At 52.5% G+C, this 56677-nt stretch carries 64 protein-coding genes (2 of these 64 running past the window's edge); 27 read left to right on the forward strand and 37 right to left on the reverse strand.

From position 1 onward, the window contains the following. On the reverse strand, positions 1-778 hold the 5' portion of the coding sequence (gene mutY / locus K3729_17480; protein UWQ99164.1) for an A/G-specific adenine glycosylase. 290 nt of this gene lie to the left of the window's left edge; 778 of the gene's 1068 nt are visible here — the first part of the coding sequence; it begins with the start codon at positions 776-778; its stop codon lies beyond the left edge, outside the window. A 66-nt stretch (positions 779-844) separates the two neighbouring features. Between mutY and K3729_17485 the strand changes: the two genes are divergently transcribed. Together K3729_17485 and K3729_17490 are read left to right on the forward strand one after the other, a co-directional pair. Then, positions 845-1366 (forward strand): DUF721 domain-containing protein, encoded by a 522-nt coding sequence (locus K3729_17485; GenBank protein UWR01118.1) that lies wholly within the window; start codon positions 845-847, stop codon positions 1364-1366. A 4-nt stretch (positions 1367-1370) separates the two neighbouring features. Continuing rightward, on the forward strand, positions 1371-1985 hold the full coding sequence (locus tag K3729_17490) for a DsbA family protein (GenBank protein UWQ99165.1): 615 nt from the start codon (positions 1371-1373) through the stop codon (positions 1983-1985). Positions 1986-1988: 3 nt separating this feature from the next. Here the strand turns inward: K3729_17490 and lpxK are convergent, their stop codons facing one another. From lpxK to K3729_17525, 7 genes are all read right to left on the reverse strand, one after another. Then, positions 1989-2972 (reverse strand): tetraacyldisaccharide 4'-kinase, encoded by a 984-nt coding sequence (gene lpxK, locus K3729_17495; protein ID UWQ99166.1) that lies wholly within the window; start codon positions 2970-2972, stop codon positions 1989-1991. A 1-nt stretch (position 2973) separates the two neighbouring features. After that, positions 2974-4161, reverse strand: coding sequence for a 3-deoxy-D-manno-octulosonic acid transferase (locus tag K3729_17500; protein UWQ99167.1), 1188 nt, complete (start codon positions 4159-4161; stop codon positions 2974-2976). 13 nt (positions 4162-4174) lie between these two features. Continuing rightward, positions 4175-4417 carry a DUF4170 domain-containing protein gene (locus K3729_17505; protein ID UWQ99168.1) on the reverse strand — a complete coding sequence of 81 codons (243 nt, stop codon included), beginning with the start codon at positions 4415-4417 and terminating at the stop codon, positions 4175-4177. Between the two features lie 39 nt (positions 4418-4456). Beyond that, positions 4457-5266 carry a 3'(2'),5'-bisphosphate nucleotidase CysQ gene (locus K3729_17510; GenBank protein UWQ99169.1) on the reverse strand — a complete coding sequence of 270 codons (810 nt, stop codon included), beginning with the start codon at positions 5264-5266 and terminating at the stop codon, positions 4457-4459. Beyond that, the gene (locus tag K3729_17515) at positions 5253-6599 is read right to left on the reverse strand and encodes a TldD/PmbA family protein (protein UWQ99170.1); all 1347 of its coding nucleotides are present in this window, start codon (positions 6597-6599) and stop codon (positions 5253-5255) included. Before K3729_17515 ends, K3729_17510 begins: the two co-directional genes overlap by 14 nt. A 64-nt stretch (positions 6600-6663) precedes the next feature. Continuing rightward, complete coding sequence (locus K3729_17520; protein ID UWQ99171.1) at positions 6664-8187, reverse strand: DUF2125 domain-containing protein; 1524 nt, start codon at positions 8185-8187, stop codon at positions 6664-6666. A 67-nt stretch (positions 8188-8254) separates the two neighbouring features. After that, complete coding sequence (locus K3729_17525; GenBank protein UWQ99172.1) at positions 8255-9748, reverse strand: DUF2125 domain-containing protein; 1494 nt, start codon at positions 9746-9748, stop codon at positions 8255-8257. A gap of 111 nt (positions 9749-9859) precedes the next feature. Here K3729_17525 and K3729_17530 point away from each other — a divergent pair, with 111 nt between their 5' ends. The 7 genes from K3729_17530 to K3729_17560 all read left to right on the forward strand — a co-directional run bounded on the left by K3729_17530 (position 9860) and on the right by K3729_17560 (position 15000). Next, on the forward strand, positions 9860-10618 hold the full coding sequence (locus tag K3729_17530) for an SDR family oxidoreductase (protein UWQ99173.1): 759 nt from the start codon (positions 9860-9862) through the stop codon (positions 10616-10618). Then, positions 10615-11226 (forward strand): enoyl-CoA hydratase/isomerase family protein, encoded by a 612-nt coding sequence (locus tag K3729_17535; GenBank protein UWQ99174.1) that lies wholly within the window; start codon positions 10615-10617, stop codon positions 11224-11226. Before K3729_17530 ends, K3729_17535 begins: the two co-directional genes overlap by 4 nt. 55 nt (positions 11227-11281) lie before the next feature. Next, positions 11282-12589, forward strand: coding sequence for a mechanosensitive ion channel (locus K3729_17540; protein ID UWQ99175.1), 1308 nt, complete (start codon positions 11282-11284; stop codon positions 12587-12589). Further along, the gene (locus K3729_17545) at positions 12586-13758 is read left to right on the forward strand and encodes a TIGR03862 family flavoprotein (GenBank protein UWQ99176.1); all 1173 of its coding nucleotides are present in this window, start codon (positions 12586-12588) and stop codon (positions 13756-13758) included. Before K3729_17540 ends, K3729_17545 begins: the two co-directional genes overlap by 4 nt. A 486-nt stretch (positions 13759-14244) precedes the next feature. Then, positions 14245-14445, forward strand: coding sequence for a hypothetical protein (locus tag K3729_17550; protein UWQ99177.1), 201 nt, complete (start codon positions 14245-14247; stop codon positions 14443-14445). A gap of 73 nt (positions 14446-14518) precedes the next feature. Further along, positions 14519-14725, forward strand: a complete 207-nt coding sequence (locus K3729_17555; GenBank protein UWQ99178.1) for a hypothetical protein — start codon at positions 14519-14521, stop codon at positions 14723-14725. A 74-nt stretch (positions 14726-14799) separates the two neighbouring features. Then, on the forward strand, positions 14800-15000 hold the full coding sequence (locus K3729_17560) for a hypothetical protein (GenBank protein UWQ99179.1): 201 nt from the start codon (positions 14800-14802) through the stop codon (positions 14998-15000). Between the two features lie 56 nt (positions 15001-15056). On the opposite strand, the gene holA is transcribed toward K3729_17560, so the two are convergent. The 4 genes from holA to K3729_17580 all read right to left on the reverse strand — a co-directional run bounded on the left by holA (position 15057) and on the right by K3729_17580 (position 20323). Beyond that, entirely contained in the window at positions 15057-16079 is a 1023-nt protein-coding gene (gene holA, locus K3729_17565) for a DNA polymerase III subunit delta (GenBank protein UWQ99180.1), read from the reverse strand. Continuing rightward, positions 16076-16510 carry a hypothetical protein gene (locus tag K3729_17570; GenBank protein ID UWR01119.1) on the reverse strand — a complete coding sequence of 145 codons (435 nt, stop codon included), beginning with the start codon at positions 16508-16510 and terminating at the stop codon, positions 16076-16078. Before K3729_17570 ends, holA begins: the two co-directional genes overlap by 4 nt. Before the next feature lie 34 nt (positions 16511-16544). After that, the gene (gene leuS, locus K3729_17575; protein ID UWQ99181.1) at positions 16545-19088 is read right to left on the reverse strand and encodes a leucine--tRNA ligase; all 2544 of its coding nucleotides are present in this window, start codon (positions 19086-19088) and stop codon (positions 16545-16547) included. 149 nt (positions 19089-19237) lie between these two features. Further along, positions 19238-20323 (reverse strand): porin, encoded by a 1086-nt coding sequence (locus K3729_17580; protein UWQ99182.1) that lies wholly within the window; start codon positions 20321-20323, stop codon positions 19238-19240. Between the two features lie 233 nt (positions 20324-20556). Here K3729_17580 and K3729_17585 point away from each other — a divergent pair, with 233 nt between their 5' ends. The 3 genes from K3729_17585 to K3729_17595 all read left to right on the forward strand — a co-directional run bounded on the left by K3729_17585 (position 20557) and on the right by K3729_17595 (position 22578). Continuing rightward, complete coding sequence (locus K3729_17585; protein UWQ99183.1) at positions 20557-21210, forward strand: YggS family pyridoxal phosphate-dependent enzyme; 654 nt, start codon at positions 20557-20559, stop codon at positions 21208-21210. Further along, positions 21203-21850 (forward strand): RNA pseudouridine synthase, encoded by a 648-nt coding sequence (locus K3729_17590; protein ID UWQ99184.1) that lies wholly within the window; start codon positions 21203-21205, stop codon positions 21848-21850. Before K3729_17585 ends, K3729_17590 begins: the two co-directional genes overlap by 8 nt. A gap of 80 nt (positions 21851-21930) precedes the next feature. Beyond that, on the forward strand, positions 21931-22578 hold the full coding sequence (locus K3729_17595; GenBank protein ID UWQ99185.1) for a peroxiredoxin: 648 nt from the start codon (positions 21931-21933) through the stop codon (positions 22576-22578). A gap of 59 nt (positions 22579-22637) precedes the next feature. On the opposite strand, the gene K3729_17600 is transcribed toward K3729_17595, so the two are convergent. The 4 genes from K3729_17600 to pnp all read right to left on the reverse strand — a co-directional run bounded on the left by K3729_17600 (position 22638) and on the right by pnp (position 26978). Further along, a complete protein-coding gene (locus K3729_17600) occupies positions 22638-23195 on the reverse strand; it encodes a L,D-transpeptidase (GenBank protein UWQ99186.1) in 558 nt (185 codons plus the stop codon). Positions 23196-23330: 135 nt separating this feature from the next. Further along, positions 23331-23927, reverse strand: coding sequence for a L,D-transpeptidase (locus tag K3729_17605; GenBank protein UWQ99187.1), 597 nt, complete (start codon positions 23925-23927; stop codon positions 23331-23333). 162 nt (positions 23928-24089) lie between these two features. Further along, positions 24090-24608: a hypothetical protein gene (locus tag K3729_17610; GenBank protein ID UWQ99188.1), complete on the reverse strand. Its 519-nt coding sequence runs from the start codon at positions 24606-24608 to the stop codon at positions 24090-24092. A 234-nt stretch (positions 24609-24842) separates the two neighbouring features. Next, the gene (pnp, locus tag K3729_17615; protein ID UWQ99189.1) at positions 24843-26978 is read right to left on the reverse strand and encodes a polyribonucleotide nucleotidyltransferase; all 2136 of its coding nucleotides are present in this window, start codon (positions 26976-26978) and stop codon (positions 24843-24845) included. 237 nt (positions 26979-27215) lie between these two features. Between pnp and K3729_17620 the strand changes: the two genes are divergently transcribed. Next, positions 27216-28679: a hypothetical protein gene (locus K3729_17620; protein ID UWQ99190.1), complete on the forward strand. Its 1464-nt coding sequence runs from the start codon at positions 27216-27218 to the stop codon at positions 28677-28679. On the opposite strand, the gene fliP is transcribed toward K3729_17620, so the two are convergent. The 4 genes from fliP to fliF are packed head-to-tail and all read right to left on the reverse strand — an operon-like array spanning position 28676 to position 31875. Next, a complete protein-coding gene (fliP, locus tag K3729_17625; protein ID UWQ99191.1) occupies positions 28676-29404 on the reverse strand; it encodes a flagellar type III secretion system pore protein FliP in 729 nt (242 codons plus the stop codon). The genes K3729_17620 and fliP overlap by 4 nt on opposite strands. 1 nt (position 29405) lies before the next feature. Continuing rightward, positions 29406-29702: a FliM/FliN family flagellar motor C-terminal domain-containing protein gene (locus K3729_17630; GenBank protein UWQ99192.1), complete on the reverse strand. Its 297-nt coding sequence runs from the start codon at positions 29700-29702 to the stop codon at positions 29406-29408. A 1-nt stretch (position 29703) separates the two neighbouring features. Beyond that, positions 29704-30267 carry a hypothetical protein gene (locus tag K3729_17635; GenBank protein ID UWQ99193.1) on the reverse strand — a complete coding sequence of 188 codons (564 nt, stop codon included), beginning with the start codon at positions 30265-30267 and terminating at the stop codon, positions 29704-29706. Further along, positions 30268-31875 (reverse strand): flagellar M-ring protein FliF, encoded by a 1608-nt coding sequence (gene fliF / locus K3729_17640; GenBank protein ID UWQ99194.1) that lies wholly within the window; start codon positions 31873-31875, stop codon positions 30268-30270. Positions 31876-32001: 126 nt separating this feature from the next. Here fliF and K3729_17645 point away from each other — a divergent pair, with 126 nt between their 5' ends. Genes K3729_17645 through K3729_17680 form a run of 8 tightly spaced genes read left to right on the forward strand, consistent with a single transcriptional unit; the run spans position 32002 to position 40140 of the window. Then, positions 32002-32496 carry a flagellar basal body-associated FliL family protein gene (locus K3729_17645; GenBank protein ID UWQ99195.1) on the forward strand — a complete coding sequence of 165 codons (495 nt, stop codon included), beginning with the start codon at positions 32002-32004 and terminating at the stop codon, positions 32494-32496. 11 nt (positions 32497-32507) lie between these two features. Then, positions 32508-32864, forward strand: coding sequence for a hypothetical protein (locus tag K3729_17650; GenBank protein ID UWQ99196.1), 357 nt, complete (start codon positions 32508-32510; stop codon positions 32862-32864). After that, positions 32861-33457, forward strand: a complete 597-nt coding sequence (locus K3729_17655) for a hypothetical protein (protein UWQ99197.1) — start codon at positions 32861-32863, stop codon at positions 33455-33457. Before K3729_17650 ends, K3729_17655 begins: the two co-directional genes overlap by 4 nt. 31 nt (positions 33458-33488) lie before the next feature. After that, on the forward strand, positions 33489-34358 hold the full coding sequence (gene motA, locus K3729_17660; protein UWQ99198.1) for a flagellar motor stator protein MotA: 870 nt from the start codon (positions 33489-33491) through the stop codon (positions 34356-34358). Beyond that, positions 34358-36193: a hypothetical protein gene (locus K3729_17665; protein ID UWQ99199.1), complete on the forward strand. Its 1836-nt coding sequence runs from the start codon at positions 34358-34360 to the stop codon at positions 36191-36193. Before motA ends, K3729_17665 begins: the two co-directional genes overlap by 1 nt. Positions 36194-36226: 33 nt before the next feature. Then, positions 36227-38308 (forward strand): flagellar biosynthesis protein FlhA, encoded by a 2082-nt coding sequence (locus K3729_17670; GenBank protein UWR01120.1) that lies wholly within the window; start codon positions 36227-36229, stop codon positions 38306-38308. Continuing rightward, entirely contained in the window at positions 38305-39081 is a 777-nt protein-coding gene (locus tag K3729_17675) for a flagellar biosynthetic protein FliR (protein ID UWQ99200.1), read from the forward strand. Before K3729_17670 ends, K3729_17675 begins: the two co-directional genes overlap by 4 nt. Further along, positions 39082-40140, forward strand: coding sequence for a flagellar type III secretion system protein FlhB (locus tag K3729_17680; GenBank protein ID UWQ99201.1), 1059 nt, complete (start codon positions 39082-39084; stop codon positions 40138-40140). Positions 40141-40514: 374 nt separating this feature from the next. Here K3729_17680 and K3729_17685 read toward each other — a convergent pair whose 3' ends face one another. From K3729_17685 to K3729_17725, 9 genes are read right to left on the reverse strand one after another with little or no spacing between them, the layout of a single operon-like run. Then, on the reverse strand, positions 40515-41027 hold the full coding sequence (locus K3729_17685; protein ID UWQ99202.1) for a flagellar basal body-associated protein FliL: 513 nt from the start codon (positions 41025-41027) through the stop codon (positions 40515-40517). A 9-nt stretch (positions 41028-41036) separates the two neighbouring features. After that, on the reverse strand, positions 41037-41780 hold the full coding sequence (locus tag K3729_17690) for a flagellar basal body L-ring protein FlgH (GenBank protein ID UWQ99203.1): 744 nt from the start codon (positions 41778-41780) through the stop codon (positions 41037-41039). Then, positions 41767-42183: a flagellar basal body P-ring formation chaperone FlgA gene (gene flgA / locus K3729_17695; GenBank protein UWQ99204.1), complete on the reverse strand. Its 417-nt coding sequence runs from the start codon at positions 42181-42183 to the stop codon at positions 41767-41769. The genes K3729_17690 and flgA overlap by 14 nt, the downstream gene beginning before the upstream one ends. Then, entirely contained in the window at positions 42180-42965 is a 786-nt protein-coding gene (flgG, locus tag K3729_17700; GenBank protein ID UWQ99205.1) for a flagellar basal-body rod protein FlgG, read from the reverse strand. The genes flgA and flgG overlap by 4 nt, the downstream gene beginning before the upstream one ends. A gap of 12 nt (positions 42966-42977) precedes the next feature. Then, positions 42978-43694, reverse strand: a complete 717-nt coding sequence (locus K3729_17705) for a flagellar hook-basal body complex protein (GenBank protein UWQ99206.1) — start codon at positions 43692-43694, stop codon at positions 42978-42980. A gap of 2 nt (positions 43695-43696) precedes the next feature. After that, on the reverse strand, positions 43697-43966 hold the full coding sequence (locus K3729_17710; GenBank protein UWQ99207.1) for a flagellar biosynthetic protein FliQ: 270 nt from the start codon (positions 43964-43966) through the stop codon (positions 43697-43699). Then, positions 43966-44250 carry a flagellar hook-basal body complex protein FliE gene (fliE, locus tag K3729_17715; GenBank protein UWQ99208.1) on the reverse strand — a complete coding sequence of 95 codons (285 nt, stop codon included), beginning with the start codon at positions 44248-44250 and terminating at the stop codon, positions 43966-43968. The genes K3729_17710 and fliE overlap by 1 nt, the downstream gene beginning before the upstream one ends. A gap of 12 nt (positions 44251-44262) precedes the next feature. After that, positions 44263-44655, reverse strand: coding sequence for a flagellar basal body rod protein FlgC (flgC, locus tag K3729_17720; protein ID UWQ99209.1), 393 nt, complete (start codon positions 44653-44655; stop codon positions 44263-44265). Between the two features lie 3 nt (positions 44656-44658). Further along, positions 44659-45042 (reverse strand): FlgB family protein, encoded by a 384-nt coding sequence (locus K3729_17725; protein UWQ99210.1) that lies wholly within the window; start codon positions 45040-45042, stop codon positions 44659-44661. Positions 45043-45124: 82 nt separating this feature from the next. Between K3729_17725 and K3729_17730 the strand changes: the two genes are divergently transcribed. Next, complete coding sequence (locus tag K3729_17730; GenBank protein ID UWQ99211.1) at positions 45125-46447, forward strand: FliI/YscN family ATPase; 1323 nt, start codon at positions 45125-45127, stop codon at positions 46445-46447. Positions 46448-46456: 9 nt separating this feature from the next. Here K3729_17730 and K3729_17735 read toward each other — a convergent pair whose 3' ends face one another. The 6 genes from K3729_17735 to K3729_17760 form a co-directional block, all read right to left on the reverse strand. Then, entirely contained in the window at positions 46457-47248 is a 792-nt protein-coding gene (locus K3729_17735) for a DUF1217 domain-containing protein (GenBank protein UWQ99212.1), read from the reverse strand. Then, positions 47245-47649 (reverse strand): flagellar biosynthesis repressor FlbT, encoded by a 405-nt coding sequence (gene flbT, locus K3729_17740; protein UWQ99213.1) that lies wholly within the window; start codon positions 47647-47649, stop codon positions 47245-47247. The genes K3729_17735 and flbT overlap by 4 nt, the downstream gene beginning before the upstream one ends. Beyond that, positions 47650-48024, reverse strand: a complete 375-nt coding sequence (gene flaF, locus K3729_17745; GenBank protein UWQ99214.1) for a flagellar biosynthesis regulator FlaF — start codon at positions 48022-48024, stop codon at positions 47650-47652. Positions 48025-48123: 99 nt separating this feature from the next. Next, on the reverse strand, positions 48124-49383 hold the full coding sequence (locus K3729_17750; protein ID UWQ99215.1) for a flagellin: 1260 nt from the start codon (positions 49381-49383) through the stop codon (positions 48124-48126). 197 nt (positions 49384-49580) lie between these two features. Beyond that, a complete protein-coding gene (locus K3729_17755) occupies positions 49581-49922 on the reverse strand; it encodes a hypothetical protein (GenBank protein ID UWQ99216.1) in 342 nt (113 codons plus the stop codon). Further along, positions 49903-50205: a rod-binding protein gene (locus K3729_17760; protein UWQ99217.1), complete on the reverse strand. Its 303-nt coding sequence runs from the start codon at positions 50203-50205 to the stop codon at positions 49903-49905. Before K3729_17760 ends, K3729_17755 begins: the two co-directional genes overlap by 20 nt. Before the next feature lie 96 nt (positions 50206-50301). On the opposite strand from K3729_17760, the gene K3729_17765 reads away from it, so the two are divergent. Further along, positions 50302-51693, forward strand: a complete 1392-nt coding sequence (locus K3729_17765) for a flagellar hook-length control protein FliK (GenBank protein UWQ99218.1) — start codon at positions 50302-50304, stop codon at positions 51691-51693. A gap of 7 nt (positions 51694-51700) precedes the next feature. Further along, positions 51701-52372 carry a flagellar hook assembly protein FlgD gene (gene flgD / locus K3729_17770; protein UWQ99219.1) on the forward strand — a complete coding sequence of 224 codons (672 nt, stop codon included), beginning with the start codon at positions 51701-51703 and terminating at the stop codon, positions 52370-52372. Here the strand turns inward: flgD and ubiB are convergent. Beyond that, entirely contained in the window at positions 52369-53898 is a 1530-nt protein-coding gene (ubiB, locus tag K3729_17775; GenBank protein UWQ99220.1) for a 2-polyprenylphenol 6-hydroxylase, read from the reverse strand. The genes flgD and ubiB overlap by 4 nt on opposite strands. Next, positions 53899-54645, reverse strand: coding sequence for a bifunctional demethylmenaquinone methyltransferase/2-methoxy-6-polyprenyl-1,4-benzoquinol methylase UbiE (gene ubiE, locus K3729_17780; protein UWQ99221.1), 747 nt, complete (start codon positions 54643-54645; stop codon positions 53899-53901). An 85-nt stretch (positions 54646-54730) separates the two neighbouring features. Here ubiE and mutM point away from each other — a divergent pair, with 85 nt between their 5' ends. From mutM to rpsT, 3 genes are all read left to right on the forward strand, one after another. After that, positions 54731-55582, forward strand: a complete 852-nt coding sequence (mutM, locus tag K3729_17785) for a bifunctional DNA-formamidopyrimidine glycosylase/DNA-(apurinic or apyrimidinic site) lyase (protein UWQ99222.1) — start codon at positions 54731-54733, stop codon at positions 55580-55582. A gap of 63 nt (positions 55583-55645) precedes the next feature. Then, positions 55646-56422 (forward strand): enoyl-CoA hydratase, encoded by a 777-nt coding sequence (locus K3729_17790; protein UWQ99223.1) that lies wholly within the window; start codon positions 55646-55648, stop codon positions 56420-56422. Between the two features lie 175 nt (positions 56423-56597). After that, positions 56598-56677, forward strand: partial view of a 30S ribosomal protein S20 gene (gene rpsT / locus K3729_17795; protein UWQ99224.1) — the 5' portion only. Its footprint extends 184 nt past the window's final position; the window shows 80 of its 264 coding nt (coding positions 1-80); its start codon is at positions 56598-56600; its stop codon lies off the right edge, out of view.

The raw sequence follows: 56677 nt of genomic DNA on the forward strand, positions 1-56677 counted from the left end.
GTAACCCCTGACTGGGGCGCGTTTCCAGCAGCCAAGCACCATCATCGCGGCGTGCGACATAAACATAGCCCAAACGCACAGGCGTTTTCTTTTTTGGGGTTTTCTTTGGCAGCTGAGCCGCTGTGCCAACCTGCCGCGCCGCACAAGGGTCACGCCATGGGCAAATTCCGCAGGCGGGATTCTTGGGCGTGCAGATAGTCGCGCCCAGATCCATCACGGCCTGCGCATAGTCGCCCGGTCGCCCCTGAGGCGTTAACGCTTCTGCGTGTTTCATCAAGACTGGTTTGACGCCTGGTAAGGGATCGTGAATGTCGTACATGCGCGCCATCACGCGTTCGACGTTACCGTCAAGCACGGTTGCGTGCTGGTTAAACGCAATCGCGGACACTGCAGCCGCAGTATAAGGACCGATGCCCGGTAGCTTTAGTAAGTCATCGTAATCGCTTGGGAATACCCCATCATGTTCTGCCACGATCACGCGCGCACATTTCAACAAATTGCGCGCCCGTGCATAATACCCAAGCCCTGCCCATGCGGCCATCACCTCTGCGTCTTCGGCTGCGGCTAAATCTATCACGGTGGGCCACAGACCGGTAAATTTGCGGAAATATTCCTTAACTGCCGCAACAGTCGTCTGCTGCAGCATCACCTCTGACATCCAGATAAAATAGGGATCAGGGCGCTGTCCCGCTTTGCTTTGATCTGGTGGTACGCGCCATGGCATGGCCCGCGCGTGGCCATCATACCACATCAGCAATTCGTCGCTTAGATCACGCAATGTTTATTGCTCCTTTAGCTCAGGGGCTGGCTTGGCCTGCCGCATTGCTTACATTAGAACGGAATGATGAAACAACCACGCCATAAGGGGTCAACCTACGGGTTTTCTCGGGCATCTGGATTGATGCAGAACCGGATTCGCAAAGCCAGCGAAGCCCGTGGTTTTGCGGTGACCCGACTGCTGACCCATTGGTCCGAGATTGTTGGCGAAGGCACAGCCAAGATCGCGACCCCCGTCAAGGTCAGCTACGGCAAGGGTGGCATGGGCGCGACATTGTCTGTTTTGACGACAGGCGCGCAAGCCCCGATGCTGGAAATGCAGAAAGATCAGATTCGCGACAAGGTAAATGCCTGCTACGGCTACCGCGCAATTGCCCGCGTTCGGATCACGCAAACGGCCCCTGTTGGCTTTAAGCAAGGGCAGGTCGCCTTTGACCGCGTGGAAGAAAAACGACCTGAGCCAGCTCCCGTATACCGCGAGGCGGCAAGCCAGATATCAAACGACGTGACAAGCCCCGCGCTACGCGATGCGCTTGCCGCACTTGGGGCTAACATCCTGTCAAAACACAATAAATCTACCAAAGGATAACGACATGAAACGCAGAGACCTTTTGAAGACAGGCGGTGCCGCCGTTGCCCTTTCGGGTGGCTTTGGCACGTTTGTACAGGCGCAAGAAACAACGATCGAGATCCCTGATATGGTGCTCGGTGATGAAAACGCACCGATCGAAATGATCGAATACGCGTCCTTCACTTGCCCACATTGTGCGTCTTTCCATGCCAACGTGTACCCGCAGCTGAAGGCAGACTACATCGACACCGGTAAGGTGAAATTCATTTACCGCGAAGTGTATTTTGACCGTTTCGGCCTGTGGGCATCCATGATTGCACGCTGCGCTGGTGAAGACCGTTTCTTCGCGGTGTCCAACCTTGTCTACGAAAAGCAGCGCGAATGGACCGCAAGCGGTGATCCGGCAATTGTGATTGAAGAACTGCGCAAATTGGCAAAAACAGCTGGTCTGAACGATGAAACGCTTGATGCGTGCATGTCCGATGCGGACCAAGCGCAAGCATTGGTGGGTTGGTACCAAGCGAACGCCGAACGTGACGGCATCAACTCTACACCTAGCTTCCTGATCAACGGCGAAAGCCATGGCAACATGACGTACGAGAACTTCAAGACGATCTTGGACGAAAAGCTGGGTTAACCCTTAAAGACCAATCTGACTGAGGGCTGCATCAAGTGGCCCCCAGTCGCTGATTTGTAGCCGAACCGGAACTGTCAGCACTTTTGCCCTGAACGCGTCGGGCAAGCGCACCGCATCTTTTTCAGTCGTCACCATCTGCGCGTTCTTCAACCGCGCTTCCGTTTCCAGCCTTGTCATCAACGCGGCGGTTAGCGGTTGATGATCCGACAAAGCTTCACCGTGGATTAGGACAACACCCAAGTCGCGCAAGGTCTGAAAGAACTTTTCAGGATGACCGATCCCAGCAAATGCAAGTACCGGCAACCCTTGCCACGGCATACCGGTCGGCAATGGTTCAAGATGGCCTTGAACATGTCCAGACAAGTTAGGCCATTGATCACTAAACCTATTTTGATCGTCCTTCGAACCAATTGACAGAACGATGTCAGCCCGCTGTAGACCAGCAGCAACAGGTTCACGCAAAGGACCGGCAGGGATAACTTTACCGTTCCCAAAACCCCGCTTAGCGTCGACCACGACAATGGACACGTCTTTTTCAACGCTTGGATTTTGGAAACCATCATCCAGAATAATGACGTCAGCACCACCGTCTTGCGCCGCCGTCACACCTGCGGCACGATCCTTGGCGACCCAAGTCGGCGCGAAAGCTGCTAGTAACAGGGGTTCGTCACCGACCTCTCCCGCGGAATGCGCCATCGGATCAACACGCGTCGGACCATTCAGGCTGCCGCCATACCCGCGCGATACGATATGCGGCTGATGACCCCTTGCAATAAGCCGTTCCGTCAGCGCCATTGTTGTCGGCGTTTTTCCAGTTCCGCCCGCGTTAATATTACCGACGCAGATGACCGGAACAGCGGCTTTCATGCCGGACTGCGCAACACGTCGCGCGGTGGCCGCGCCATAAAGTGCACCCAAGGGCGACAGAATGCGTGCCTGCCATGCAGGCGATTGCGCCGATGTGTACCAAAAAAGCGGGGCTTTCATATTACGCACCCACCCCGTCAAGTTGTTCCAACAACGTTTCGGCCAACCGATTTGTCACGTCAGCCCCGCGTGATGTGACATCCCATGCGGCATGAACGATCCGAGCGGCTTTGTCGGGTGACAAAAGCGTCTCGACGGTTTTTCCGAGATCGGCGAAAGAATTCACAGTAACACAGGCGTCAGCGGCGGCAAGTCTGGATATCTGCGCCTCATACGGCTGCACGAACGGCCCATGCAATACTGCGGACCCCAAAGTCGCGGCTTCAAACGGTTCACGGCAAGTCGTGCCCGTCAAAGTCCCGCCAAGGTACGTGATTGGTGCCACGCGGTACCATAAACCCAGCTCACCCTCTGTATCAGCAACATAGACCTGTGTTGCTTCGTCAACCTCTTCATCAGCGGAACGAAGGCACACGGAAAACCCGGCCCCGCGCAGCGTTTCCGCCGCATCCACGCCGCATGATGGATCGCGTAAAGATATGATCAAGAAAAGACGATGCGCACGACGGCTTGCCTGATGATGGGCCTGCGCGATTTGTGAAACCTCGGAAATATCGGCATCCGCCGCGAACCAAATCGAACGGGCGCCAAGCGATTTGGCGATATCCTGACGTTCGTCTTCGAAGTGCGGCAAGGCGGCAGGCGCGCTTTCGAGCGGACCAAGCGTTTCAATGCGGTTCGCGTCAACGCCAGCCCGTACAAGTGCGGGTGCGACGTCATCCGCGACTGTCATAATCTTGGCAAACTGGCGCAACATACCGCGTGTCAGCCCTGGCACCCAGGTCTTGGTCGTGGGCCGTGCGGTTGCCTGCTCGGCACCAACAAGCACGCAAGGCGTTTTGGCCTGCGCCAGTTCATACAACGTCGTCGCATCCAGTTCCGGACCAAGCCAAAGCGTCAGGTCCGGTTTCCAATGGTCAAGAAATGCGCGTATCGGTGCGCGCCCCAACGGCGTCATAAAAGTACGGTCCGTCCCATCGGCAGTCGTGATGACCAGAAAAATGGGATCGCCATCGGCCTGCAAACGTGTTTCCAGATCCCGAAGAGCATCCATCGGCAAATCGCCGTTCACGCGCACCCAAATGACACTGCCTTGGGGGCGTTGCGGCAGTTTATGGATGTCCTGCTCTGTCCTTTCACCGCCGCGGCGTGAGAAATACGCCGCAAGTGAAAGTGACTTATCAGGCATTCGGGTGGTCCAATTAACCGAGTTCTTCGGTCGACGATGCTGCTGTTTCTTCGTCACGCAGGCGGTGCAAATGTGCGATGAAATAGCGGGTATGCGCGTTATCAACGGTGCGGTGCGCAGCTGCTTTCCACGCGTCGTAAGCCGTCGCATAGTCTGGGAAAATACCTACGATATCGATATTGTTCACATCGGCAAATGCGCTTTTAGTTGGATCGATCAGCTCTCCGCCGAAGACGAGGTGTAGACGTTGTGTCATAGGGTTGACCTTTTTTGACTTGACCGTGTTGTATCAGACTTATGCGTTTGGTGAAGGTGTCTCAACCGTTGATGCAGCAAATGCTGTCTGCAAAAGACGTGTTACAGGGCTACCCGCTACCACGCCGTTAACCTGCGGATGCGGATTGTTAAAACGCAGCGGTGCCCCCGTTTGATCCGTCACCTCGCCGCCCGCTTCGGCGACGATCAAAGCGCCCGCTGCGATATCCCATTCCCAAGACGGGCGTAGCGTCATCATAGCGTCAAACCGACCTTGCGCTGTCAAAGCCATCCGATAGGCCAGCGACGACCGAAATTTACGTACCACACCAGCTGGCGGCGTTTGATCTGCCCAGAATTTATCGGCAAAGCTCGCTTTGTTCGACAACACGGTCGCACCGTCCAGATCGTTCTTTTGCGAGACTTCGATCGGGTTCCCGTTCAACGTCGCACCACCGCCCTTTTGGGCGGCGTAAAGGTAATCCCGCATCGGCAGATAAACGACGGCTGCCATCACTTCGCCGCCTTCAAGCACGGCCAATGCATGCGCCCAGTCCTGCGATCCCTCGATGAACGCCCGCGTGCCATCAATTGGATCCACAACGAATTGGCGTTGCGTCGCGAGACGCCCCATGTCGTCTTCTGTTTCTTCAGACAACCAGCCATAATCAGGCCGCGCCCGCTGCAATTCGTGTGCCATCAATTCATTAACGGCCAAATCAGCTTCGGTCACAGGGCCTGCACCGCCCCCTTTGTCCCAGACTTTGGGGCGATCAACGACGAAACGTCTGGCGATATCACCCGACGCTTTGGCCGTCGCGATCAGAAGGTCCAGATCAGTCACCGGCAAGCGTCAGCCCTTCAATCAGGATCGACGGCACGACGTGCGACAGATGTGCGCGTGCATCGTTCGATGGAATCATCCGCAGCAGCATGTCGCGCAGATTGCCCGCAACCGTGCATTCGTTGACCGGATAAGTAATTTCACCATTTTCGACCCAGAACCCAGACGCACCACGTGAATAATCGCCCGTATTTGGGTTCACAGTCGATCCGATCATCGACGTGATCAGCAGCCCCGTACCCATGTCGCGGATCAGGTCTGCCCGCGATTTATCGCCTTGAGTAAGGGCGAGATTGGACAAGCTTGGCGATGGCGGTGCGGATGTCCCGCGTGATGCGTTGGCTGTGCTGTCGAGCCCCAATTTTCGGGCGTTCGCAAGGTCGAGCGTCCATCCAGTCAGCACACCGTTGTCGATGATCGCGCGGCGCTGCGTCGCCAGCCCTTCGGCGTCGAACATGCGCGATGAAAAGGCACGTGGACGACGCGGGTCTTCGATCAGGGAAATACCATCAGGCAGCACCTGTTCGCCCAGCGCGTCGCGTAGCCAGCTGGACCCACGCGCGATTGCCGCCCCGTTTACGGCTTGGCTGATGTGCCCGACAAGGCTGCTGGCAATCCGTTCATCAAACAGTACGGGAAAGCTGCCAGTTTTCGGTTTGCGGGCACCAGTGCGTTCGACGGCACGCGCCGCGGCTTGTCGTCCAATGTCTTCGGCGTCGCGCAGATCGGCTTGAAAAATACGGCTATCGTAGTCGTAATCGCGCTCCATATCAGCGCCGGTCCCACTGATCGCAACGCATGACAAACCACAATCGCTGCGCGTGTAACCACCGGAAAATCCGTTCGAGGCGGCAAGGTGGATGCGGCGACGACTGTAACCTGCGGAGGCGGATTGGACCTGACTGATATCTTTATTTTCAAGCGCTGCCGCTTCTGCGCGGGCAGCATCGGCTTGCAATTCTGCCGGATCAGGTTCGTCGGTTGGGTCGAACATCTCCAAGGAACTGCTGTCGCGGTCCACGGCCAGTTGAGACGCATCAGCAAGCCCCGCGTGGGGGTCTTCCGGTGCTTCACGGGCCATCGCAACGGCACGTTCGGCCATCTGTTCCAGCGTTGCGGTTTTCGCATCTGATGACGACACACAAGCTTGTCGGTTGCCGACAAACACGCGCATCCCGACATCCACGCCTTCGGACCGTTCTGCCTTTTCCAAGGCCCCTGCCCGTACATCAATCGACACCGATGTACCATCAACGGCGATGGCATCGACAGCGTCGGCACCCGCCTTTTTGGCAATTGCGATCATCTGTTCTGTTAGGGTGGAAAGCTGTTGGGTCATGTGTGCCTGCTTTGAATAAGTCGTAAGACAGGTATGCGGCGGGTCGCCCCGCCGCAAGGGGCGCTTAGCGCATGCGTTGGCCGTTCACGATGACATGACCTTCGCCGTTCACGTCCAGACGCGTTTCAAACGCATCTTCGCCTGTCGCTTTGGCAATAAAGCCCATGCCAAGACGCGCCATGCCCGCTTCATCCGGACCAATAACACCGAAGCCAACCAAACGGTCGATCAACGCGTTTGCACCTTCAACATTCAGGATCGCACTGCCTTCCGGACGCGGGAACCCATCAAAGGTTGTCATGTCGGAATTGTCGACAACAAACGCCCCCGTGGCCAAGGCGCTTGCCCCGATAGCAGAGACCGAAATTTCGTTGATCGTCAGGCTTTCAAGGCTAATCGGCGGTTCCGATTGATTCATCTGCGCCTCAATAGTCTCGAAATTCAGCGCGTCGATTTCAGAGATCACAGTGCCCGCGACATCAATGTTGATCGACGCTGGATCGCGCGGCAGATCACCGTTGGGATCAAAAAGACCCCAAAGGTCTTCGCTGATTTCCAAATCAGAGAAATCCAAACGCACAGCAACATCTTGCGGTTCTTCGCTTGGCATCAGTGGGAATTTGTAGCCGCCGACGGCTTTCCCCATGCTGCCAGAAATCGGGAATGGGAAAACGTCCGGAATCAACATGTTGAATTCGACGCCTTCGCCTTCGGCAAACAGGTCAAAGCCGGCGGCATCAATTGAAAAACGACTGGTTGTGCGGCCGGAGGTTTGTGATTGCTCGGACAGGATATCGCCGTCGATTGTCGTGATCGTTTCGCTGGAACTGCCTTCCGCATCTGCCGTACCACGCAGGTAGGCGCCTGCCGCCAATGCCGCGGACAAGTTCATGATGTCCGAACCGCCAGCGGGGAACGCTGTCTCAAACGTCGTGTCATTCGCGCCGAACCGTCCCGTGTTGCTGATCACAGACCCGTCTGCATCGTTCAACACATAGGCCACGTCAGCGGCACCCGTTGTCATTTCTGTTGTTGTTGTGATCAGGTCGCCCGTCAAAACGCGTGACGTAGACGAATAACCCGCCCCGCTAGCAAGCATCGAAAAGTCGATGTCTTCCTCTGGCACTTCGATATCTTTGACTTCAACCGTCAACGCATCGGCTGATTGCACGAATGTCATATCGGCGGGGTCGCCTGACACAGTGCCTTGGAAATTGTCTTGCGCGATGCCTAGCGTCAGCGCCCCTGACCCTTCGGACGGCACATCAAATTCGATCCGCACATCAAATGCTTCAGGGTAGGAGATGACGACAGTCCCATCAGACTGATCAACAAAGCGCATGTCAGGCAAACCAACCCGCAACGTCGCGACATCAAACGGGAACCGGTAAAGCAGCGCGCTATCGCTGATCACGGTCTCGTCGCCGCTGGTTGTCGGCGTGCCGATGACTTGTGCACCCGTTGATTCATAATATGCGGTGTAGGTCGCCCAAACGTCAGCGCCCGTGACGTCCGCCGCGACGCTTTGCGCCAACATAGCCGTGGCAGATAAAACAGTCGTTCCAAATAGGTTTCGGCGAAGCATCATATTTTCCTTATATTACAATAGAAAAGGGGTGCGACGGTCGCCCATCGCACCCCCTATTTCGTGCAGCTTACTGGATACGTTGACCATTGGCCATGATGTGGCCTTGGTCATTGATCTCGATCTTGGAACTCAGTTCATCGTCGCCGGTAGGCGTGGCGAACATCCCCATGAACATGCGGCCCATTGTGGCCTGTTCAGCAGGCAGCAGCCCCATTTCGACGACTTTGTCGATCAGCGCATTGGCCCCTTTGATCCCGATATTCACTTCGCCCGTTGGACGTGGCAATCCGTTAAAGGTTTCCAGATCGCTGTTGTCGAATGTGAAATCACCAGCGCCCGTGATTTCCGCACCCGCCGCTGCCAGACGCAAACCGATCAGCTGAAGGCTGTTCAATTCACCTGGTGTGTCAGCAAAGGCCATTGCTTCGGCTTGTTCTGGGTCCAAGATATTGAAGAACAATTTGGCCATCCCTGCCAATTCCAGTTCAGCTGTTACAGGTTCACGCGGAATCGTGCCCGTCGGGTCCGCCATGTTCCAGATGTCGTCGCTGACCGTGACTTCGGTCAAAGCGAATTTGAAACCGAACGGTTCTGCCTCGTCTGTACTTTCCAGTGGCATGTAAAAGCTTGTCTCGGCTTGATCCCAAGAAAAGCTAACGGGGAACGGTAGGTCTGGCATTTGTGCGCTGACGTCCACGCCATCAAACGCAAAACCATAGGCCAGATCAGATTGGTTCATGGTGGCGTTGAAACCGCCTTCACCCATTTGAATGCTCGCCGTGCCCGCATCACCATCGACACTAAAGTCAGCGATAAAGCTTGCGCCAAGATATCCCATTGTTGAATCGACGCCAAAGCCGTTCGCGAACCATGTGTCAGGCGCGTCCATATCCAGACCTTCGGGCATATTCATGGTCCCGTCTGCACCCAGCCGTTCCATTTTGCCGCTTACAAGCATGTAGCCATCGCCGCCCGGTTCTTTGACATCAAACAAGACGTCCACGTTTTCAGCGATCATGTCATAAGCCAAGGCACCATCTGCGCTAGTCTGATACGTGCCCGATAGATCATTCGCCTTCACGAAAATGTCGCCTTCGACATCAGCGGCATCGCCTTTAAATTCGGCAACACGCATCGTGTAGCTATCAGCGCTGATGTCGTAATCCATCGCATCAGGATCGCCGCTAACGGTAATCGCCATGTTTTCCTGCGCAACCTCAAGATCAACGATCAGGTCGTCCTCGATGTTTACCGCAATCAGATAGCTGTCCGGCACGTCAACGGACACGGTTCCATCGCCATTTTCGGTAAAGACAAGCGGGCCCAGGTTGGTCGTCACGCTGCTGTATTCGTCAGACATGGTCATGCTCAGGTCGTTCACGGTCAGCGTCGCGCCGTCTACCACTTCGCTGCCGATAGAAATATTTTCAGACCCGTAGACCTGAATTTGCTTTTGCCAGTCGGCCCACACGTCGGCGGCCGTCACATCTGCAATCGCGGCAGAAGAACTCAGAAGGGCAGCCGCACAAACGGCACCACGCAATACAATGACGTCTTTCATAAGATGTCCTTTCAAATAATTTCTGCGCAGAGTGTCGGACGACTTGCACCGATGTGCAAGGTCGGGAATCCTAGACTGGCAAGCAATGGCCAAGGTACTTATGAGATTATTATGGTAGATCAGACACTCAGCGGGAAAACCGCGCTTATCACAGGCGCAAGCCGTGGCATCGGTGCGGCCGCCGCGCATGCATTTGCGCAGGCAGGCGCGAACGTCGCACTGGCTGCACGTAGCACAGATGACATTAACACCATTGCCAAAGAGATTGGGGATCAGGCCATCGCAATTCCCTGCGACGTCGCGGATCCGGACGCTGTAAAAGCCGCCGTTGATCAGACGATCGACCGGTTCGGGGCGCTTGATATTCTGATCGGGAATGCAGGTATGATCGAACCGATTTCGATGCTTGCCGAGACTGATCTGGCTGCGTTTTCCAAGGCCGTTGATGTAAATTTCAAGGGCGTTTTCTACGGCATGAATGCCGTTCTGCCCCACATGATCGCGCGCGGAAGCGGTACGATCATTACCGTGTCGTCTGGGGCTGCACATGGCCCAATGGAAGGCTGGCCGACCTATTGCGCCACAAAAGCTGGGGCGTACATGTTAACGCGCGCCGCTGATCACGAAAACCGGGACAAAGGTGTGCGCGTGCTCGGCCTGTCCCCCGGCACGGTGGCAACCAAAATGCAGCGTGACATTAAAGCGTCCGGTGTCAATCGCGTGGCAGAGCTTGATTGGTCAGATCACATCCCGCCGGAATGGCCGGCGGCGGCCTTGGTCTGGATGTGCGGCGATGCCGCCGACCCTTATCTTGGGACAGACGTATCGCTGCGCGAAGACGAAATCCGTCGCATGGTTGGTCTTATATGATCGAATATCACTACGACGATCATGTCTCAACGATCACAATCAATCGACCCGAAAAAGCAAACGCCCTGACCAGCGCAATGCTGCGCGAATTGATCGATGCCGTTGAAAAGTCACGCGGATCTCGCGTGACGATCCTGACAGGCATAGGCAAGGTTTTCAGCGCAGGGGCGGCATTGGAAGAAGTACAGAGCGGCCTTGCGACTGATCCGGCGTGGGAAATCCTTTCGCAATCAATTGCCGATCAAAAGGGCCTTACGATCTGCGCGCTGAACGGCACGTTGGCGGGCGGCGCGTTCGGTATGGCGTTGGCCTGCGATATACGGGTCGCAGTTCCCGATGCTCGTTTTTTCTATCCAGTCATGAAAATGGGAGTTTACCCCCAGCCGTCCGATCCCAAAAGGATGGAACACCTCATTGGCCCGTCGCGCACGAAGATGATGCTGTTGACCGCGCGCAAAATCGATGCCGAAACAGCCCTGCGTTGGGGTTTGATTGATGACATTGTAGCGCCCGACGACCTGTTTCACCGCGGCCATGAACTTGCGGCGCCCGCAAAAGCAGCATCACTTGATCTCGTGGGCGGGATTAAAGACATGATCAAGCCCTGAACCTTGCCTTGCAAGCCAAACGCAGGCAAAACCGCGGTGAAATATGAGGGCGCCCATGGATCCGCAAGTTATTCTCGAACAATTTCTCGGCTATCTTGATCAGGGCATTGCGCTTGCAAAAAGCTGGTTGTTGTCGCCTGCCGCATGGTCCCAGTTTGGCCTGCTGATCGCGTCCTACCTGCTGGCAAGACTCGTCAACCGGATCGTTGCGCCGAAACTGACAAACCTGCTGACACCCCCCGCGGAAAGCGCAAACATCTTCGCTAAAGCGCGACGCTTTGTGTTGCAGTTCTTGCCGCTGATCCTACCGCTTTTGGCCTATGCGTTTACCGCCATGGGCGAAGCTGTGGTGACAGCAATGTTCGGCGCGGGCCCTGTCATTGGCTTTGGTAAGCGGGTTTTCCTTTTCCTAGCGATCAGAGCATTCGTCAAAGATATCCTGACCGATCCGTTCCTGCACCTTTTGGGCAAATTCGTCTTGATCCCAGTCGGCGCGCTTTACGCGCTCGGGATTCTTGACCCAGTCATCATTTTGCTTGGCGAAGCACGTGTCAGCATTGGGAATATCGGCTTCAGCGCCTTGGCACTGGTTCGTGGCGTCATCGCCGGATCGCTTTTATTCTGGCTTGGACACTGGTCGAACAGCCAGTCATCCGCGTTTCTGGATCGTCAGGAAATGCGTCCAGCGATCCGCCAACTGACCGTCAAAACCGCCGAATTCGTGATCTTTGGCATCGCATTTTTGCTGCTGATGAACATTATGGGGATCGACCTTGGCACGCTCGCCGTCTTGGGTGGTGCTATTGGTGTTGGTTTGGGTTTCGGCCTGCAAAAGATTGCATCGAATTTCATCTCTGGCGTAATTTTGTTGATCGAAGGTCAGGCGACTGTCGGCGACTATGTTGAACTCGATGGTGGTGAAGCCGGCACCATCATTAAGATGACTGCGCGCGCGACGATTCTTGAAACTTACGACGGCCGCTGGATCGTTATTCCGAACGAAGATTTCATCACAACCCGCGTCGTAAATTATTCGGATAGCGGATCGGCCAACCGGTTAGAGGTGCCGTTTTCAGTGAGCTACGACACTGACATCAACCGTGTGCCCGACCTGATCGAAGCCGCCGTCGCTGCCCACCCGAACGTCCTGACAGCGCCTGAAAGACCTGATTGTGAACTACGCGGCTTCGGCGATAGTGGCATCGATTTTGCGGTCGAATTCTGGGTTGAAGGGATTGATGACGGTGTCAACAAATACACCTCAGATGTCCTGTTTGTTGTTTGGAATACGCTGAAAGAAAACGGTATCGAAATTCCTTACCCGCACCGTGTCGTCGAAATCAAAGGTCAGATGCCTGTATGACCACCGCGCTTGTGATCGGGGCCGGACCTGCGGGTCTCATGGCTGCAGACGTGCTGTCGCAAGCAGAGATTGATGTAACGATTTGCGACGCAATGCCGTCATTCGGGCGCAAATTTCTGATGGCGGGAAAGTCAGGGCTGAACCTGACCAAAGACGAACCTTTGGACGCATACATCGCGCGTTTTGGCCCCCTACATCCGACTATGGAAGCGGCTTTGCGCCGTTTCGGCCCCGTCGAAGTCATGGCGTGGGCAGAAGACCTTGAGCAATCAATTTTTACAGGCTCAACAGGACGGGTTTTTCCGACAGCCATGAAGGCGTCGCCGTTGTTGCGGGCTTGGCTGGCGCGGCTTCGGGCCGCGAATGTCGTGTTCAATTCCCGCTGGACATGGACCGGATTTCAGGACGGCCATAGTCAATTTGAAACGCCAGATGGGACGAAACCAATTGCCGCAGATATCACAATTCTCGCGATGGGCGGCGCAAGCTGGTCAAAACTTGGTTCAACCGGCGCGTGGGCTGAACACTTTGATGCTGTGGCCCCATTTAAGCCTGCCAATATGGGATTTCAGGTTGCGTGGTCGGATCATATGACCCCCTTCCTTGGAACCCCAATCAAAGCGACAGCGCTGCATGCCGGTCGCACATCTAGCCGAGGCGAATGGGTCATATCGCGCAATGGTATCGAAGGCGGTGGCGTATACGATTTATCGCGCAAAATACGCGACGGCGCACCGCTTCACGTCGATCTTTTCCCTGACCTGAGTCATCAAGATGTGCTCAGCAGGGTCAAAAAACGCCGCAGCAAGCAGAGTTTCCCGCAATTTCTGAAGAAAACCGTACGGCTGTCCCCGATAAAAACCGCGCTGTTCTACGAATTCACGAAAGGTGAGGATCTGAATGAAGCGGGCAAAATCGCTGATTTACTCAAGGCTTTGCCCGTCCCGATCCTTGACCCGATGCCAATGGATGCAGCAATTTCGACGGCTGGTGGGCTGCGCATCTCTGCATTGGATTCCCATTTCATGTTGCGCGATCAGCCAGGTCGATTTGCTGCAGGCGAAATGCTGGACTGGGAAGCCCCGACCGGCGGCTATTTGATCAGCGGTTGCCTTGCGACAGGTGAGGCCGCCGCACGAGGCGCGCTTTCTTGGCTGAAATCAATTTAAGCTGATTCAAAGAATCACGGTTGCCCTAACAGATGCCGTGAAATGACGGGTTTGATCAGCCAAGAGATTCGCAAAATCGCGCCGGAATGCGCTTTTTACGGGGAAAAACGCCACTTTCCGACCAAATTTGTGGCATTTTCAGCCGCTTGCCCACGTCCCAATTGCGACAAACTGTTGCGCGACCGCATCGCTTTTTAGCTTTTACGCCGGACAGTCGATACCGTTTCAAAACACTCCGACTGTGCGCGCTAACCATTTGTTACAAACGTTACATCGCTGATTCACCAATAAAAATAGGCGTTCCAACGTCTGAACTGCTTTGAGTTGCGCCAAATCGGACAGCAAAAAACTAATCCGGACGGTTTTCCGCGCAAAAAGAAACCCTTGGGTCCCGCGCCGAAACCATTTAACCACTTGAGTTACACGAGCACGGTGGATAGAAAACCTGTGATCGTCCACAAAGTGCATTTAATTTGGAGTACCGACATGCGCCTCACAACTACTCTCGCTGCCGCAGCTGCTATCGCTGTTTCTGGTGTTGCTGCAAACGCTGGCGGCCTGGCCCCAGTAATCCCTGAAGCACCAGTTGTCATCGTTGACACACCTGCTCCTGCTGGTTCAATCAACTCTGGCTACATCGTGCTGGGCCTCTTGGCTGCACTCGTAGCAGCATCTGCTTCTTTCTAATCTGACGATTAGATTTGAGTTTAAAGGGCGAGCTACGGCTGGCCCTTTTTCATTTTAACAAAGGAATAATGACATGCGCTCTTTGAAAGTTCTCGCCGCTGCTGCGGTTTTGGCAACAACTGCTGTAACAGCTAACGCTGGCGGTTTGGCTCCTGCTCCGGCTCCAACAACTGTTGTGATCCCAGAACCACCAGCACCGGCACCTGCTGGTTCAATCAACTCTGGCTACATCGTATTGGGCCTCTTGGCTGCCTTGGTTGCTGCATCTGCATCTTTCTAAACCTCGCTGTTTAGACTACGAAAAAAGGGCTGGTATTTGCTGGCCCTTTTTTGATTCTACGGGGATATATTTACATGAAACTTCTTAAGACTTCTCTTGCGGCTGCTTGCCTGCTTTCCATGACTGTCAGCACTGCACAGGCAGACAACGCCGCCGTGGTTATCAGCGACCAAATTGGTATTCCTGAAGTTGGGCCCGATGTCGTGACGCTTGCAGGTCTGGCAGCTCTTCTCGCTATTGCGAGCGCTGCATCTGCGACGTCCACCACAAACTAATTTAACTGACGGAAACGTACGTTAAGGGCCGTCCAGATTGGGCGGCCCAACCTGTTTTACCGACGTGCCATCATTGCAAGTCGTATCAAAACCCGCTCCATCAATGCCCGGTCAGGCGTCGCGCCCGACGAACGCATTTGCAGATCAGTGTCCGTCAGTGCAGTCAGCGCACGTTCAAGCCGGTCACGCCCCCAATTGCTGGCTTGGCGCACAATCTTATCGCGACGCGGCCCAAAGACAGGTGGACGCAGGCGTCCAACACCGGCAGCAGCACCGCCCGGGTCAGATGCAGCGGCATGCAATTGCCGAAAGTGGCGCATCGCGCCGATACAAAGGGTCACGGGGGCCACGCCTTGCGCATACAAGTCCCGCAGGATTGGTCCAAGTTTATCCGCCTGCCCAGATGCCACGACCTCGAGCACATCATCCACATCTACTTCCGCTGATTGCGGCGCGTTCGCCATGACGTCTTCGACGCTGATGGGTGTCGCATCACCACGTTTGTACAGGCCGACCTTTTCAATTGTTTGTCGAAAATCACCCGGTTCCAACGATCCGGCGAGCGCAAACAGGGCATCCATCACGTCCCTGCTTTGAACCTCAAGCCCGGCGTCCCGCAACGACTGTTCAATATCATCTCGACTAGGTGGATCGTCATATATCCCGACCGCAACCGCATTTCGGTGACCTTCAAACACCTTTCGCAAAGCAGACTTTGCAGTCAATTGGCCCGCTGTGACGATGACCTGCGCGTCCCCCGGCTGCCAATCCGCAAGTGCTGCATCAATAACTTTCGACACCCCGTCTGTCGCATCTTCCACAAACGCAACGCGATGGCCGGGGAAAAAACCTTGCGCCTTTATCGCATCATTCAGGATCGCAGGATCTTTGCGTAGTTCGGCCCCTGGGATACGGGTCAGTCGCATTTCTTCGTCACCATTCGGCCCGACAAGGGCTGCGATGACCTCTTGCCGTTTCCCCGCAACGCGCATGGGATCTGCGCCAAAAATAAGCAGTGCGGTATGGGTTTTGTCGGGGTTGCGAAAATACCCGTTTGCTGCGGCACCAGCCAGCTTCATCGCGGCACCTCTAACAGAGCCAAGCGTTGACCAATCAGGTCAGCCAATGCGACCGCAAGGCGGGCCTGCGCGTCGCTCTCGACCGCTTGGGTTGCCGCAGTTGATCCGGTCGCGGAGTAGCTTGTGAAAGTTTGCTCTAACCCTCCGCCGATTTTTTCTCCGGCTTGATCGACAAGCGTCCACGTCGCATTTCCCGTTAGGTTAAAGCGCGTGCTATCACCATCGACCGTGATCGTTGCCGGAACAGGTTCTACCTGCGGGACGACTGTCAGCCGGTATTGCGCAGCCGTTGCAGAACCAAATGTTGCCTCAAGCCTTTCCGCCAAACGGAATCCAATGACGCTGTCCGGCGCATCAACCACGATGGTGTTCTGCCACCGTGCTGCAGCGCCATTGGGACCATGCAAAGGCACGACCGCACAACCAGCCATCGTGACAATGGCGGCCAACAAACAGAGGCGGCGTCTAGACCACAATGTTCACAATCCGGCCTGGCACGACGATCACTTTTTTCGGGGTTGCCCCATCAAGCGCACGGATAACGGTTTCGTTCGACATGGCAAGCGCTTCAACCGATGCTTTGTCCGCATCTGCCGCCACTGCAATTTCCGCTTTCCGTTTGCCGTTGACCTGCACCGGCATCGTCACTGTGTCTTCGACCAACATGCTTTCATCCGCGACCGGCCAAGGGGCCGTTGCAATCAAGCCCTCGCCACCCAGCAGAGACCAGATTTCCTCAGACAAATGCGGTGTCATCGGCGACATTAACTGTGCAAGCGTGAGCGTTGCTTCGCGTTTCGCCACTGCACTTGCTTTAGATTTCGCAAGCACACCAGTGAAACCGTAAAGCTTTGCAATCGCTGCGTTAAAGCCAAAGCTTTCGACGCCGTTGGTCACGTCCATGATCGCCTTGTGCATTGCGCGCAGAAGATCAGCGTCTTGTGCCGCATCACCGCCTTCAAGTGCCGCGACATCATTTGCGATCCGCCAAACGCGAGACAGATGCTTGTGCGTCGCTTCGGCCCCCGACGCCGTCCATTCCACGTCACGCTCTGGCGGACTGTCGGACAACACAAACCACCGTGCCGTATCAGCGCCGTAGGTCGCGAGGATATCATCGGGATCAACCACGTTCTTCTTAGACTTCGACATTTTCGCGGAAGGGATGATTTCAACATCGGTTCCATCAGCGAGCTTGCCGTCGGTCACATCCGTCGGGAAATGATAGACAGGGCGTCCATCAGCGCCTTTGGTTTGGTAAATCTCGTGGGTCACCATGCCTTGCGTAAACAGCGCGTCAAACGGTTCTTCGCTACCTTGTGGCAAGTGGCCGGTCATCCGCATGGCCCGCGCGAAGAAACGGGAATAAAGCAGGTGCAGAATCGCGTGTTCGATACCGCCGATGTATTGGTCGACGTTCATCCAATACGCAGCTTCTTCGATATCAACCGGCGTCGCGGCCCCCGGTGAGGTAAAGCGCGCGTAATACCAAGACGAATCGACGAATGTGTCCATGGTGTCGGTTTCGCGCTGCGCATCAGCCCCGCATTTCGGGCACTTACAATCCCGCCATGTTGGATGACGATCAAGCGGGTTGCCCGGAATATCAAAGCTAACATCATCAGGCAGCTTGATCGGCAGGTTTTCTTTCGCCTCGGGCACCGCCCCGCAGGATTCGCAGTGCACGATCGGGATCGGGCAGCCCCAGTAGCGTTGACGAGACAGACCCCAGTCGCGCAAGCGGAACTTGGTGACGCCTTGACCCACGCCGTTTGCTTCGCAGAAATCAACAGCCGCTTCGACGGCTTCGTCTCCATTCTGTTCGGCCTCGCCAGCAAACCCTTTCAGATAAGTGACCTTATCAGTTTTGCCCGGCACAAATGCCTCGGTCAGCGCGACGTCCTCTTGACCCGGTTCCGCGAAAACAGGCGTGATTGGCAGGTCGTATTTCGTGGCGAATTCGAAGTCACGTTGATCATGTGCAGGGCAGCCGAAAATAGCGCCTGTACCGTAATCCATCAGGATGAAGTTCGCGATATAGACGGGCAATTCCCATGCGTTATCAAACGGATGACGCACGCGCAGGCCCGTGTCATAGCCCAGCTTTTCAGCCTTCTCGACCGCTTCGGCTGTGGTGCCACCTTTGCGACATTCTGCGCAGAACGCCGCGATTTCGGGGTTATCTGCCTCCAACTGCTTGGCCAGCGGATGGTCTGGAGAGATACCAACGAAGGAAGCACCGTTCAGGGTATCCGGACGGGTCGTGTAAACCTCTACACGGTCGTGGCCATCAGGGCCGTCGATGATTGAAAAACCAAACTGCAAACCGCGCGATTTGCCGATCCAGTTCGACTGCATCAGTTTGACCTTCGCGGGCCAGTTGTCGAGCGTATCCAACGCGGATAGCAATTCGTCCGAATAGTCGGAGATTTTAAAGAACCATTGCACCAGTTCGCGGCGTTCAACCTCTGCGCCAGACCGCCAGCCTTTGCCGTCAATAACCTGTTCGTTGGCCAGAACGGTCATATCGATTGGGTCCCAGTTCACGACCGCCTTTTTGCGATAGATCAAATCTTTCTCAAGGAAATCGATGAACAAGGCCTGCTGTTGGCCGTAGTATTCAGGATCACATGTCGCAAATTCACGGGACCAATCCAGCGACAGGCCCAGCGGGCGCATCTGGGATTTCATGTGGTCGATGTTGCCGTAGGTGTATTCCTTTGGATGAATGCCCGTGGCCATCGCCGCGTTTTCCGCAGGCATCCCAAAGGCATCCCAGCCCATCGGATGAAGCACGTTGTGACCTGTCGACAGTTTATAGCGCGCGATCACGTCGCCCATCGTGTAATTGCGGACGTGGCCCATGTGCAGGTTCCCCGATGGGTATGGGAACATCTCTAACACATAGTACTTCGGCTTATCGCCGCTGCGTACCGCCTTGAACGTTTCGGCATCCGTCCACGCGGCCTGCCATTTGGCTTCGATTTCTGATGGGGAATACGTGGACATATGTCTGGTCTTTCAATGGAAACACGGGCTGTAAGCTTTGCATTTTCATAAAGGCCTATGGGCCGAAAGACTAGTGCGTCCAAAGACGTGTCCACAAAAAGAAAGAGCCGCCCCAAAGGGCGGCTCAATCTCAATTCCTGTAAGACAACTTAGAATGTGAAGTCTACAGAAACTGTTACGCCTGGATCGTATTCACCAGCGCCGATTTCGTCGCCTTGGTCGCCATCTTCGTCAGCTGCGTATACGAAAGTAGCAGTCGCGCCGCCACCGAGGTCGTATGTTGCGCCAGCGTAGTAGTCAACGTCGTCGCCTTCGTTTTCGTTCAACGCACCAGCAAGAACAGTCAAGCCATTGCCGAGGTCGTAAGAACCTTCAACTTTGTACTTAGTCACGCCTTGGTCGTCCTGGTAGTCAACAGAAGCAGCGATTGGGCCGCTTGTGTAAGCTACGTTCACGCCGAGGTTTGCGTCTGCGTCACCTTCGTCAACGTAGTAACCAGTCGCAACAACTGGACCGATAGGGTATGAAACCTTGATACCAGTGGACTGTGTGTCAGCTGTCATGTTGTCAGCGTATGCAAGTGTGATTGTTGCGTTAGCAACAGTTACAGCTGCAGATACACCCATAACTTCAGCTGCGCTGAAGTCGCCGTTGCCGTCAGCAAAAGTTGTGTCTTCCTGGTAAGCTGCTGTCAAAGTAGCGATACCGAAAGTTGCTGCTGCACCGAATGAAAGCTGCTCAGCTTCACCGTTTGCATCGTCAATGATGTAAGACAAAGACGCGTCAACACCACCGAAAGATACGTCGCCGCGCAGAACTGCGGAGTCTGTACCTGTTGTGAAGGCGTCTGATTCCATGTCGCCAGCTGCTACAAAGCGCTTAGTCGCGGCTGTACCAGTGTCACCAACGAACAAAGACGCTGTGTCTGATTCCAAAGACAGAACGAAATCTGATGTCGCCAAAGGATCGGTGCCGCCGTCATTAGAAGCAGTACCGTCGTCTTCAGCAACAGTGACTTCGAAGTATGCGCCAGCTGTCAGACCGTTGTCCAAAGCAGCAGTTGCAGTTGTCTTCAGGTTACCTTCCCAGAAGAAACCGTCTTCGCCGATACCATCGACTTCGTTGTTGTAACCAAGTGTACCACCCAAAGAGTGGCTTACAGAGGCGTGGCCGTCAGCTGCAGCGGCGCCAGCAAAGGCGACCAGGGCAGTAGAGGTAAGAAGGATGCTTTTCATGGATAATTCCCTCGTGTTTGCATTCCCAAGATGCCAGATCGTCTAGCATTGAGTGTGTAATTGCGCCCAAGTGGCTGCACACTCAAGTAATTTGGGCCAATGTTTGGCGGGTCTATGAAAAATGGTGCATCAAGGACACACACCGGTTTTGGCAGTTTGCGGAATGACAAGCACGCACAAACCCCCTATTTCGTTGCCTAGAACGAATATCAAAACAATAACAGGACCCTGTAATGTCGCTGATGGATATCAAAGAGCGCATCAACCGCGCCGAAACAAAGGCGAACCGGCCAAAAGGTGATGTCACGCTTATTGCGGTTTCTAAAGTGCAACCTAATGCACGCGTTGAGGCGATTCTTTCTGAAGGTCACCACGTCTTTGGCGAAAACAAGGTGCAGGAAGCGGCTGGTAAATGGCCTGCGTTCCGCGAAACATATAATGATGTCGATCTTCACCTGATTGGACCACTGCAAACCAACAAGGCCCGTCAAGCGATGACACTTGCACAGGCGATCCACACACTGGACAGGCCAAAGCTTGCAACAACGATCGCACGCATCGCTCAAGAGGTCGGAAGCTGCCCTGATCTGTTCATTCAGGTGAACACCGGCGAAGAAACGCAGAAAGCAGGCGTTTTACCGTCCGATGCCGACACCTTTATCAAAGACGCGATCGCGCTTGATTTGCCGATCAAAGGGCTGATGTGTATTCCACCGGCGGAAGAAGAACCATCCTTGCACTTCGCATTGCTTGCCAAAATTGCAGGCCGCAATGGATTGGCAGGCCTGTCCATGGGCATGAGCGGAGATTTCGAAAGCGCGATTGCCTTAGGCGCGACACATGTTCGCGTTGGATCAGCTATCTTCGGTGACCGCGTTTATGACTAACACCTACGCCCCACCTCAAGATCCGCTTGTCATCCTGCACGACGATCACGAAGTCGTTCTTGTCGATAAGCCAAGCGGGCTTTTGTCTGTTCCGGGCAAGGGTGAACATCTGGCGGACTGTCTGATCACGCGTGTTCAGGCGGTTTACCCACAGGCTTTGCTGGTTCACCGCCTAGACCGGGACACGTCCGGGGTCATGATTTTCGCGTTAACGCCACACGCCCAGCGCCACCTCGGCCTGCAGTTTGAAAAACGTCAGACGAAAAAGACCTATGTGGCCCGCGTTGCGGGACGTATCGTAGAAAAAACCGGTACAGTTGATCTGCCACTTATCGTCGACTGGCCCAATCGTCCAAAACAGATGGTTTGCCATGAAACCGGCAAACAAGCCGTGACGGATTGGCGGGTCATCCGCAGTAACGATGCAGAAACGCGGGTCCGCCTGATGCCCAAAACGGGCCGGTCCCACCAACTACGTGTACATATGCTGGCGATGGGGCATCCCATTCTTGGCGATCCGTTCTATGCGACAGGCGACGCACTGAACCATCCCAGATTGATGCTGCATTCCGAGACATTCCAATTTCGGCACCCCGACGGCGGACAAGGCACCCGCATTACGGCCAAAGCACCATTCTAGTAAATCGGCGACCTGTCGGGGGTGCGCTCTATCGTGCGCGTCATTATATATCAACAAGAACCGCATGAAAGGATACCATCATGAGCTTGCGTATTAACGATACCATTCCAAACCTGACCGTCGAAACCGATCAAGGCAGCTTTGCTTTGCACGATTGGATCGGCGATAGCTGGGCGATCCTTTTCTCGCACCCCAAAGACTTTACGCCGGTTTGCACGACCGAATTTGGCGCAGTGGCGCAACTAGCCGACGAATGGGCCAAACGCGGCACAAAAGTGATTGGCGTGTCCGTCGACGGTGTCGAGGACCATAAGAAATGGAAAACTGACATCGAAACCGTTGGCGGCGCTGCAGCAGGTTTTCCAATTATCGCAGACACTGGACTTGAAGTGTCTAAGGCGTTCGACATGCTTCCCGCGGAAGCGTACCTGCCGGATGGACGCACACCGGCGGACAGCGCGACAGTCCGTTCGGTGTTTATCATCGGCCCAGACAAGCAGCTGAAATTGTCGATGACATACCCAATGACCGTCGGCCGCAATTTTGCCGAAGTGCTTCGTGCCCTCGATGGTCTACAGACATCCACTGGCCGTGGTGTTGCAACACCAGCGAACTGGAATGTTGGGGACGACGTCATCATTCCCGCCACATTGAGCGATGAAGACGCGAAAGCCAAATTCGGCGATTTTGAAAAAGTGCTGCCGTACTTGCGCAAGACAAAGCTCTAAACGGCGGTATCGCTGTTCGAACTGAAAGAGCCTCGCAAGTGATTGCGAGGCTCTTTTTCTTAGAAGATATAGACGCGCGTATTCACAGGCACCTGATCGTAAAGTTCTTCGACATGCGGGTTGATCAACCGAACGCAACCTGACGAAAAGTTCTGACCAATCGTCCACGGCTGTGGTGTACCATGAATGCGGTAATATGTGTCGCGGCCGCCCTCATACAGGTACAGCGCGCGCGCACCCATCGGGTTTTGCGGGTGACCACCAGGCAAACCACGCCGATAGGGCGCGTATAGCTCTGGTTCGAGGTTGATCATGTTCTGCGTCGGAATCCAGCTGGGCCATTCGGCCTTACGGCGGATCGTCAGAACCCCCGTATAGTTCCGACCCTGATTACCAAGCGCAATGCCGTAACGACGGGCACGACCATTGCCAAGCGTCCAATACAGATAGAAATCTTCCTTAACGACATGAATTTCGCCCGCTGGCAGTTCGGGGTTCACGTCTACTTCTTGGGGTCGGAAACGACGCGGAAGCTGGACGACGGTGGGTGTCGCTATCGCGGGCGTCGCGAGGATAGACGCCACTGCGCTTGCAGTGAATTGACGGCGTGTCAGCATTTGGGGTCCTGCTCAGGTCTATTGCTGTCTATTTTGACGCAATCATTAGGCCAAACAGATTACCGAACCAACAAAATGCAAAGTACCGGCCCAATTAGGGCCGGTACTGTAGGGTTCCTGCATCACTTTGTGGTGCTAGACGTCCCTTGGATACAGGTAAACTTTCGAACGCATCGGCGTGCGGTTGTAGAGATCTACGACAAATTCATTCGTAAGGCGTGCGCAGCCGTTTGATACCGCAGTGCCAATTGTGCGGGGCGCATTTGTCCCGTGAATGCGAAGATACGTGTCGCCACGCCCCGGTTCAAATAGGTAAAGCGCGCGCGCACCAAGCGGGTTGTCCGGCCCGCCTTCGAGCCCGTCTGCGTATTTTTCATACGCCTCTGGATCACGTTCAATCATTTCCGGTGTCGGTGTCCAGCTAGGCCATTCTTTCTTGGCACCAACGTAGAAGCTACCCGGTTCGTACAACCCTGGACGACCAACACCGACGGCGTAGCGCATTGCCTGATCGCCACCCAGTGTCAGGTAAAGGCGGAATGTGTTTGGATCCATGTGGATTTCATTGGCGGCGACGGCGCCTGCCAAAGTAACCAAAGTTGGCGCAAGAGGATCAGCAGGTACAACTGGCGCTTCTGGCGCTGGCGCGGCCGCCTCTTGTGCAAAAGCAGGGTGAGCGCCAAACGCGGTGATGGCAGCACCCGTGGCAATAAAATGACGTCTTGTCAGCATAAGGTTTTCCCCCGAAGAATCTGCGCTGGTTTGTTCGTATCTAGCGTCATCCCGACCGGAATTCAGATCAAATATGAGTGAACCGATTTTGGTGATGCAAACCAACAACAGCCTTATCTGCTCACAATTATGCCGACGAGGGGGAAAAATCACGAAGCGGTATCAGAATCGGTACCCCACCGACAGGTTGATGTATGGATAAGCCGCAAAATTGGCGGCGTCAGCGCGGGCGTTTTGCACATCCGGATCGGCATCAATTGCGGCCTGAAGCTCAGCGCTGTCCCCAGTAATTTCAATGTCGAAACCGCCTACAAAGACAGCCCCAATTTCACTACTTAATACCCACTCATCGTTAATCGGGTAATCGTATCCGACAGAAACCAAAGGGGCGGCAGTTCGATTGAATTCCGCAATACTAGTCGCTGTGCCGCTGTCAAAGCTTTGCCCGTCATATTCGATCGGATTACTAGCTGTCCCTGATATCGTTGTTTCAATGCTTGTTTTGCTGAACACTAGGCCACCTGAAATACGCCAGTCCGCATCCACCGGAGAATAGTCTACGATCATAGTCATTGCACCCAGTGCGGCATCGATATCGTAACTGTTCCCGCTTTCCGTTTGTGTTTCATTCAGCTGAAGGCCACCCATCCATCCAGCACGTGCGCGCCAATCAGGAGTCATCTGGTATCCCCCCTCAAAAGACAAACCAAACGTAGAAATCCCGCTCCATGCGGTGACATCACCTATGTTTTGGGCTTTCAGCGGCCCCGCCAGAATGCCCAATATCATGAGGATCCAAATTCTTATTCGCATCAAAAGCCCTTTCAAATTTAGGGCAAACTAGCGGGAACAAGTAAACAAACAAAAAAGCCCCGATGAACACATCGGGGCTTTTTCAAATCTTTCAAAGAAGGATTACTCTTCAGCAGCTTCTTCTTTTGTGATCTCTTTACCAGTTTCCTGATCAACCATTTTCATAGCCAAACGGACTTTGCCGCGATCATCAAAGCCGAGCAGTTTCACCCAAACTTCCTGACCTTCTTTCAGAACGTCAGATGGGTGGTTCAGGCGACGGTTTTCGATCTGGGACACGTGCACAAGGCCGTCACGCTTACCAAAGAAGTTCACAAACGCGCCGAAATCGACGAGCTTCACAACTTTACCTTTGTAGATCACGCCTTCTTCTGGCTCAGCCACGATGGAATGGATCATGTCGTAGGCCTTTTTGATGGCCTCCGCATCGTTGGACGCCAGCTTGATGATACCGTCGTCGTTGATGTCCACTTTCGCGCCGGATGTCTCAACGATTTCACGGATCACTTTACCACCAGACCCGATCACTTCACGGATCTTGTCAGTCGGAATCTGCATCGTTTCGATCTTCGGTGCGTGTACGCCCAGATCTTTCGCGCCTGTCAGCGCTTTGCCCATCTCACCGAGGATATGCAAACGGCCAGCTTTCGCCTGTGCCAGCGCCTTGGACATGATTTCCGGCGTGATACCTGCGATCTTGATGTCCATCTGCAAAGATGTGATACCGTTTTCAGTACCCGCAACTTTGAAGTCCATGTCGCCGAGGTGATCTTCGTCACCCAAGATGTCGGACAGGATCGCGTAATCGCCATCGTCTTCCATCACCAGACCCATCGCAACACCAGCAACTGGTGCTTTCAACGGAACGCCTGCGTCCATCATGGACAAAGACCCACCACAAACGGACGCCATTGAAGACGACCCATTGGATTCAGTGATCTCTGACACCAAACGGATAGTGTATGGGAAATCAGTTGCGGACGGCAGAACAGCCTGCAACGCACGCCAAGCCAGTTTACCGTGGCCGATTTCACGACGACCCGGACCACCAACACGACCAACTTCACCAACTGAATACGGTGGGAAGTTATAATGAAGCATGAAGTTCGACTTATACATACCAGTCAATGAGTCGATCATCTGCTCATCGTCGCCAGTACCAAGCGTCGTCACAACAAGACCCTGTGTCTCACCACGTGTAAACAAGGCAGAGCCGTGTGTCCGTGGCAGGATGCCTGTCTCGGAAACGATCGGGCGAATCGTGTCGAGAGCACGACCGTCGATGCGCTTGCCGTTTTTGACAACATCACCGCGCAGAACTGCAGATTCCAGCTTCTTCAGAGCAGCGCCCAGGTTGCCGTCTTCTTGTTGCTCTTCGGACAAAGATGCGATGATCTCGTCCTTGGCGGTAGAAACTGCACCGGTACGTTCTTGCTTGTCCGTGATCGCATAAGCGGCACGCATTTTGTCTTCGCCAGCGGCTTTGACAGCGTTGAACAGGTCTGAATAATCTTCAGGCTGGAAATCAAATGGCTCTTTTGCACATTCTTCGGCCAGATCGATGATCAGGTCGATGACCGGCTGAATGCTTTCGTGGGCGAACGTCACCGCACCGAGCATTTCTTCTTCGGTCAATTCGTATGCTTCAGATTCAACCATCATCACGGCGTCTTTTGTGCCGGCAACAACAAGATCCAAGCGCTGCTCTGGGTTCAGGCGCAGGTTATGCATATCGTCGATTTCTGGGTTCAGGATGTATTCACCATCCTCAAAACCAACGCGACACGCAGCAATCGGGCCGCGGAATGGCGCACCGGAAATGGTAAGTGCCGCGGATGCCGCGATCATCGCAACCATATCTGGGTCATTAACCAGATCGTGGGATAGCACAGTACACATCACCAGAACTTCGTTTTTGAAGCCGGGGACGAACAACGGGCGAATTGGACGGTCGATCAGGCGGGATGTCAGCGTCTCTTTTTCAGTTGGACGCGCTTCACGCTTGAAGAAGCCACCAGGTACTTTACCGGCAGCATAGTATTTTTCTTGATAATGTACGGTCAGCGGAAAGAAATCCTGACCAGGCTTTTGCTTGCGTGCAAATGTGACGTTCGCCATCACAGATGTTTCGCCAAGTGTGGCAATCACTGAGCCGTCAGCCTGACGCGCAACCTTGCCGGTTTCGAGAGTGAGCGTTTCTTCGCCCCACTGCATCGATTTTTTTACTTCGTTAAACATATATGTTTTCCTTTTGGCCCGATGGGGCCTTTTGCGTAGGGGGCGTATTCCCCCTCAATCCGGTATCTTCTTTTGTCGGCGCTGGACTGCGGGCGCCGGTCTTCCAAGATGGGCGGGCCATACACTGGATTGACCCGATTGGGAAGCATTATGGGTTTTCAGACCATGAAAGAGATGCAACAACCCATCAACACATGCGCCAAACCCGCAAAATTGCCCAACCGCTAAAGTAGATTAATGACAGAAATTCCATCGCACCCTTTAGATCGTTGGCAATATCGCGTGACCCCGGTTGAAACTGAGGATGCCATTGCCGTCGGGGATTTCTGGCTCACTGTTGGTGATGACCTTCCGGTCACAACCGTCACCGATCGAAACGGGGTCGAAATCGGGGTCATTGTCGGTTTCGCAATCGACATCGCGGCCGCTAAAATTCTAGCCGGAACTTGGGCGGCGCCCGTTTCGCATGACGATCCCGTTGATGAACTTGTCCGCAATCTTTTGTGGGCAATTGGCGGGCGATACATTTGGATTGCAACGCTTGGCTGTCAAACACGCCTTTATCCAGATGCCGGCGGACAGGTGACCTGCGTTTATGACCCCGAAATGCGATGTGCGGGTGCAACCGCATTGTCGCTGATGGACGATACGACCTACGATGCGCGGTTCAATAAGACGCTATTTGATCAGCTCGGCGTCAACGGCGAAGGTTGGTTTCCCGCCGGATTGACGGCCCATCATGGCTTATCCAGAGTACTGCCAAACCACTACCTCGATCTGCAAGATTGGTCAGTGAACCGTTTCCAAGGGGCTGCATTCAAACACACCGACCTCAGCACCGATGAAATCGTTGACCGGATGATCGCGATCACACAATCACAGATCACGGCTCTGATAGATGGCGACAAGATGCCGGCGATTGCGCTGACCGCCGGATATGAGACCCGTGTTTTATTGGCTTGTGCGCGTCCATACCTAGACAAGGTCAAATTTGTAACGGTCGTTGGCGAAGATCGTCATCAAATCGACAGCACCATCGCCCGTCAAATTGCCGATGATATGTCCTTGGACCACATGGCGCTGCCGCGCAAAAATGCAGACACGGACCAGCAGGAACTGTTTTTGCGGCGCGGCGGGCATTGCCATGGTGACAGTAACGTCAAATTCCACCCCAGTGTCCGGCCGCTCGCGCGCGAACACGTCTTCGTCGGTGGGTTGGGTGGTGAAATCGGGCGGGCCTTTCTTTGGCGTGATACCGACACTGCCGAACTAAATGTTTCGACTGAATTGTTGGTAACACGCTTTGGCCTGCGTCAGTCCGATAAAGCCGCTGCGGCCCTTGGCGCTTGGTTGACGGAGCTCAAAACCGAAATCGGAACAAACGGTCTAGATATTCTAGACCTCGCGTACATAGAAAATCGCATGGGACCTTGGGCGAATGTCCAATTCTGCGCGGACCCAACTGTTGTACGCTATGCTCCGATGTTCACCTACGAAACCTCGGCGTTGATGCGCGGCCTACCCGCCGACTGGAAACGAAATGGGACTTTAGGGATCGCTATGATCCAACGGTTGTGGCCGGAGCTAAGCCAGTACCCCTACAATTCCCTCGGCCCAGTGCGCGACATTTGGGTGAAAATTCAACGGGTCATCGCCAATCCAGCCATTGTCGCCAAAAAACTACGACAACTGAAACACTAAACCCCATAGCTTTGAACAAGTCCCATTGAAAGTAAGCTCCACCCGTCCGCCACAACAAAAAACGACAGTTTAAAGGGAAGCGAAACGATTGCAGGCGGCACCATCATCATCCCCATCGACATCAGAATGGCCGCAACAATGAGATCGATAATCAGGAACGGCAAAAAGATAATAAACCCGACCTGAAATGCACGCGCAAGTTCGCTCAACATAAACGACGGGATCACGACGGACAGGTTGGACTGAACGATCGGCAAGGTCGGATCAACATCCGGTCGCAGCTCAGCCATGCGTTCGAAGGTTTCAGGGTTAATCCGACCCGCCATGAAAATCTTCAACGGCTCCATCGCGCGGAAAAAGCCTGTTTCGATGTCCATAGTACCATCAACGACCGGACCGACGCCCTGCTCCCAAGACGCAATGAACACGGGCTCCATAACAAAATAAGTCATGAATAACGCAAGGCTGACCATCATCATATTTGGGGGCGACTGCTGCAAACCAATCGCTTGTCGCAAAATGGCGAAGACGGTGACGAAGAATGGAAAACAGGTCACCATAATTGCGATGCCCGGCACCAAACTGAGCACGGTGATCAAAACTAACAACTGGATCGACCGCGACGCCAGAGAGGTATCGTCGCCCAGCGTTATCGAAAAATCTTGCGCGACTGATGGCGACGCCCAAAAAGCGATACACAGTAACGTAATGCAAAAAAAACGCACGTTATTCCAACTCGTCGTTGTGAACGGCGACCTCCGTCAGCCGCACCGCAAGCTGCCCCGGTTCCCCCCCCTCCAGTTCTTGCAGTTCTCCGCGGGCAACCAGCCGATCGCCGATATAAAGCTCTACGGGATCATCAATTTTGCGATCCAACGGTAAAACCGCATTTTCCGTTAGGTTCATCAGATCAGAGATCAGCGGCGTTGCCTTGCCGACGGAAACCGATATCTCGATTGGGATGCGTTGCAGAGGATGTACCGACGCATGTCCAGTGGTCTGTTTTTCGACAACATCTTCCATCTTATGAAGCTTCCTTCGCTGGGGTAATCAAGATTTTCGAATGATGTTTGATGGCCTCGTGTAAGGCATCAAAATCAATGGACGTTTCGTGCCCGCCACCCATGAAAAACGCCGCATGTTCTGTTAAGGCCGGATCAGCCTCAATCACGATTTCGGACAAATCGAGGTCACTAATGACCGCCTGAAACACGTCAATTTGATTCGGTGGCAAGCGAAGGACAATGGGATGCGTGCTGTCTCGTTCAATCGCGCCAAGCAACAATTGGCGCAATTTCAAATGCAAAGCTGGCGCAAGCAACTCAGGCAAAACTTGCTCCAAGATGGCCGTAACGTAACTTGCAGTTCCATTCGAGAAATGGGATTGGGCTTCTTCGTACCCAAACATGCCATCAACCAGCGACTCCGCGACTTTTGCGCGTAACTGCGATTGTTCGCTCTGATGCGCCAGAATTGCTGCCTCTTGCCCATCCCGGAATCCGTCATCGTATGTCGCAATATTTTCAGGATGATCAGTCTGGCTCAGATGCTGCCCATCAAAGCTTTCAAGACTTAAGGATGACACCATTTATGCGGGCTCCTTCCGCTCAGGATCGTCCATCCAATTTTCAAGAATTTGCAGCGTTTCAGTCTCCCGATCCGTGATCATGTCCTGCAATCTTGTGACTGGGTCATCTGCGGCGCTTCCACCCATGTCACCAAAACCTAAACCGTCGTCGCTTGGCCCTTCGATCGACATCATGTCCGGAAAGGCGGACATCATTTGTGGGGCATCGTCTTCAACGAAACTGGTGCTTTCCGCCCCTTCATCAGGCGGTGGCAAGGCTGCCATTCCGGGCTTCGGTGACAAAATAGGTTTCACGACAAACAATCCGAGGATCAGCGCAACTGCGGCCAAAACCCCGATTTGAATGAGTTGCATCATGTCTAAAGATGACGTCGAAATACTGTCGGCGAATACTTCTGTCCCTAATTCAGGGATTGGCTCAAATGGCATTGATCGCAAAGTGATTTGGTCACCTCTTGCCTCGTCGAAGCCGACGGCAGACGTTACCAATTCTTGTAGATCAGCCAATTCTTCGTCCGACCGTGGTTCAACTGTTGTGGTTCCATCAGGGTTCTTGATCACCGCATCATTGATCAATACCGCCACAGTTAGGCGCTTAACCGCACCCGGCAGTCGCTTAATTTCCCTTTGCGTTTCAGAGACCTCAAAATTTGTGAGCGCGCGTGTTTCGCTATTCTCATTATTGGCTGTTCCGCCGCCGGCTGCGTCACCGTCTGGAAGATTGGACGCAACAGTCACCTCCCCGCCGCGGGAATCTTCCGATTTTTCAGCGCTTTCCTGAACCTCTGTACTAATCGCTACGCGGCTGTCAGGATCCACCGTGCGTTCGGATATCGTCTCAGAATCAGTGACTGTTTCCATTGTGAGTTCGACAACCGCATTCCCTGCCCCCACCCGCGCCAACAATAGCCTTTCAGCTCGCGCACGAAGAATATCAGCTTGCTCATTATCCGCAGCGGCGCCGGGCAAATCATCGGCACCTGACAGAAGCCCCGCAGTAGCGTCAATAATTGCGACATTTTCGGGAACCAAGCCGCTGACAGCAGAGGCAACGAGGTACTGAAGCGCCTTGACTTGACTGGCGGAAATTATCCCTGTGGATGACTGCACAGTCACTGCAGCGCTTGGTGGTTCCGATCGTTGAAATGATCGCGTCGACGCAGAGGAAATATGAACTCTCGCGCTACGGAAGCGCGGGTTCGCAACAATTGTACGCGCAAGTTCCCCTTCTTTTGCCCGCCAGTATGTCGCATCGAACATTTGGGACGTTGTCGAAAACCCGCTGAGATTGTCTAACAATTCGTACCCGTTGACTCCACTGACCGGTAAACCCTGCCCCGCCAGAACAAGTCTAAGCGAATCGCGCGCGGTCGTTTCGACATAGATCGCCCCACCGCGCACTTCGTATATGACACCTTGTTGGTCAAGCGCAGTTAGCACGTCACCTGCCGCGCTTGGTTCTAGCCCCCCGAACAACAGTGACATGTCTCGCGCGCCAGGGGATTGCACAAGAAACAAGACAACCAAGAAAACACCAATACTCGAGCCAATCGCCGCGACCCGCTGCCCGATGCTCAACCGATTCCAAACGTCGAGTAAATTTTGCAAATCAGTTCTCCGATCAAACAGAGGCCTTCTGCCTCCAACAATCGATTGATTGCATGCAAACAATTAATAACGAGTTAGGGCTTCTTTGGTTAAATCGCGTCAAGAGACATTTAATGGAGTCGCAACATGACCGACGCTGCCGAACTAGAGGTGCCACCACCGCCCAAAAAAACGAAACTTCCGCTAATCCTAGGGTTTGTACTGTTGCTCGCGGGCGCGGGAGGGGGCTTCACCCTCGTAAAGATCGGCATCATCGGCGGGAAAACAAATGAGGTAGCCGGAGATTCTACAGAAACTTCGGATATTCCGCCCGAAAGCGAAGATGTGGCCTTCGTCCCATTAGACCCCATGGTAATTACACTATCTAGCGGGTCGGACAGGCAATTACTCCGTTTTACAGCCCAGCTAGATGTCAACCCAGCCGCGGTAGAAGAAGTCGAGAAAATTAAGCCGCGAATTATCGACATCTTAAACGGTTATTTAAGAGCTTTAGAAGTAGAAGATCTCGAAGCACCAGCGGCGCTAATTAAAATTCGCTCGCAGATGTTGCACCGCGTCAGAATCGTTGCCGGCGAAAACCGCGTCAATGACTTACTGGTAATGGAATTTGTACTTAATTAGGGGGCGCCAGAATGGCCTTCATATCAGATATACTATTGTCTGCAGGCGCATTTGGCGTTGCCATTTATTGCATGATATTGTCACGAAGGTTGCGCCGGTTCACAAGCCTCGAAAGCGACATCGGAAAGGCAATAAAAACGATGTCGGTCCAAATTAGCGAACTGAACCTATCGTTACGCCGGGCGCAAGAGAATGGAAATCAATCAGTTCGGCAATTAAATGCAGGCAGTCAGAGGGCGGAAGAAGCCGCAAAGCACTTAGAACTACTTGTTGCATCGCTTCACAGCCTGCCCTCAACAGAAAAGCAACAGCAAGCATCAAATCCATTCTTTGCGCGGCGCGAACCGCAACCTGCGAGCGGCGAATGAGCATTCTCAATCGAAAAAAACGCTATAGCAGCTCGCTTGGCGCACTCGCAACAATACTAATAGTATCCGGAATCATTCGCTCCTCGGAACAGCAGTTTTTTGCATTTGCTCAAGACGCAGATATTTCCAATTTAACTGCATCATCTAGCACAACCGAGATCATCGGTATCCCATTTAGTAGCGAAGCGATTGAAGCAATTCTCGCTGCCTTCGAAGTTCGCGAAGCGGATTTATTGGAACGCGAAGCAGAATTAAGAATACTAAAGGATGATCTAAGCCAATCGGAGCTACGTATTTCCGAAAAAATATCAGAACTCACAATCATTGAGCAAAAACTCGCTAGCACCTTAGCACTAGCAGATACAGCTGCCGAAAATGATTTGGCGCGATTAGCGACAGTTTACGAAAACATGAAGCCAAAAGATACTGCCGCCTTGTTTTCAGAAATGGCACCCGGCTTTGCTGCTGGTTTCCTCGGGCTAATGCAAGCCGAAGCCGCAGCGGCTGTAATGACGGAACTAGAACCGGAAAATGCGCACACCATTAGCGTCATGCTTGCAGGTCGAAATGCTAATGCGTTCAATTTTGAATGACTGCCCATAATTGCAATAATGTGAGAATCTTATGATAGGACTAGTTGGCATTGTCATCATTTTTGTAATGGTGTTCGGCGGTTACCTCCTCGCTGGCGGTAAAATGGGCATTATCCTCAAATCCCTGCCATTCGAGATGATAATGATTGTGGGGGCAGCAGTTGGTGCGTTTGTCATCAGTAACGATACAGCTGGCATTAAGCATACAGCGAAAGATGTCGGGAAAGTTTTCAAAGGTCCAACTTGGAAAACAAGCGACTACCGCGATCTTCTTTGTCTTCTATTTGAGTTGCTTCGCATCGCAAGGACAAACCCAGTTGAACTTGAAGCGCATATTGAGGATCCGACCAGTTCTGAAATATTTGAACGGTATCCAAAGATCGCAGCAGACAAAGAAGCTATTGGCTTGATCTGCGACACCCTTCGGTCAGGGTCAATGAACTATGACGATCCTCATCAGGTCGAAGAGGTCTTGGAAAAACGCATCGATGCGACCCACCATCACAATATGCATTCGACACATGCCTTACAGAGCATCGCTGACGGGCTGCCTGCCCTAGGAATTGTCGCTGCTGTTTTGGGAATCATCAAAACAATGGGCTCAATTGATCAACCTCCAGAAGTCCTCGGGAAATTGATCGGTGGGGCACTTGTCGGTACATTTCTAGGTGTTTTTTTAGCCTATGGCTTAGTAGGCCCATTTGCTCTTCGCGTTGGTGCCGTCATCGAGGAAGATGCGCACTTCTATCGGTTAATCCGTGAAGTACTGGTCGCAAACCTTCACCGTCATGCACCAAACATTTGCATTGAGGTCGGACGCCAGAATACTCCATCGCATTTCCGTCCGTCGTTTACCGATCTCGAAGAAGCATTGAAATCTCTCAAAAAAGAAGCGTCCTAATGACTAGGTGGGCAACGGTCGCTCTACTTCTGACTGCAAGCAGTGCTTACTCAGAGGTTGTTCCGATCATATCGGGAGATCAGTCAGATTTTCCACGTTTTGTCGCAACCATACCACGTGGGACAGATTGGAAAATTCAGCAAGAACAGGGAAAATCAATAATTGAGCTTCCAGAGGGATTTCGCTTTGAACAGAAGAATCCGGACGCAATAGGCGCTGGGGAGATCTACGCGAAGCTTATTGAGCGTGAGCGCCGGAATCAAATTGAGGTTAGTTTCGAGTGTGATTGTCGTATAGATGTATACGTGTACCAAGATGTTTTCTTGGTAATTGATATTATCAATGTGTTCCCTGAGATGATTGTTGAAAAAGCTACGTCAAATGGAGACATTCCAAATGGTGCATGGTGGAGGGATCTTCTGGTTGAGGCTACCCCAAATTACGAAGTTAACCAAGTCGAAGCGCCCCTCATTCAGGAACCTGATAGCGTTTATATACCTGAGTTTCTTGCTCGCGAACTATCAACTGCGGCAACGTCGGGTCGTATCGAATTGCACCAGAAAAGTGATGGTGACAGAGAACCTACCAATGCCACTGCAAACGGCATCCAAACCTCAATTTTGTCACTGAACATCGGCATCGACACAACGAGTAGTGACGCGCAGGGTTTAAATCCGATCACCCCCGATACAGCCTGCCATGCCTTTAGGTCAGCAGAACTTTTTGGTTCAACAGTAGAAGAAATAGACTTCGAGACCCTGATCGCGACACGGAAACTGGTCTTTTCTGAGACGGGAAATTCAAATGATGAAAGAATGGTTTCCCTTGCGCTTCAATACCTGGAACTCGGTCTAGAAATTGAGGCGTCTCAAATCCTAGATCAAGTTAGTACCAAGACTGAAGAAGTGGAATTACTCAAGCAGATCGCAAAACTTCTACAAGACCACATTGATACGTCCGATTTTTGGCAACGAATGCAACGATGCGAAAATTCGAATTACTTATGGTATGCATTGAGCATGAAGGGCGTGTCAGAAAATGACATAAAGAGCGATCTAGTTCTCCTACATTTTAAAGCGCTACCTAGATGGCTCAGGCAGCATGTCACTGCCCGCCTTCATGATATGCTCATCAGGAATAACGAATACTCTTCTGCCGCTGAAATCCTCTCTTTTTCCGATGTTGCCACTGAAGCCGGCGTTGAGAAAACTGAGATTGCACCCCAGAGCATCCCAACCTCCGAAATCAAGATCGCAAATAGAGATCAACCAGAGGTGATGTTAGATATTCTTGCGCTTAACGATCATCACAATGCAACGGGTATTTCAGAGGCCATTCGTTTCGAACACCAAGGTACACCACTATGGTTTGAGTTATTAGAAGCAGAAATTGTTTCGCTACTAAATTCTAACAACTACTCCGGTGCCATCCGTAAGCTGGAAGAATTTCAACACGCGCCGTCTCAGGACAGGTCTGTAGACGGCATTGCCAACAGGGTATTTGCCGAAATTTCCCAAAATGCGAACGATACTGATTTCCTAGCGGCCTTCTTCCTTCGCGATGACTGGCCGCTAACCGAAGACACTTTAGAATTGCTATCGGACCGTATGGTTGAATTTCAGATACTCGACCAACGTGAAGCAAGCGATCAACCCGCCACAGGAAAGAGGGAGCAAGCTGATGAACCGATCGAACTCAACCTTGATGCAGCACTAGATCCACCTTCGCCGGAAAGCTTTTCAACACTAAACAGTACGGAAATTCGCGAACTCCTCGATGATACACAAGCTCTTCGATCATCAATTCTGAGCCAACTCTCCTCAATTGACCGCTAGTCGCATTTCCTTATTCGTAGCAATAGGTTCATGATGTCCAAAAACTCATCAAACTCCACAATAGCACTTGCCTTTGTCTTGATGGGCGTCATTTGCATCATGGTTCTTCCAGTGCCGTCATGGGCATTAGACGTGGGATTGGCCGCTTCTTTCGCGCTCGCAATTCTTATGTTTACCGTAACGCTTTTCATACAGCGGCCGTTAGATTTTTCAGCGTTCCCAACCATCTTGCTTGGTTCGCTCATTCTCAGGCTGTCTCTCAATATCGCTTCGACAAAATTGATCATCGGCAATGGCCATACAGGAACTTCCGCGGCCGGAAATGTCATCGAAGGATTTGCGATGTTCGTAATGGGCGGAAACATCGCGTTGGGTCTGGTAGTATTTTGCGTTTTGTTGATGGTCAATTTCTTGGTTATCAACAAGGGTGCCACGCGGATGGCTGAGGTCGGCGCACGATTTGCACTGGATGCCATGCCCGGGAAACAGATGGCTATCGACAGCGATCTTGCATCCGGCGCAATTACTCATGAGCAAGCCAAAGAACGGCGCGAGACCGAACAGGCCGAAACAACGTTTTTCGGATCCCTCGATGGCGCGTCAAAATTTGTAAAAGGCGATGCAATTGCGGGTCTTTTGATCACCGCTTTGAACCTTTTTGTCGGCCTCGCGATTGGCGTCTTTGGTCATCAAATGTCTCTCGCTGACGGGTTTGCAACTTACTCAATCCTAACCGTTGGTGATGGTCTTGTTTCACAGATACCCGCCGTGCTTATCTCGATCGCTTCCGCACTGCTTCTCGCCCGCGGTGGCGCGACTGGCGCGACCGATACGACGGTACTTGAGCAACTTGGAAAACATCCTGCCGCGCTGATCTCGGTCGCTGTGCTACTTGGCTTTTTCGCACTTATTCCCGGCCTGCCTTTCGTCCCATTTCTCGGTGGTGCCATCGTCCTCGGTTTGGCAGGGGCGTCACGCTTAAAAAGCAAACGTGAAGAGAATGAGCAAATATCCAATGACCAGACAGCACCTGTGCCAGAAGCTCCCAAGCAATCCATTTCAAACCTTTTAGAAACCGATGAAATTCACATCGATTTCGCAAATGACCTCACGCCAATGGCATTGGATCACATAACTGGCCTGGACATGAGAATAGCAAACATACGAAAACATGTCGCTCGTGAATATGGGATTCTGTTACCGGAAGTTCACCTGACCGATAATCCTATGTTACCGGAAGGTGAATACGTTATCAACTTGCTGGGTGTGCCGCACGGTCGATATCAATTGAGGCCCGATCTTCAAATGGTATTAACATCCAATTCCGATGGATTGCCAATCGTTGGTGAAGAGGTGACTGAACCTGTCTTTAACGCACCCGCGATATGGGTGGAACCAGCAAGCGCAGAAGAGGCGACTCTAAATGGCTTAACCGTTGTTCGACCCGCAGAAATATTGGCGACCCACCTGTTAGAAATTCTTAAAAAGAATTTCTCCAAAATATTGAGCATGTCCGCCCTCCAAGAACGGCTACACGAGATGACGGTCATCGCGGACGAACGTAGAGCTGCAGCAAATAAGAAGTTTTTAGACACTATGATCCCTGAAAAAGTTTCATTGGAGTTACTCCACGGAACCACACGTTCGCTATTGGACGAAAACATATCCATTAAGAACCTTCAGTTAATCATCGAAGCCATTGCGGAGGGCCAACAATTTAGCAAAAATTGGGATAGCATTTACGAACACGTCAGAAGCCGCCTAGGCTTCCAAATACTGGACAAGATAAAGGACGAAAATGATCACCTCAACGTTGTCCAATTAGCCCAAGAGTGGGAAAAGATTTTCGCAACGTACCAAATTAATGCGGATGCGAACCAAAGAGGTGAAATCGCTCTTCCACCTCCTCTGCTACAAGAACTGTTGGACAAAACATCAGAAAAAATTGGGGCCGCGAGTGACTCGAAGAGTCAGACCGCAATTGTAACGACAAGCAAGCGGCGAAAATTTATCAGCAGTATTCTCTCGGCCAAAGGCATTTCAAATCCGGTGCTTTCTTATGATGAGATCGATCAAAACGTATCGTTAAATCTGGTTGGAGTAATCCATCCGTGATCGATCTATCGTTCATCTTCGAACTTATGGACGAAGCTGGCGCGATGAACTTGCTAGCCATTTTCGCTCGAATTTCGGCGATCGTCTTCCTGTTACCTGGTGTTTCCGCATCCTATGTACCCACCCAGTACAAGCTCGGTTTTGCGATGATGCTAAGTATAACTATCGCGCCACTTGCCCTCACTGACTTTGCCGCGATCACGCCTAGCAACGCCGGGGCCGCAGAAATTCTTCTGAGTGAAGCGGTTAAGGGGCTCCTGATTGGCTTAACGATCAGGATGAGTATATTTTCGCTCCAAATTGCCGGCACGATTATCGCTCAATCCAGCTCAATCGCTCAAATTTTTGGCGGATCCGTATCGAACGAGGCACAATCAACCGTTAGCAATATTCTGACCATTTCCGGCATCGCTGTATTAATGCTATCTGGATTTCTCGATAAGCTAGCAGCTTTTTTCCTGCAATCGTACATGTGGCATCCGGCAAATGTACGCCCGGATGCCGGCAATGCGCTCAACATCTTGGTCCAAGCAGTTTCCGAATGTTATGCGTTGGCGTTCCAGCTTGCGTTGCCGTTCATGGCACTATCACTTTTTTATAACATGACTTTAGGCGCAATAAACCGCGCCATGCCTCAGTTATTAGTTAGCTTCGTTGGTGCGCCTGGCATCATCGCTGCTTCCATCGGTCTATTGGTCATTTCCGCGCGTCCAATGCTGGAAACATGGCTTGAAAGCGCATACGCGATCGCTGCGATTTTGGGCTTTCAGTGAATGGAGGACTCACACGAAAAGTCGCACCAACCAACGCAGAAAAAGCTGGACGACGCGCGGAAGAAAGGTGAAATCCCTAGATCGCAAGAGGTTGGTGTCGCTCTAACTTATCTGTCGATGATCTTGGTGCTCTTCATTTTTGGCGCAACTATCATGAAGGAAACAACAGCCACGCTCAGTACGTTTTTTTCCCCAGCCTTGCTAGAACAACTAAATGCATCGCAATCGTCCAATCACAGCGTGATTAAAGAGAAGCTTCTGAGCGTTCTATCAAGAAATGCGCCATTCATACTGGGACCACTGATCGTCATTGTTCTTATGATAGCCGTTCAACGGTCAGCCATCTTCGTGGCGTCAAACATCGCGCCGAAGCTTGATCGTATTTCACCTGTTGCTGGCTTTAAGAAAAAGTTTGGTGCCAACGGAATTTTTGAATTCCTAAAAAGCTTCGTTAAACTAGTTCTGTTTTCAGCGGCACTTACCGCATTAATTTTACCTTTGATAGATCACATTTCAAACCTGTCGCGACTAGACGGCCGGACAGGCATAAACTTCATCTTCAACAAAGCGCTTATGTTGCTAATTGCGACAGGTATGATTGCGTCCGCAATCGCTGCAATTGATTACGTTTGGCAGGTTTCTCAATTTACGAAGAAGAACATGATGAGCTTTCAGGAGCTCAAAGACGAACATCGCGATGCAGAAGGGGATCCTCACTTCAAAAGTTTGCGTCGACAACGGGCTTTGGACATTGCAACCAACAGAATGATACATGATGTTCCTAACGCTGATGTGGTAATCGTCAACCCGACACATTACGCTGTTGCCCTTGAATGGAATCCAACGAAATCAAACGCACCAATTGTGGTAGCGAAGGGTATCGATGAAATCGCGTTAAAGATCAAACAAGTTGCAGAGTCCGCAGGCGTTCCAGTTCACATCGATATTCCGACAGCTCGACACCTTTCAACCATCGCGCAAATCGGCGACGAGGTGCCCGTTGACTTCTATCAGGCCGTCGCTGCCGCCATTCGTTTCGCGCAATCCGTTAAATATTAATAGATTATGATTATGAGCAAGAACTTAAGAAAAATTCTGGAAATCTCTAGGCTTCAGTATCTTAGCGACCAAAACAAGTTAAGTTTGACCATTCAACGGTGCCAGGACCTACAGGACATGAACAGTCGGCTAGATGATAGCCGTCACCTTGGCGTGCAATCTTCGACAAGCTCGACGATCCAGAACCAAAGCTTCCACTGGGGGCGTTGGATTGATCGCACGCAGGCAACAATTAACATGGAACGTTTCACCCTTACAGGACAAGAGGAAATCGCCCGAAACCGACTGAGTAAGTCCTACGGTAGGTACCTTGCAATCAAGTCCATTGCGAAAGATAATTAATACAAGGCTTATGTTGTTTAAGAGCTTTTAGGTTAAGGCACCTGACGAACAACGTCCAAAATCAGAACATCTGATACCCGACTTCCTGAGATGGATTGGGCGACAAGTAACAATTCCCGACGCAAAGTTTGCATAGTGGAAAATGCAGTGAAATTTCCATCGAAACCGCCATTGTTAGCATGGTTAAAAAGCGTTTGCAGAAAAGCCGCGCGCAACTTTGGTTCACCAAGCATGACCTCCTGCATAGTCCCTTCCGCCACCTCTAGGCCAATCGCCAAAACAACAATGGCGCTGACTTTACCATCGATCAGCAACGGCACAATGAATTGGTTGGTTAGGTCAATATATTCGACGCCCGATACTTCTAAACTCACAGCAGCTGGACTTTCTACCGCCGGCTCTTCGACACTATCCGTGCTTTCGTCTGTTGATGCTATTGCGGGTTCAGGTTCAGGTTCGGGGTCCGGCAATAGAAAGATTCCGGCCCCAACTCCGCCGCCTACGCCCAAAATCAAGCAAACGAGTGGTATCAATAACAGTTTCATGAGTACCTCTTAAAACGGTAGAATAGCTTCTAGTGCCTGCTGGCCATAGCGCGGTTGTTGCATGTCGGTAATCTGTCCTCTTCCTCCGTAGGAAATGCGCGCTGAGGCAATCTTGTCATATGTGATTTCATTTTGACGGGTAATGTCGGCTGGACGCACGAACCCGGTCACTAGAAGCTCTCGTAATTCAAAATTTACACGCACTTCTTGATTGCCAACGATGCTCAATACACCATTCGGCAAAACATCCACGACCGCAGCAGCGACTCTCAGCTCTAACTTTTCATTTCGGCTTACGCTTCCGTTGCCGTTTGACGAACTCTGCGAATTCACCGACACGGCACTCGCCAACGAGGCTCCTTCAGGAGCCGCATTATCGATGCGCTGCGGAAGGCCAAAAAGTTGTGGAATCCCCAAATCTTGCGAGGCAGATCTCGCGCGGTCAGATGCATTTGAAATTTCGGCACTTTCGTCGATCTCAATGACCACCGTCAAAATGTCACCGGCTTCGACAGCCCGTCGATCACCCAGCAGCGAACCTCTTTCCCTAGACCAGAGCGATGCCGACGTTACATTTCGCATGCCAGCCGGAGGAAGTCGGTTCGGGCTTGGAAACGCTGCAAACGCCGAACGTTCTTGCGTTGCGTTTGGGTTGGTAAGTGGTGGGGCGCTTGCGATTGGTGTGGATGAACATGCCGCGAAGAGAAAAAATGTGGCAAGGGCGTGCAAAATTGGAATTTTATTGCAAAACATGAGCAACCCCCTCTGCATCGACTTTTGCGGTTACTAGAGAGCGCGACGCGAGGTTCATGACACGTACAATATCTCCGGGGCCCGCCCGCCCCATCGCACGGCCGTCGGTCCTAATGACCAACCCACTACGACGAAAAACAAGCTGAACCAGTTGGTTGCGCTCAACAACCGCCGGGACGCCTATATCTGAAGTCAATATCGGGCGCCCCGCGAATAGCGCTTTGCGCGCCTCCATTCCGATGACCAGATTGGGGTCTTGGATGCCGCTAGGCGCGGAAACATCTCGCAATTGTATATCATCGGCCGAAATAACCGCATTTGCAGGGATTACACGAGTAGCAACCAAGACATCTGCATTGGCGATAGAAGCACTAAAGGTGAGCCAAACCAACACTCTAATCATCGGATTTGCACCGTTGCACCAAGCATCTGGTCGGCTGCAGAGATGACCTTAGAGTTGAGCTCGTACCCCCGCTGGGCCTCGATCAAGTCGGTCACTTCTTTGACTGGGTCAACCGAGCTTTCTTCAACGTAGCCTTGCCGGAAAGTGCCAAGACCATCGACACCAGGCGCGGAGATGGTCGGGGGGCCAGACGCTGGGCTCTCCACAAAATTGTTAGACCCGATCGCCTCAAGTCCCTTGGGATTTGTGAAACCTGCAAGATTCAACTGGCCTAATTGTTCCGGTTCGACACGATCATTGAAGAATGCGTAAACTTCACCATCGGCATTGATCGAAATCGACTGGGCCTCTTGCGGAATCGTAATATTGGGGACAACCGGATAACCATCCGTTGTCACAATCAGCCCATCACCTGTGCGTTTCAGACCGCCGTCACGCGTATATGCGGCTGTCCCATTCGGGAGCGTGACCTCAAGATATCCACGCCCTTCGATCGCAACATCTAGATCCCCGCCGGTTTGTGCGACGGTACCTTGCGCCAAGATCATCGAGACGGCTGTTGGTCGCACCCCCAGACCCATTTGAATACCTGTCGGCAGAACAGTTCCATCTGTCGCGTTTATCGTCCCGGGTCGGGCAACCTGTTGATAATGAAGGTCCGCAAACTCTGCACGCCGTGCGTTGTAGCCAGTCGTATTCATGTTCGCGAGGTTGTTTGAAATCACTTCAACCCGAGTTTGTTGAGCCGCCATACCAGCAGCCGCAATCTGTAGTGCTCGCATCTTAATACTCCTTTAGCGACCTAACGCCTGCATGACGGCGCGGATACGCTCGTCTTCTTTGTCCAAGAAACTTTGGCCCAACTCGTAGGAACGTTGCACTTCAATCATCCGCGCAATTTCTTGCGTGGGATTTACATTTGACCCTTCAAGAAAACCCTGAACAACTCGCGCCTCTTGTGCCGGATCAAACCCGTCAGGGGCTTCGAAACGCGTACCGCCTTCGCGGATCAATCCGAGTGGATTCGTAGGGACGACAACACCAATCTGCCCAACCAACTGACCACCCGCGCTGATTACGCCATCCGCCCCGATGCCGACCGGGCCGGCACCGGTTGGAACAAACACTGGCGCACCGCCGGCATCCAGCACCGGAAAGCCATCAGCATCCACCAAGTCGCCGTTCGCATTTGGCGTAAAGTGACCCGCACGCGTCAGACGTTCCCCGGCCGGCGTCTGGACGAGAAAAAAACCTTCGCCTTCGATAGCCAAATCAAATGTCGCATTGGTCTGTTTCAGTACCCCTTGCGCATCATTGGTTTCCCGAACGCGCGCGCTCGCCATCGATAGGGAATCGTGATCATTGCTGAGAACGTTGACGTATTCGGAAAAGACCACGCCTTCCGCACGAAATCCTGTCGTAGATGCGTTCGCGATATTATTGGCAACGACACGCAATTCATTCGCCAATCCGGACTGGCGGGTAAGCGCAGCATAGGTCGCATTATCCATCACTAACCTCCGATTATGACGGGCATCAAAGTCGCCTGAAAAAAGCTAACAAGTGTTTCTGACATGAACCCCATCGTCCCCCAAAAGACCGCTACGATTGCGCCAAGTTTCGGCACAAAGGTCAGCGTCATTTCTTGAATTGACGTCAGCGCTTGGAACAGGCCAATGACAAGCCCGACCGTCAACGCAACTGTCAAAATCGGAATTGACACGACAAAGGCAGTCCAAAGGCCAGCTCTCAACGTGTCATAAAACAGGGCTTCGGACATCATCAGATCGGCATCCGCAGCAGTTCTTGATATGCTTCTACAACCTTGTCCCTCACGGCCACGACAGATTGAACGGCAAGTTCCGTCTGCGCCAAGGCCTGTACCAACGAATGGGGGTCCGCACCGGTTGTCATCGCAGAGACCGCCGTCGCTTCGCTTTGTTGCAGCGTAGAGATGAAGTCCTTTGCTGTGTCGAAAACTACGCCTCCTGCCGCAGCGGGGTCAGCGCCTGTGACGGCTTTGGTCGCAGCATAATTCTGAGCGGCGACTGTGTTTCGAATATCCATTCTGACTATTCCTTATCTTCTGAGCAAATCCATGAGTGAAGTCGACATTTGTCGAACTTGATCGAACATTTTGAGGTTCGCCTCGTAGCTTCGTTGCGCTTCGCGGGCGTCTGCAATTTCAATGAGAAGATTCACATTTGATCCATCGTAAAAGCCGTTCTCATCTGCCAAATGATGGTTCGGATCAAAAACGCGATTGAGGTTACTCTGGTCGAGCCGGACGTTGCCAATTTCGACCGTTCCTTGATCAGGCCCGCGTAACGTTTCTTCGAACGATACTGTTTTTCGGCGATATCCGGGCGTATCGGTATTCGCGATGTTTTCGGAAACATGGCGTAAACGGCTCGCCTGCGCTTTCATGCCACTTGATGCGACGGACATCGCTTCTGAAAAGTCATACGCCATTACTTAGCGCCCCAACGTTGCACGGATGACTGTCAGGCCGTGGCGATAAATCGCGAGCGCGCGTGAATGCTCTCGTGTGACTTCAACAGAGTGGAGCATTTCATCTTCGATCGAAACAGAGTTTCCGTTGGGTGAAGGTTCCGCAGCGGACTCTGTCACTCTTGCGATTACCGTCGCTTTGATGTCGCCGTGCAAATGATTGGATCGCGTCATCTTCATCGCGCCGACGCCGCTGTTTTTGACAGCTTCCGAAAATGACGGGACCTGCAATGCGCGAAATCCCGGCGTGTCTGCGTTAGCAATGTTTTGTGCGACGACGGCCTGACGGCTTCCGGCATGTCGCGCTATTGCGCCGGATGTCTGAAATAATTCCAGATTTTGATACATCGGGGTTCTCCCTCGTGTGACTTCAACGAAGCTTTAACGGTGATTCCTTAAAAAGAAGTTGTCTCAAATCCAAAGGATCACGATGAACAATACATTTCTCGACAACGTCGCTCACGCCATTCAGACGCTGACGCCAACGCATCCCATTGGAAGAATTGCAGAAATTAGCGGATCAGCGGTTCAAGTTTCCGGACTTTCGCAACTTGCGGGGCTTGGCGATCCGATTTCGATATTGTCGGGGGAACGGCGCGTAAATGGCGAAATCATCCGCATGACCAATGGCAAAGTTCACGTTCTCGTCGACGATGACTTAGAAGGCGTCAAATTGGGCGACCGTGTGCAACTCAATCAACCCGTCCGTTTCGCGCCTGACGACAGCTGGATCGGAAGGGTCATCGATCCAGACGGTCACCCTCTGGATGGGCTGCCGCTCGTACGGGGCACGCAAATTGCATCTTTACGTCGTGCTCCACCACCGGCACATGCCCGACGGCAAATGGGCAAACGATTAGAAACGTCGCTCGCGGTTTTTAACACCTTCTTGCCTTTAGTCAGAGGACAAAGGATCGGCCTTTTTGCAGGTTCCGGTGTCGGTAAATCGACGTTGATCGCGGATCTCGCCAGAAGTATTTCTGCTGATCTGATTGTCATCGCGCTCATAGGCGAACGCGGGCGAGAACTTGTACACTTTCTCGAGAATGTTCTTGGGCCCGAGGGGATGAAACGCGCAATCGTCGTCGCTGCGACCTCTGATAGGGCACCTCAGTTACGGTACCGTTGCGCACTTGCTGCAATGGCGGTTGCTGAACACTTTAGAGAAAAGGGAATGCATGTTGTGCTGTTTGCCGATTCAGTGACCCGGTTTTGCGAAGCACATCGAGAAATTGCCGTTGCAGCTGGTGAACCAACTTCATTAAGAGGCTTTCCAACATCAATGGTCCCTATAGTCGCCAATCTGTGCGAAAGAGCGGGGCCCGGAACAGAAACGTCCGGAGATATTACAGCTATTTTCTCTGTATTGGTCGCCGGATCCGACATGGAAGAACCTATTGCCGATATCTTACGAGGGATTTTAGATGGTCACGTTGTGATGGACCGAGAAATAGCAGAAAAAGGACGTTTCCCAGCGATTGACGTACTGCGGTCCGTCTCTAGATCCCTGCCCGCGGCTGCGGAACGGCATGAAAATGCCCTGATCGCAAGGGCGCGAGAACACATGAGTAATTACAAGAACGCCGAACTAATGATTCAAGCAGGCCTCTATGTGAAGGGATCAGACAAAAAAGTTGATGAGGCGATTGAGTACCATGAAGGCCTCGAAACTTATCTGGCTGTTCGGGACAACCGAGGGGGTTCTCAACATTTCGAAGCATTGAAGCGCACGATGCCCAACATCACACCTTAGACGCCCCGTCTATTGGTTACCCAACAGTGTCAGCGCAATACTTCCGCTTGATATTCCGGCGCCAGCACTGACGGACGATCGGATTAAGAACAAGCGTATCATTTTTTCTTGAAGCTCGTCCGAGTTGAACTCATTTACATCATCTGTTCCAAATATGGTTTCAGCGCGGTCTTTAAATGTCTCAAGTTGTTGATCAATATCTACGCTCGCTATTTCGCTTGGCAAACCTAAAGCAGTTTGAACGACCTCACGTAGGGGCGCATTGCCTAGCAGCGAAAACCACTGCGCGTCGGTCGAACTAGCCGAAGATGTTACATCATCGATCGCCTTATCCACATTAAGAACCAGTCGGAGCTGGTTATCCTGTTCTCCAACAGCGGCCTCAAAAGATTGCCGCTGATACCTGTCAATAATGCTGTCGGAAACAACAGAAGTCGCCGTCAGCGGAATCGAAAAGTCGCCAAAACCAAACGCCCTCGAAAATTCGGCATATCGGCTGTCCGACAACTTGTTTGCTAGCGCACCATCGTCAATTGTACCCTCTTCCAATATTTTTTGAATAAAGTACTTATTGTCCAGATCATCTGATAGACCGAATGCGCCCAAAGCAACTGAAAGCATTTCGCGGTCATTAACTAACTGTTCCGCTGTTCGCACATCCGATATGTTTTCTCTAAAATAGTCAGTAGCTCTTTTAACAGGGAAACTTTCGTCAAAAGATTCCTGCTGTTCCTCCAAAGTACGTTCTAAGAACAACCATCCTGCGTAACTGCCCGCCGGAACAATAGGTTGAAAAGTCATTGCGAATGCACCGCAAGCAACCGTGCTTCCCTCGGAAGCAGCGCGCGCAACGCCTTCAATCCCCGATAAAAATCATTTTGGGTGATTGCATCTGTGGCCGCTGATAGTTGCTCCCGGCTATCAGGGTCTCTCAGAGCCTGGCTAAGCTGCTCTATGCCGTTCAGAATTTGTATTTTCGCCTCATCGACCGAGGCGTCTCCTGACAAAATGAGCTGTGCGACATAACATACTCTTCGAACAGGCGTGTTAACTTCATCCGGCCGCAGCGCGTCGCGAAGGCGCAATATATTTGCATTCGGGGTTAGAATTGACAGTCGACTGCGTCTATCACCATTTTCGATGACCGCGCCGTTCACCAAAACACGTTCTTTGGGGTTAAGTTTTAATACCAACCCGGACATCTAATTACTCTGCCCAATGTTCAACCCGCGCATAATCGAGGTATTTATCTCGACAAGAGCCTCAGCAGTTGCGTCACCTCGCAGTACCTTTGCAGTATGTAAATCTGTGAACTCCGCTAGATAGAAGATTTGCGCTCTTAACGTAGGTGATAAATCATTCTTCGCGCCCGCAACATCAGTGGCTAACAAATTCCACAGCTGCCTATTTTTACTGAGTGCGTCAACAAATGCGGGGAAATCACTTTCACGGCGAACTGCGGCTAAGCGAAGCTTAGCGGTAATTTTCCCGATGACCTGCGCTTCGATACTGCGCTCAGATTTCAAAGGATTGTTGGTGGGGGCATAAGCCTGCCGAGCAAGTTCAACTGCGTTCACGGTAGGTCCTTCCGATACGAAACGAAGCGGCAAACGGCGCTACCGCTTCCGACTATTGAAAGGGGGGGGCGACAGATCGCCCCTCCCCATACCATTCAGTTATCTGAATAGTGACAGGATTGACTGAGGAGCCTGGTTCGCAATTGACAACGATTGAACCGCAAGCTGTTGCTGAACCTGCAGCGCCTGCAAGCGAGCTGACGTCTCTTCCATATTTGCATCGACGAGAGCGCCGATCCCCGACTTTAAGCTGTCAGAAAGCGATGAAACAAATTCACTTTGGATTTCAATACGGCCTTCGGTCGAACCAAACTGAGCAGCCGCATCAATAGAAGTTTGAACGAGGCTTTCGAAAGCAGCAAGTGACGCCTTGGCGCCATCCAACGTTGAAACATCGACCTTATCTAGCAATTCAAGCCCGCCGCCAGCTGTACCAGCCGACGTTACAGCACCAACGGCCGTTACTGCGGTCGTGCTGTTATTCGTCAGCGTCAGTGTCGCACCAGAACGAGAGAATTCAATATCCAGGCCGTCAGACTTAGCTTGGAAAGAGGCACGCGCTTCCAGTGCCTTGGCGATGTCCGTCAAGGTATCACCATCGCGCGCTACGTACTCAACATCCTCGCTCGTCCCCAATGAGGCCGCTGTCAGTTGGTAGCTATCACCCGCAAGTACGGCGTTACCACCGCGGGATGCCGCGGTATCGCCGGCAATTGTGATTGTTGCCGTGCCACCGCTTACGGCTGCAGCACCGGAAACGACCATTGCGGTCGCCGCGATATCAGTTCCTGTCCCAAGTGTTAGGGCTTGCGTCCCCAAGTCCGCTTTTTGCGCAGTGATCGTTGAAGATGCAACGCTACCATCTGCTGACCGATCCAGTGAGGACAAGACATTCACTTCCGAACTGCCAACTTTGGCCAAGGACGTCGCCAAATCGGTGCCACCGTCCTTGTTGCCTAGCAAGTTTAGACCATTGAATTGGGCAGCGCCTGTGATCGAAGTAATCTGATCGCGAAGCGAAGCAAGATCCGCCTGAAGTTTATCACCGTCGAAATTTTCTTCGTTAGCGGAAATCACCTTACCTTTAATATCGTTCAGCAAGTCTGTGATTTTCTCCGCACCATTGCGGGCAACCGCAACAGTAGATTGCCCCAGCGACAGACTTTCGGATATCGCTTTGAAACCTTTGACGTCGGATTCCATTACTTTGGAAATCGCCCAAACGGCCGAGTTGTCTTTCGCACTCGCTACGGATTTACCTGTGGAAATTGCAGATTGAGTATCAGCTAGATTGCTATTGACTGACTTCAATGTTTGAAGTGCGACCATCGCGCTATTGTTAGTCAAAATACTGGACATATTTTTTGGGCCCTTTGTTTGCGCCTTTTGCGCATGATTTAGGATTTCGACCCTATCGGATCGGCTAACTACGCCGTTCTGACGATTTACAATTCGCATTTCGCGGATTGTCCGTTCTGGATTGCACCCCTTATGCCAACACTATCTTGAACAAGTGATTAACGATCAAAAATACATTCAGCCGAATTTGAATAAAATCAGAATTTTTTGGAATTTCGCATTTGCGGTTCGCGTACAACCTGAAGCGATCCAGACTTATTATAGATATTCACCTCATCCGAACTCACATAACTTTGCTTCAGATGGCTACGAGCGGACTGAACACCCTTGATCATTGCAGCAAGGATGGCTTGGTTTCGGCGCAGCTCACTCCCTACCTTTTCAGAATTCTCGCTATTTAGAACTGAAATATCCAATTGGGAGATTTGCAATTCCTTCTGCTTCGCAAAATCCGCCAGCCCGTCGAGATCAACTGTAAGCGCCGCCTGCCTCTCTTTTTCAAGAAGCCCAAGCAGTTCGTCAATCTGATTTGAGGTCATCAAAGCGTCCCTTCATTGCTTCAAATAGCGTCTCAGACAACCCAAAACCCCCACTTTTCGCCAGCTCAAGCGCCTGCGCATCTCGTAGAAATGAACCGAATTGCTCTTCACCTGCTCCACCGCCAAAATCACCCCGAGTATCCCCAACACCCGCGGACTTCAACATTTCGGAAATAAATGTTGCTTCAAGCTTTACGACTACGTCTCGAAGATCATTTAATTGACGATTGTCGTTTATTGGTGGGGATCCGCTCTGGGAAATTTGAGTACCATTAATCAACATTCGATTCTCCTTCATCTCAGGTGAATATTCGCCATTTCGGTAAAGAATTAGTAATCAACTGCTGCAATGAAGAGGCGACCAAATGTCGGAGAACCGATGACAGATATTGCAAACCTTAAACTTCAGACGGATAGCGCAACGAGAGCGACTGTAATCGTTTCAATTGACGTGGAAGACGATTCTTCAGTCGCTCCGGTCAATTTTGAACAAATTATGGCCGACAATAAGCCTAAAAATCCGATGGCATCCGATCACAGAAATATTTTGTCTCAGCGACCACCAAGCGATGTTCCGGTCTCCCCCGAAATTGTTAACACATTAAGTGAACCGACCTCGACCACACCATTTAATCTGAAAGAATTAGCGGAAATACTACCGACGCAACAGCAACACTCCATCAATCAGCCGATTTCCAAGGCAGCTCACGCTGATACTGGCGTACCGCAGCCCAAGAATATCAAAGAACCGGCTACGTTCAGTCAGAAGCATGATGAGAAAATCAAGGGAAGCGACTATCCTGCAAATCCGACCAGCGCCGCAGAGCGACGCATCGCTGCGTCCGTACAAGAAAATCAAAAAATTAGCACCACAGAAACGCTTCAACAAAAGCCAGTCCCGAACGAAGATGGCAAAAGTGTGCGCCCCAATATCCATCCGACCCAACCCAATGCGTTACAGCGCATCGAAACCGCAAAGGCACGACCAGCGGGGCCAGAGCCTCACCAATCTCAGACGAAGACCGATACGCAAAAAGATACGGTCGCGCCGATTCGAATGGTCACTGAAAATACCTCCGACAAGCCCCTTTCAAAATACGCCCAGGAACCGGAGAAGCGTGATCCCGATAAACAATTGGCAGAGATAAACCAACGCAGCGCGACGCTCCAGCGCATGAGCGTATCGGACACAACAGTCAAAATCGGAATTACCGGAAACCCAATTTCCAGAACCAATCAATCGCCAATCCCATTCGGCATTGATGATAAGCGGCAGTTTATGCCCGCTTCAATCGAACCAATTGGATTGGCCGAGACTGGCTCACGGCAACATGTCCCGTCTCCACCACAAGCTCAGCTAGTCCAAAACTTGAATTCTTACGAGGCAAAAAGCATTGCACAGCAGCTCGCTGCCCAAATTACCAAACAGAACGACGGATCAACAACGATTCGCCTGAACCCAGAAGAATTGGGCCCTGTCCGGATTTCATTGCGCAATGCGGATGGCGTTATGGCAATGACTATTCTGGCAGAACGCCCAGAAACGGCGGAAATTATGCGCCGACACATCACAGAGCTCGCCCAAGAATTTCAAGCCTTGGGGTATGAATCGATGACCTTCGACTTCGGCGGCGACGGTCCCGGCCAAGGCAACTTTAGAGATCAAGTTAAAGCAGATGAACCGAGTAAGGTCGAACCAACCGGCTTGGCTCAACCGGAACAACGTCATACCGATAGTGCGCCCGACGCACGTCTCGATTTGCGCCTATGAGGACAAAATGGAAATATCAAACACCCAAACCAGCAAGACAGCTCAAAACGGCATCACACCACCGACCGAGTCGGCGAGTGAAATCAGTTCAGATTTTGAAACTTTTTTGAAGATGCTGACCGTGCAGATGCAAAATCAAGATCCTCTCAACCCAGTTGATTCTTCAGACTATGCCGTGCAGCTCGCCACGTTTTCGAATGTCGAACAACAGGTCCAAACCAACGATATCCTAAAGGACTTGAAGGCTCAGTTAGGCTTGACCGGTATCGCACAAATGGCTGATTGGGTTGGCAAAGAGGCGCGGGCCGCCACACCAGTTCAATTTAGCGGCGCGCCAGTGACGCTCTTTCCTTCGCCTTCAAACAGCGCAACAGAGATGGATGTCGTTGTTAAAGACGCTTCCGGCTTTGAAGTTGCGCGTTTCACCAAACCAACGTCCGACGAGCCCATTGAATGGGCGGGCGTGGACGCAAACGGTGTTCCATTCGCGTCGGGACTATACAGCTTCGACATCGAAAGCTTCGATGGCGACACCTTAGTCGAAACAACACAAGCCGCCGTCTATGCCACCGTTCGTGAAGTACAGAAGACACCTGCGGGCGATACGCTTGTCGTTTTCGAAGGCGGGTCAACCGTGCCCGCAAGTGACGTGTCTGCCATCCGCGCAGCAAATACTTAGATCGTTTGCAGTATCCAACCAATGAACGCCGTCGCGCCAACCCCTGCAAGGAAGTACCCGATAGAGGCGCGACGGCGACTTGGTTCCGGTACGTGATCCGGATTGGATTGCCGGATAACCGCCGCTTCGGCCATTGCAGGCAACCGTGAACCGTACCGAGACAAGACTACTGCGGTTTTCATCAAATCCTGCAGAACAGCTTTTGGACCGATGCTGTCTTTGATGTACGCCTCGACAATAGGACGCGCATCTTCCCAGATGTTCATCTTCGGGTTCATGGATCGCGCGACGCCTTCCACCACAACCATTGTGCGCTGTAAGTGGATCAGTTCGGTCCGCGTCTCCATTCCGAAGCGTTCCGTCACTTCGAAAAGATACGACAAAAGCCGCGCCATCGAAATTCTGGTCGCATCCATGCCAAAGATGGGTTCGCCCACCGCACGCAGGGCACGGGCGAATTCATCAACGTCCCGATTGGCCGGCACATATCCCGCCTCAAAATGGACTTCCGCCACACGTTTGTAATCACGACGAATAAACCCGTACAGAATTTCGGCGTAGACGCGGCGCGTGTATTCATCGATACGCCCCATGATTCCGAAATCATATGCGATGATATCGCCGTTCGCTCCAATTTTCAGGTTTCCCTGATGCATGTCGCCGTGGAAATAGCCGTCCCGCAACGCGTGGTTCAGGAACATCTGTAACACCCGAGTCGCAAGTTGTTCGCGACTATGACCAGCGGCGTCGATCCCATCATTGTCACCCGCGTTCACGCCTTCGGCCCAATCAAGCGTCATGACGCGCCGTCCGGATAGATGCCACCGAACACGAGGGACAGAAAAACCTGCGTCTCCCGCAGTATTGTCGGCGAATTCCGACGCCGCCGAGGATTCCAAACGCAAATCAAGCTCGCCCAGCACGACGCCTTCAAAATGCGTAATCACTTCCATAGGACGCAGGCGACGGGACGACGGCGATAATATTTCGATGGTTTTGGCCGCGAAATAGAATGCATCGATGTCTTTGCGGAATGCTTTTTCGATCCCTGGACGCAGAACCTTAATCGCCACCGCTTCGCCGGTTTCCGCCAAATGGGCTTTGTGAACCTGCGCCAAAGATGCAGCGGCCACGGGTTCGGAAAACGTTGAAAACAGCTGATCTACTGTTTGGCCAAGCTCACGTGCGATTTCGTCTTTCGCCTCTTTCATCGAAAATGGTGGCAGCTTGTCCTGCAAAACACGTAACTGGATTGCCATGTCGTTGCCGACGACGTCAGGACGCGTCGACAAGATCTGACCAAATTTGATGTAAGCAGGCCCCAGCGCCGTCAATGCCCGCGGGACAGGCGGGACGTTCACGTCACCTTTATACCCAAGCCATTGAAACGGCCAAACAATCGTCCGAAACACGCCCTTCACCAAAGGCGGCGCATCAAGTGCCTCAAGCACAACCTTCATGGCGCCCGTACGCTCAAAAGTAGCGCCAGTTCGGATCAGACGAATAATGTTGTGTGGACCACGCATCTAGAGCTTCCACCCGGAATGCAGCGCCGCCACACCAAGCGTCATGTTGCGATATTTCGCATTTTCAAACCCGGCAGCGCGCACCATGCCCAAGAACGTTTCTTGGGCAGGAAAGTTACGAATAGATTCGACAAGGTATTGATAACTCTCACTATCGTTCGCAATCAGCTTGCCCATTTTGGGGATCACATTGAACGAATAGGCGTCATAGGCAGCCTGCATCATCGGGTTCGGCAACTGCGAGAATTCGAGAACCATCAGGCGGCCACCGGGGCGCAAAACGCGGAAGGCTTCATTCAGCGCTTCTTGCGGGCGGGTTACGTTCCGGATGCCAAAAGAAATTGTGTAAACATCAAACGTATTGTCTTCGAACGGCAGCGCCATCGCGTCGCCAACGACCCAATCCAGGCTGTCCGACATATTATCGGCCTCGGCGCGCTTGCGCCCTTCGACCAACATAGGTTCGGTCAGATCAAGCACCGTCGCATGGCCGGAACCTGCCCGATTTAGAAACCGGAACGAAATGTCGCCGGTACCACCGGCAACATCGAGCAGCTTTTGACCGGGACGCGGGGCCAGCCAATCCATCATCGCATCTTTCCAAATGCGGTGGATACCAACCGACATCACATCATTCATCACATCATATTTTGACGCGACCGAAGAAAACACGCCTTGCACACGCCCTGCTTTTTCTTCTTCATGAACAGTTTCGAACCCAAAATGCGTGGTTTTGTCGTCTGTCATGGGCTTGCCGTCCTCTATTCTTCGCCCCAAGTATAGGACGCCACTCGCGGCATACAACGTCCGCACACCATAAGGAAAGCACGCCATGCCGGAATTACCAGAGGTCGAGACAGTCCGTCGCGGTTTGGCTCCTGTGATGGAGGGCGCCGTGATCGCGCAGGCCGATGTGAACAGGCCGGATTTGCGCTGGCCTTTCCCTGAAAAAATGGCCGAAAGACTGACGGGCCGGCGGGCGCTCGGCCTGCGCCGTCGTTCGAAGTACATCCTCGTCGATTTGGACAGTCGCGAGAGCTTGCTGATCCACCTCGGCATGTCTGGGCGCATGCTGATTTCAGGGCATACTGTCGGAGATTTTCATCACGCACACCCTGCCCCAGCCAAACATGACCACGTTGTCCTGCATTTGGACAGCGGCGTTCGGATCACATTCAATGACGCACGCCGCTTTGGTGCAATGGATTTGATGCAAACCGACGCACAAGACGATCATTGGCTGATCCGCGATCTGGGCCCTGAACCACTCAGCAATGATTTTAACGATTCGTATCTTGTCGAGCGCCTCAGCAATCGAAATACGCCGATCAAATCTGCGCTATTGGACCAAAGAATCGTCTCCGGCCTTGGTAATATTTATGTCTGCGAAGTGCTGTTTCGCGCAGGCATTCACCCCAAACGCAAAGCCGGACAAATCGCGGCAAAGCGGGTGGCGGGGCTCGTGCCCATTATTCGTGCAGTGCTGGAAGAAGCCATCGCAGCAGGCGGATCATCGTTGAAAGACTACAGGCAGGCAGACGGGGAAATGGGCTATTTTCAGCATGGTTTTCAAGTATATGACCGCGAAAGTGAACACTGCGTAAACCCTGGTTGTACCAAACACATTGCGCGAATCGTGCAATCGGGACGCTCAAGTTTCTTTTGTCCGCAATGCCAAAGATAGCTTGATCCGCTGTGAAAGTTTCGCCAACAACAGGGGTCTGAGAAACAACTTGGACTGCTTTGCATGGCTTATGAGACGATCAACGTTGATGTGACAGATTACGTCGCCACCATCACGCTGGACCGCCCAGATGCGCTGAACGCGTTGAATCAGAAACTGCTGGGCGAGGTTTGCTCAGCTCTGGAAGACGCGGACAAGAGCGACAAGGTGCGGTGCATCATCATCACCGGATCGCCCAAAGCCTTCGCAGCCGGTGCTGACATCACTGAAATGGCGGATCAGTCCTTCGTTGACATGTTCATGCAGAATTTCTTCACGCCCGAAGCCACGCGTTTCAACAATACACGCAAACCAATCATTGCGGCTGTTGCGGGCTACGCGCTGGGTGGTGGTTGTGAACTTGCGATGATGTGCGACTTTATCATCGCCGCTGATAACGCCAAATTCGGCCAGCCCGAAATTAACCTTGGCGTCATCGCCGGTATCGGTGGGACGCAGCGCCTGACACGGTTCGTTGGCAAATCCAAAGCGATGGATATGCACCTGACAGGGCGTTTTATGGACGCTGAAGAAGCTGAACGTTCGGGCCTTGTCAGCCGCGTGGTACCTGCCAAAAAGCTGCTGGACGAAGCACGGGCAGCAGCCGTCAAGATCACTGAAAAATCGCAGATCGCGACCATTGCCGCAAAAGACGCCGTCAACCGGTCCTACGAAACAACACTGGCCGAAGGCGTTAACTACGAACGTCGGCTTTTCCAGTCTTTGTTCGCGACAGAAGACCAATCCGAAGGGATGGCCGCGTTCCAAGAAAAGCGCGAAGCACAGTTCCGCGACAAGTAAGACCACAAGCCGCGTTTAGGGGTTCCTTTCCGAGGAAAATATGCCTATACGCCGCCTCAGAAATGCGTGTGAGGCCCGCTTTGGCCAGAATCAGCCGGTTCTTAAACCCGGTCGGGCCGATTGCGCAGACGATATTTAATTGCCCGATCATAGGGCTTAGACAAAGGTACGCATCATGGCGAATTCACCACAGGCAAAAAAACGCGCCCGTCAGAACGAAGCACGTTTCGCAATCAACAAAATGCGCCGTTCACG

The organism is Rhodobacteraceae bacterium S2214 (assembly GCA_025141675.1).
Lineage (GTDB): Bacteria > Pseudomonadota > Alphaproteobacteria > Rhodobacterales > Rhodobacteraceae > Yoonia.

Coding starts and splice junctions, on each gene's coding strand:
- K3729_17650 (UWQ99196.1), top strand. CDS start 32,508: ATGGCCTTCATATCAGATATACTATTGTCTGCAGGCGCATTTGGCGTT.
- K3729_17755 (UWQ99216.1), bottom strand. CDS start 49,922: ATGACCTCAAATCAGATTGACGAACTGCTTGGGCTTCTTGAAAAAGAG.
- leuS (UWQ99181.1), bottom strand. CDS start 19,088: ATGTCCACGTATTCCCCATCAGAAATCGAAGCCAAATGGCAGGCCGCG.
- K3729_17680 (UWQ99201.1), top strand. CDS start 39,082: ATGGAGGACTCACACGAAAAGTCGCACCAACCAACGCAGAAAAAGCTG.
- K3729_17665 (UWQ99199.1), top strand. CDS start 34,358: ATGACTAGGTGGGCAACGGTCGCTCTACTTCTGACTGCAAGCAGTGCT.
- ubiE (UWQ99221.1), bottom strand. CDS start 54,645: ATGACAGACGACAAAACCACGCATTTTGGGTTCGAAACTGTTCATGAA.
- K3729_17690 (UWQ99203.1), bottom strand. CDS start 41,780: ATGTTTTGCAATAAAATTCCAATTTTGCACGCCCTTGCCACATTTTTT.
- ubiB (UWQ99220.1), bottom strand. CDS start 53,898: ATGCGTGGTCCACACAACATTATTCGTCTGATCCGAACTGGCGCTACT.
- fliE (UWQ99208.1), bottom strand. CDS start 44,250: ATGGATATTCGAAACACAGTCGCCGCTCAGAATTATGCTGCGACCAAA.
- K3729_17515 (UWQ99170.1), bottom strand. CDS start 6,599: ATGACCCAACAGCTTTCCACCCTAACAGAACAGATGATCGCAATTGCC.
- K3729_17600 (UWQ99186.1), bottom strand. CDS start 23,195: ATGCTGACACGCCGTCAATTCACTGCAAGCGCAGTGGCGTCTATCCTC.
- K3729_17685 (UWQ99202.1), bottom strand. CDS start 41,027: ATGAAACTGTTATTGATACCACTCGTTTGCTTGATTTTGGGCGTAGGC.
- K3729_17705 (UWQ99206.1), bottom strand. CDS start 43,694: ATGGATAATGCGACCTATGCTGCGCTTACCCGCCAGTCCGGATTGGCG.
- motA (UWQ99198.1), top strand. CDS start 33,489: ATGATAGGACTAGTTGGCATTGTCATCATTTTTGTAATGGTGTTCGGC.
- K3729_17500 (UWQ99167.1), bottom strand. CDS start 4,161: ATGCCTGATAAGTCACTTTCACTTGCGGCGTATTTCTCACGCCGCGGC.
- K3729_17520 (UWQ99171.1), bottom strand. CDS start 8,187: ATGATGCTTCGCCGAAACCTATTTGGAACGACTGTTTTATCTGCCACG.
- K3729_17525 (UWQ99172.1), bottom strand. CDS start 9,748: ATGAAAGACGTCATTGTATTGCGTGGTGCCGTTTGTGCGGCTGCCCTT.
- pnp (UWQ99189.1), bottom strand. CDS start 26,978: ATGTTTAACGAAGTAAAAAAATCGATGCAGTGGGGCGAAGAAACGCTC.
- K3729_17545 (UWQ99176.1), top strand. CDS start 12,586: ATGACCACCGCGCTTGTGATCGGGGCCGGACCTGCGGGTCTCATGGCT.
- mutM (UWQ99222.1), top strand. CDS start 54,731: ATGCCGGAATTACCAGAGGTCGAGACAGTCCGTCGCGGTTTGGCTCCT.
- K3729_17550 (UWQ99177.1), top strand. CDS start 14,245: ATGCGCCTCACAACTACTCTCGCTGCCGCAGCTGCTATCGCTGTTTCT.
- holA (UWQ99180.1), bottom strand. CDS start 16,079: ATGAAGCTGGCTGGTGCCGCAGCAAACGGGTATTTTCGCAACCCCGAC.
- K3729_17490 (UWQ99165.1), top strand. CDS start 1,371: ATGAAACGCAGAGACCTTTTGAAGACAGGCGGTGCCGCCGTTGCCCTT.
- K3729_17580 (UWQ99182.1), bottom strand. CDS start 20,323: ATGAAAAGCATCCTTCTTACCTCTACTGCCCTGGTCGCCTTTGCTGGC.
- K3729_17505 (UWQ99168.1), bottom strand. CDS start 4,417: ATGACACAACGTCTACACCTCGTCTTCGGCGGAGAGCTGATCGATCCA.
- K3729_17645 (UWQ99195.1), top strand. CDS start 32,002: ATGACCGACGCTGCCGAACTAGAGGTGCCACCACCGCCCAAAAAAACG.
- K3729_17570 (UWR01119.1), bottom strand. CDS start 16,510: ATGGCTGGTTGTGCGGTCGTGCCTTTGCATGGTCCCAATGGCGCTGCA.
- K3729_17750 (UWQ99215.1), bottom strand. CDS start 49,383: ATGTCCAGTATTTTGACTAACAATAGCGCGATGGTCGCACTTCAAACA.
- K3729_17585 (UWQ99183.1), top strand. CDS start 20,557: ATGTCGCTGATGGATATCAAAGAGCGCATCAACCGCGCCGAAACAAAG.
- K3729_17765 (UWQ99218.1), top strand. CDS start 50,302: ATGACAGATATTGCAAACCTTAAACTTCAGACGGATAGCGCAACGAGA.
- flbT (UWQ99213.1), bottom strand. CDS start 47,649: ATGTCCGGGTTGGTATTAAAACTTAACCCCAAAGAACGTGTTTTGGTG.
- K3729_17590 (UWQ99184.1), top strand. CDS start 21,203: ATGACTAACACCTACGCCCCACCTCAAGATCCGCTTGTCATCCTGCAC.
- K3729_17595 (UWQ99185.1), top strand. CDS start 21,931: ATGAGCTTGCGTATTAACGATACCATTCCAAACCTGACCGTCGAAACC.
- K3729_17605 (UWQ99187.1), bottom strand. CDS start 23,927: ATGCTGACAAGACGTCATTTTATTGCCACGGGTGCTGCCATCACCGCG.
- K3729_17710 (UWQ99207.1), bottom strand. CDS start 43,966: ATGATGTCCGAAGCCCTGTTTTATGACACGTTGAGAGCTGGCCTTTGG.
- flgD (UWQ99219.1), top strand. CDS start 51,701: ATGGAAATATCAAACACCCAAACCAGCAAGACAGCTCAAAACGGCATC.
- flgC (UWQ99209.1), bottom strand. CDS start 44,655: ATGGCGTATGACTTTTCAGAAGCGATGTCCGTCGCATCAAGTGGCATG.
- K3729_17670 (UWR01120.1), top strand. CDS start 36,227: ATGTCCAAAAACTCATCAAACTCCACAATAGCACTTGCCTTTGTCTTG.
- K3729_17535 (UWQ99174.1), top strand. CDS start 10,615: ATGATCGAATATCACTACGACGATCATGTCTCAACGATCACAATCAAT.
- K3729_17530 (UWQ99173.1), top strand. CDS start 9,860: ATGGTAGATCAGACACTCAGCGGGAAAACCGCGCTTATCACAGGCGCA.
- K3729_17730 (UWQ99211.1), top strand. CDS start 45,125: ATGAACAATACATTTCTCGACAACGTCGCTCACGCCATTCAGACGCTG.
- K3729_17635 (UWQ99193.1), bottom strand. CDS start 30,267: ATGGTGTCATCCTTAAGTCTTGAAAGCTTTGATGGGCAGCATCTGAGC.
- lpxK (UWQ99166.1), bottom strand. CDS start 2,972: ATGAAAGCCCCGCTTTTTTGGTACACATCGGCGCAATCGCCTGCATGG.
- K3729_17655 (UWQ99197.1), top strand. CDS start 32,861: ATGAGCATTCTCAATCGAAAAAAACGCTATAGCAGCTCGCTTGGCGCA.
- K3729_17725 (UWQ99210.1), bottom strand. CDS start 45,042: ATGTATCAAAATCTGGAATTATTTCAGACATCCGGCGCAATAGCGCGA.
- K3729_17790 (UWQ99223.1), top strand. CDS start 55,646: ATGGCTTATGAGACGATCAACGTTGATGTGACAGATTACGTCGCCACC.
- K3729_17560 (UWQ99179.1), top strand. CDS start 14,800: ATGAAACTTCTTAAGACTTCTCTTGCGGCTGCTTGCCTGCTTTCCATG.
- flgG (UWQ99205.1), bottom strand. CDS start 42,965: ATGCGAGCACTACAGATTGCGGCTGCTGGTATGGCGGCTCAACAAACT.
- K3729_17555 (UWQ99178.1), top strand. CDS start 14,519: ATGCGCTCTTTGAAAGTTCTCGCCGCTGCTGCGGTTTTGGCAACAACT.
- flgA (UWQ99204.1), bottom strand. CDS start 42,183: ATGATTAGAGTGTTGGTTTGGCTCACCTTTAGTGCTTCTATCGCCAAT.
- K3729_17540 (UWQ99175.1), top strand. CDS start 11,282: ATGGATCCGCAAGTTATTCTCGAACAATTTCTCGGCTATCTTGATCAG.
- K3729_17610 (UWQ99188.1), bottom strand. CDS start 24,608: ATGACTCCTGATTGGCGCGCACGTGCTGGATGGATGGGTGGCCTTCAG.
- K3729_17760 (UWQ99217.1), bottom strand. CDS start 50,205: ATGTTGATTAATGGTACTCAAATTTCCCAGAGCGGATCCCCACCAATA.
- K3729_17485 (UWR01118.1), top strand. CDS start 845: ATGAAACAACCACGCCATAAGGGGTCAACCTACGGGTTTTCTCGGGCA.
- K3729_17630 (UWQ99192.1), bottom strand. CDS start 29,702: ATGGAAGATGTTGTCGAAAAACAGACCACTGGACATGCGTCGGTACAT.
- K3729_17735 (UWQ99212.1), bottom strand. CDS start 47,248: ATGACTTTTCAACCTATTGTTCCGGCGGGCAGTTACGCAGGATGGTTG.
- K3729_17620 (UWQ99190.1), top strand. CDS start 27,216: ATGACAGAAATTCCATCGCACCCTTTAGATCGTTGGCAATATCGCGTG.